This window comes from Bradyrhizobium sp. ISRA436 (assembly GCF_029910015.1).
GTDB lineage: Bacteria > Pseudomonadota > Alphaproteobacteria > Rhizobiales > Xanthobacteraceae > Bradyrhizobium.
Genome location: NZ_CP094519.1, coordinates 5,803,338 through 5,861,008, shown reverse-complemented (window position 1 = coordinate 5,861,008; position 57,671 = coordinate 5,803,338). Strand labels below are relative to the sequence as shown.

The window sequence follows — 57,671 nt, the reverse complement described above, 5'->3', positions numbered from 1 at the left end:
ATCATCGAAATGAACAACTGGAACAACGACTTCATCGATCTTGTCGAAGGGGCGCATCTCACCTTCGAGGGTAAGTCCGACGGGAAATTGCCTTCGGCGCGCGAGACGGTTCGGCCTGCGCAAAGTTCTCATGGGAGGGGCACGACGACAATGATCCCGCCTGCGATCGCGGATGTGCTATGATCGGCACTGTGGGCAGGCTCATCGGCCACTTCCACATCTACAATGGCGACGAGTCGGGAGCTATCGCTGAAAGTTGGTGACGGCGGGAATCGGGAAGGCGACATATTGTGGGGGTGCTTGACGCCTCCACTTCTCCACCCGAAATATGCCGTGTCCAAGGATAACATCATCAAGCTGATTCAGCCAGGAAACGTCGTCATCAACTCAGGGAAATCTTGCGTAATGGGGCGCGTGCTCTGCTGGCGCAGGCGGTCGAGGCCGAGGTCGCCGACTTTCTCGGCAAGCATGCCGATTTGAAGACTGCGGACGGCCACCAGCGCGTCGTCCGCCACGGTCACCTGCCAGGCGCGAGGTGATGACGGCATCGGTCCGGTCGCCGTCCGCCAACCGCGTGTGCGCGATCGCGAGGCGGCCGCCGCCGATCCCGACCGCATCCGGTTCTCTCCGTCGATCCTGCCGGCCTTACATGCGGCGGTCAGAGTCGATCGAGACGCTGCTGCCGATCCTTTTATCTGAAGGGGATATCTACTGGCGACTTCTCCGAGGCGCTAGCGGCGCTGCTCCGCAAGGATGCTGCCGGCTTGTCGGCATCCGCCATCGGCCGGCTGAAGGACGGTTAGCTCGACGAGCACACCGCGTGGCAGAAGCGTATCTGTCGGCGAAGCGCTACGTCTATATCTGGGCCGATGGCATCCATCTCCAGGCGCGCCTCGAAGACGAAAAGCAGTGCATCCTGGTGCTAATCGGCGCGACACCGGAAGGCCGCAAGGAACTGGTCGGCTTCACCGATGGCGCCCGCGAGAGCGCGCAGGACTAGCGCGATCTGCTGCTCGACCTGAAGCGGCGCGGGCTCGAAATGTCGCCGCAGCTCGTCATCGCCGATGGCGCGCTCGGGTTCTGGAAAGTCCCCGGTGAGGTCTGGCCGAAAAAGCGCGAGCAGCGCTGCTGGGTGCACAAGACCGCGAACGTGCTCGCCAAGTTGCCGAAGAGCCAATAGCCGAAAGCCAAACGCGCGTTGCAGGAGATCTGGATGGCCGAAACCAAGCCCGCCGCCGAGCTGGCGTTCGACGCCTTCATCGAGAGCTACGCGCTAAAATATGCGAAGGCGGCCGATTGCTTGAGCCAGGCCGAGACGAGCTGCTCGCTTTCTACGACTTCCCGGCCGAGCACTGGAAACACCTGCGAACGACCAATCGCATCGAAAGCACCTTCGCCATCGTGCGCCATCGCACGATCCGATCGAGGGCTGCCTGTCCAACAGGACCGCGCTCGCGATGGTCTTCAAACTGCTCGAGGGCGCAGAAAAGCTGGCGCCGCCTCGATGGCCACAACCAGTTGCCAAAACTCGTTCTCGGTGTGACATTCAACGACGGGATCGAGGTCATCGCCAAACCGACTGACCGTCAGCCCATAGCCGCCGCCGCCCGACCGGCCAGGCCGTCACGAAAATTTAGCGATAGCTTCGACTCGGCGTTCGTTTGCGAACGCGGCCGACGTCTTCAACAGCCTGCTCTCATGTTTGCAGTCGAGATCGTGGACGAGCATGATTTTCCTGGCTGCGCCAGGCGCCGGATTTCAGCGGCGCCAAAGCGGGAGGTGGGACAGAGACGACGGTTGAGCAAGCTCTCATGAGCGGGTTGGCTACCTCATGACCGTGGCTTCCTCTCGGGGCTGCCTCGGTTTAGAGGAGCCGCTGTGCGAATTTTTGCGCGAGTGAGAGATAAAAAAAGCGCAAACGGAATAGATCCGTGAGCAGAGAATTCTGCATCAATCCTCGCATGGAGCCTCAATGGGAATGGCAAATCCTACCTTGACGCGGTCCATTATAACCATTGTCTTGAAGCCCTTGATATCCGAATTCTCATAGAAGAATCGCCTAGTGAACTGCTCATAATCCTCCATGGTGCGGGCGGTAATGTATAGGACAAAGTCAGCGTCGCCAGTCACGTAAAACCCATTGACGACATCGATCGATGATTTGATGGCCTTCTTGAACCTGTCGATTATGTCTGCACGCTCACGCTCCAGGCTCACAAGCACAAGCATTTGAATAGGTCTTCCTACTGCCTTCGCCGAAACGATTGAGACATCGGCCTCGATGATCCCTTCCGAGCGAAGTCTCTTCAGTCGGCGTTGGCACGCAGTAGCAGAGAGCCCGGCAAGCTCGCCGATCGTCTCAGAAGTCAGCCGGTTGTTCTTTTGCACGATCTCGAGAATGCGGGCGTCTGTTCGGTCGTATTGCATATTAGGCTCCAGGTGAATTCCGCCGCAAAATGGCAGTGCGTCGCAGAAAACCATTTGAGCGATTGTAAAATGTGACGCAAATCTGCTTCCGACGACCAGTATCCTGATTGCTCGTCGAATTTCAACCTATGACCACTTCGGACTTCAATGACACTTGAAAATATTTGCCACGGAAGTTCCCATTCGGCTGGTCTCGCTGCGAGGTACCTACAAAACTTGCGGCGACGCGACTTTCTTGCCGGGGCCGCGCTCATCGACGGTCGCTGGGTTGCGGGTGAACGGCGGGGCGTCGTGGTTGATCCAGCTACTGAAGAAGAGATCGCGGATGTTGCTCGTTGCGGGGCCGTGGATATGAATCTGGCGATTGCAGCGGCAGAACGAGCCTTTTCTGCGTGGCGTGAATTATTGCCAGCTCGGCGGGGGGCAATTCTTAAATCCTGGGCATCGTTGATGCTCGCCCATTCGGACGAGCTTGCTGTCTTGGTGACGAGCGAGCAAGGCAAGCCGCTTGCCGAAGCTCGCCACGAGATTGCGTACGGCGCTGGATTTCTAGATTGGTTTGCTGCGGAGGGCGAACGCGCATACGGAGAGATGATTCCTGGCCACAAGCCTGCAAGTCTACTTCAGGTGCAAATGCATCCAATCGGCGCTGCGGCGGCGATCACTCCGTGGAATTTTCCGATCGCTATGATTACGCGAAAGGCTGGCGCCGCTCTGGCGGCGGGTTGCACGATCATAGTGAAGCCTGCTCTGGAGACGCCGCTCTCTGCTCTTGCTGTGGCCAGGTTGGCTGAAGAAGCTGGGATTCCGCCCGGTGTATTTCAGGTGCTTGTCGGTGATCCGATCGAGCTCTCGACGCCTCTGTTGCGCGATCCAAGAGTAAGGGCTCTTTCGTTCACTGGCTCGACCGAAGTTGGTCGTGTGCTCCTGGAGGGGGCGGCTCAAACTGTAAAGAAGGTATCCCTCGAACTTGGGGGGCATGCTCCGTTCCTCGTCTTTGACGACGTCGATCTCGGTAAGGCTGTAAAAGGGGCTATGGCCGCAAAATTTGCTACATCTGGTCAGGATTGCTTGGCGGCTAATCGCATCTACGTACAAAGGGGCATCTATAGTGCCTTCATCAAGGCGTTTGCTGAGGCGATAGCGCGGCTCAAAGTCGGTCACGGTCTTGATCCGGCAACAGATATCGGGCCGATGACGAAGTTGTCGGTGGCCAACAAGTGCAGGGCGCAAATCGACGATGCGCTGACAAAAGGGGCGCGCTTCATTTCAGCGACACAAAACCAAACCCTAGGCCAGAATTTCGTCCTGCCAACGCTGCTAAGTGACGTCACCGACGACATGCTCATTTCTCACGAGGAGACGTTTGGGCCGATAGCCGCCGTCCTGCCGTTCGACACCGAAGAAGAAGTGATCGTTCGCGCCAATGCAAGCGAGATGGGGCTCGCTGGGTACGTCTACACGGACAGCCTCCGCCGAGCGCTCCGCCTTTCCGAACAAATCGAGTGCGGCATGCTCGGTATCAACACGGCGTCATTCACGGGCCCGCCTATTCCGTTCGGCGGATGGAAGCAATCTGGGCTCGGCCGCGAAGGGTCGCGGTATGGTTTGGCGGAATACATGGAACTGAAATACGTCTGCTTTGGCGATTTGGCGGGTTAGGAGAAAACAGTATGAGTGATATAAAAACAGTCGCTGAACGAGATCGCTCGACCGTCTTGCATCCCTTTACCCAACTCAAGGAGTTTGCCAATGGAAAGCTTGGTGATCCGACGATCATCACTGGAGGAAAGGGTATCCGCATCGAAGACGGGCAGGGGCATAGCTACATCGACGGTTTCGCTGGACTCTACTGTGTTAACATTGGATACGGTCGTACCGAAGTAGCTGAGGCCATCGCGCGGCAGGCGTACAAGCTTGCATACTATCACACATATGCGGCGCACACGACCGAAGAGCTGGCGACTCTGTCGGATCGCCTTGTGCGGATGGCGCCAGGTAAGCCGAGCAAAGTATTCTACGGCTTGTCCGGATCAGACGCCAACGAAACTCAAGCAAAGCTCGTTTGGTATTACAACAACCTCCGAGGTCAGCCCAAGAAGAAGAAGATTATCTCACGCGAGCGCGGCTACCATGGTTGCTCGGTAATTTCCGGTTCGATGACCGGTATGTCGTTCTACCATGATTACATGGACCTTCCCTTCCCGGGCATTTTGCACACGGGGACGCCGCACCATTATTGGGGCGCTGAGCCAGGCGAGACTGAAGAGTCGTTTTCTCGTAGGCGTGCAGCCGAACTAGAAGAGCTCATCGTACGAGAGGGACCGGAAACGATTGGCGCCTTTATTGCTGAACCGGTGCTGGGTACCGGCGGCATCACGCCGCCTCCGACGGGATACTGGCCTGAAGTACAGGCTGTGCTCCGGCGCTACGACGTTCTTCTAATCGCCGATGAGGTCATTTGCGGATTTGGTCGAACCGGCGCCGATTTTGGTAGCACGCTATACGGAATCGAGCCCGACCTCGTAACAGTCGCCAAAGGCCTGACGTCGGGTTACGTGCCGCTGTCGGCAGCGATTGTTGGCGAGAAGGTTTACGCGGTCATGGAGGAGGCGGCCGATCGTGTCGGAGCATTTTCGCACGGATACACCTATTCTGGCCATCCGATTGCGGCCGCTGCCGCTAACGCAGTCCTCGATATTGTCGACAAGGAACGGCTAAGCGACCGCGCGAGAATAGTTGGAGCGCATTTCCTTAAACGACTGAAGGAGCGGTTTGCACAGCTGGAGATCGTAGCTGAAGTTAGAGGCGTGGGTTTACTTGGCGCTGTTGAGTTCGTTGCCGATCGCCAGACGAAACGACGATTTGACTCGCACCTCAAAGTGGGCGCGCGCATCTCGAAAGCTGCTCGTGATCGGGGGCTTATTGCGCGAGCAATGCCGTATGGCGACATTCTTGGTTTTGCACCACCGCTCGTTGTATCCGAAGGTGAAATAGACGAGATTGTTGATCTGGCTTATCGAGCGACCAAGCAAGTCATGGACGAGCTTGCAAAGGATCGGCAATCGCTTGAACGGTAGATTGCTGCAGGCAGGCACTGGCAAGTCGGACGCGATCACGCGAATGCTGCGCAGTGATTCAGGTCGGATCACTGCCAGCCTGATTCATTGCGCAAGAAGGATATGCGGAATGTCAGCGGTTCCGGCGAACCTGATCAAGATCTTCGTATGACAGCCTCAGCTTTTAGCGAGCGCGCTTCATCTGACCCTCGCCAGCCGAGGCGCGACCTCTGGTTCGCAGCTAGCGCTTCCCTATGATCCCCCTTGTCCATTGTAAGGCTCGCGCAAGAGGGATCGAGATGATATTCCAGAATTGTGCTCTGATGCCGCACATGACTATTCAACGACGTGATGTACCCGCTACGGGTGCGGCGCGAATGGGAATGAGATTCTTGTAGGCCCGCTTGCGTCGAAGGCGTGTCCCATCAACTCTGTGTAAAACCCATCCAGCCACTCCGGTTAAGGACTGTACGCCAGCGCTTGCGCACGAGACCGGACGCTTAGTCGGCCGTGAAAAATCTCCCAAGCCTTTGAGTGGGAGTCGAATTTCCGCCAGGCCGGCATTTGAGATCGCCAGCTTTTGGGACTTAAGGGCCCGAAGGCTTGCAACTTGGTTTTTGCGTGTCCCTCGAATCAGAAGTCCCATTCCGTAGTCGCATCGGAGGGACGATGCGATCGAAGGGGCGACGCGCCACCGGCGAGGCCGATCTCTTGCGCTCGCGGCTGGACGCGATCATCGGCATGGGGCCACCCGCTGGCGAAACTGGCACCGACGATCGACTGGTCGCTCCTCGAGCAGAAGTTCGGCGCGGTATATGAGGACAAGACGGGCCGCCGCCGCTGCCGACACGATTGATGGCGGGATTGGCCATCCTCAAGCACACCCACGACCTCTCCGATGAAGCGTTGTGCGAGCGCTGGGTGCAGAACCCCGATCACCAGTTCTTCCGCGGCGAGGAGTTCCACCGGCACGGTCTGGTGTTCGATCGCTCCTCGCTGACGCGCTGGCCAGCGCATGGGCGAGGAGCGGTTGCAGGCCCTGCTCCAGGAGAGCCTTTCGGTCGCCACCAAGACCGACGCGATCAAACCGTCCGACCTCAAGCGCGTCATCATCGACACCACGGTGCGGGCCAAAAACGTGATGTTCCCGACCGATGCGCGGCTGCTCAATCGCACCCGCGAGATCCTGGTCCGGCTCGCCCAGGGGGGCGGCATCGGGCTGCGGCAATCCTGTGCGCGAGTGGGCAAGTTCGCCCTGATCAAGCATCAGCGCTATACCCACGCCAAGCAGTGAAAGCGCGCCAACAGGGCCTTGAGGAGGCTTCGAACTCATCTCGGGCGCGTGATCCGCGACATCGCCTGGAAGAGCGAAAGCAACGCCGACTTGCTCCCTGAGTTAGCGCTCAGTCGCATGCCGGCACTGGCGCGACGGGTGCTTGACCGTAAGCAGCACCAGCCCGGACCGAAGGTTCTATTCGCTGCATGCGAGGGAGGTGAGCGCATCGGCAAGGACAAGGCCCCACCGGCCTTACGAGTTCGGCGTCAAGCTCTCCGTGGCCACCACGCTGGCGCACGCCAAGGGCAGCCAGTTCGTTACCCATGTGATGTTGATTCTGAGTAATTCTCCCCAGAAGTGCCGTTTGAAAAATCCCTAGTTGATCGTGTCGCCCATCCTCAGGGCGCGCCCTGAGGATGGGCGGCGGATCGATCACCCGATCATGCTCTGCCAGAACGAGGGAGCGGGTTTGGTGATCAAACTTGGGAAGTCATCATGATACTTGATCTTCATCGGCAGGGACTGACGGTCTCGACGATCGCCCGCGAACTCGGGATCGTCTGGAAGACCGTTCGCAAATGCATCGCGCCTGGCCTGGAGCCGCCGGTCTACGGTCCGCGCAAGCCGCGCCGCGGCTCGGCCGTCGACTCCGTCATCGGCCATCTCAAATCCGAACATCGAATGGGCCGCAAGTATCTTTGGCACCGCCAGGGCGACGCCGCGAATGCCGTTCTCGCCGCCGCCGGCTATAACTTTCGCCGACTCATCAAATGGCTGAGCCTTCTGCTGTTCGAAATCCTCGCTGGGCTCAGCCTCGGACCGCAGCTCATCGCGGCCTGAAATCTCAGTTCTTTCACGGTCGACCAGTTAGGCTGGGCTAATGCTGCTCAAAAGGGCGCGACGCGCAGAAATTCCTCAGTATCACGGAAAATCTAGCGAAATGCCGACGCGTATTTCGGATAGTGTCTTGAAATGTTCAGCCAGTCCTCCGGTGACCGCGGCCATGCGCCAGCTCGGCGACGGTCAGTTCGACATGGGTCCGCCGGCCTGTGGCCGAAAAGATGTATTTGGCGAGATCGCGGAAGCTGTCGAAATGTCTAAGCTCAGACTTCGCGAGAAGCCGCAGGCCGAGCTCGACGCAAATGTTGAACAGAATCGTACCGCGACCGAGCGTCGTAAGATCGATATCGGTTGGCTCGCCAACGTATTACAAACTGCCGCCGACAAAATCATCGACACTTGCTCGTTCGCCTCCTCAAAACTTGAAGGCTCCACTCGCAGCCGGAGCGGCTTAGGTTGGTATGTCAACATCAGGGGCTTTCACGGGGAAGACACTAGCCCCAGACCGATGGACGGAAGGCAAAGGCTCGGAGACAATGAACAGGGGGAGACGCGTAGATGCAGACGTAATATCGCCAACTACGTTTGCACCGCTTAAAAATCCGACCTTTCGTTCGATCTGGATTGCTACGCAGGTCTCCAACCTCGGCTCTCACATGCTGACCGTCGCCATCGGCTGGCTGATGGCTACGATCTCGACTTCCGATCTGATGGTGGCACTAGTTCAGGGTGCATCGACGCTCCCCGCATTCATAATATCGGTCTTCGCTGGGGCCATCGCCGATAATTTCAACCGTCGCAGAGTCATGCTGGGCGCTCAGTGCCTGATGACGGCAGCATCTGCGATGCTCACAGCTCTGATAGCGCTGGGTTTTGTCGATCCGTGGATCATCCTCGGCTTCAGCTTTCTGATCGGATGCGGCGCCGCTTTCAATAATCCGGCGTGGCAGGCGTCAGTCGGCGATATTATAAATAGACGTGACCTTCCAGCTGCCGTCGTGCTCCTCTCTGTCGGATTCAACTCTGTCCGAAGCGTAGGTCCGGCGCTGGGCGGCGTCATTGTTGCCTGCTTCGGACCTCTGACGGCTCTCACGCTAAACACTTTCAGCTATTTGACTCCACTGGGGGCTATATGGCGGTGCAGGTGGAAGCTTCGCTCCTCACCTTTCCCGCCCGAGTCAATGATCACGGCGATCTATGACGGGGTGCGCTTCACCGCAATGTCTTCGGAAATTAAGTCAGCGATCGCGCGCGGAACCCTCTTTGGGTTGGCAAGTATCTCAATACTTGCGCTCCTTCCTCTGGTTGTTCGCGATCAGTTAACGCGGGGACCGGTCGCATACGGTATCCTGATGGCTGGTTTCGGGACCGGCGCCTTTATCGCCGGCGTCTCCAATGGCCTCTTTAGGCAAATCCTATCTCAAGAACGGCTGATAACTCTCGCATGTGTCGCCTGCGTGGCATGTTCCATATCCTTGGCTCTGACCTCTGCACTCGCAGTAGCGGCAACCGCACTTGCCCTGGGCGGCGCGGGTTGGGTCGTCGCCTGGTCAGGGCTTGCTGTGAGTGTGCAATTGGCAAGCCCGCGGTGGATCGTCGGTCGCACTTTGTCAATTTATAATGCTTTGACGTACGGCGGCATCGCGGCCGGCAGTTGGGTTTGGGGCGCAGTAGCCCAAAAGTATTCTCTGACTTGGGCATTGGAGGGCTCCGCTGGAGCTCTGCTGCTGGTGGCCGTGACCGGGCTGCTGGTGCCTATCCGCGAGTGTCGAGAATCAGACCTCGATCCGTCGGGGGGATTCGACGCGCCGCCAGTCGCCATCGATCTGAAACCGAGAAGCGGTCCTATCGTGGTCAATATCGAATATTTAATACCGGAGGAAAATGTCGAGCCTTTCCTGGCGCTAATGCGTGAACGACGCCGTCTGCAGAGCCGCGTCGGTGCTCGGCACTGGACCCTCGTGCGTAACCTTCAAGCGCCCTCACAATGGACAGAGACATTCCGCACCCCAACCTGGATGGATTACCTTCGCCTAAACCATCGCCTTACGACGACGGATAAGGAGCTGGACGAACGCGTCTTCGAATTGCACGCTGGAGAGTTCCCTCCTCGGCTCAAACTTTCGATCGAGCGACCGACAGGCCCTGCTCGCAGCCTCGATAAATCGACGCCGTTTGTCTCCCAATCCTTGACCAGTTAAAAAGCCCATCGATTGGCAGGATCGCGGCGTCACAGGCTTTCCGCTAATCGCATTAGCATTGCTATTGATCGGATGAGGCGATCATCTCGGTAATCCAACGACCAACTCCGTGACGCTGACAGCAAATGCGCCGATCATTTCACATATTTGAATGTGCCTGACCTGCTCCCCCTAGATGTCCTCAATTTCGGGTGGAGGCCGTTCTCGAACGAGACGGACATGCGCAAGAGCAGATTCAGCTTAGAAGCACGCTGCCGGGCTGTCGGTCGGTGAGCTGTGCCGCAAGTACGGCATCAGCCCATGCAATGTCCCACAATTAGCGATCTCTCTATTGCGAAATGGGAGCCTCTGACGCCCGCAAGCTGTAGCGCTGGAGGACGAAAACCGTGGGCTGAAGAGGCCTGCGGATTCCGATGATCGCGCGCAGTTATTCCAATCGGATGCCGCGCAGCGTTCCAATCTGATCGCGCGCATGTGAAGCACCCGATCGTTAAAGGCAATTGGCACTATCGTTGGCCCGTGGTCAAGCGGCCGCCGAAGAGATCACGTTGGTGTCGCTCGATGGAGCGAAGCTGACTGGCCGCGCACCCCCAACAGTGCCGTAGCGGCCGGTCAGCTTCGCGGGCCGCAGTCTCGGTCGTCATCGGGCCGACGATGTAGTCAAGGCCGAGGAAGAACCGGCGGGCGACGCATGGAGTCACCGTTCAGTTCGAGCCTGTGAGCGTTGTGAAGCAGGCGATCAAGTATGGCATCAGCGTAAGTTGGGTCGTTTATGAGCTCATGCCATTTGGCAATTGGAAGCTGGCTGGTGACGAGTGTTGATCGACGGCCGTAGCGGTCCTCAAGGATTTCGAGCAGATGATGCCGGGCATTGGCGTCGATGGCCTGGAGGCCCCAATCGTCCAAAATCAGGAGCTCGACCGCGGCGATGCTCTTCATCCGCGAAGTGAGTCGGCCGTCGCCCCGGGCAAGGTCCAGTTCTTCGAACAACCGCGGCAGCCGGGTGTAAAGTACCGAGTGGTTGTCCCGGCAGGCCTTGTGACCAAGCGCACAGCCAAGCCAGCTTTTCCCGACGCCGGTTGGCCCGACAATGGCACAATTCTCGTGGTTCTTGATCCAGTCTCCCTTGAGCAGCATGTCGAACAAGCGGCGGTCGAGCCCACGGGGTGCGCGGTAGTCGATATCCTCGGGCACGGCATGATGACGCAGCTTTGCCTTGCGAAGACGAAGCGCTAGGCGCCGGTTGTTACGCCAGGTCGCCTCATGGTCCAGCAGCAACGCCAACCATTCGGCGTGAGCGAGACCGTGGACCTCCTCGTTGTCGGCGAGGCTCGTAAAGGCCTCGGCCATGCCGGTAAGGCCGAGCCGGGTAAGCAAGTTGAGTGTGGGGTGTGTCAGCATTTTCTTCCCTTTTAGTGGTAATAGTCCGAGCCTCTGATGTTGGTGTGTAGGATCGGCTCGCGCTCGGGGGACGCGGGCGTTGCAACACGATCGAGCCCCTTCTCGAGGATCGATTTGACGCTTGGGTAGTTGCGAGCCTGGATCTCAATCGCACGCAGCGCGGCCGCCTCGAGGCGCTCGGCGCCGAAGCGCTTCTCAAGCCGGATGATCCCCAGGCACGAACGATAGCCCTGTTCGGGATGCGGCCGATCCTCGATGATCCGGTCGATCAGCAGGCGCAGCATCGGGCCGATCCGGCTTGCCTCGCTGCGGATCTTTGCCGGCGTCCACTCGCCATAGCGCCGGTGGCTGGAAGGCATGTGGGCGCTGATCGTCGTGTGCCGCCCGTTGCCACTGCCGCGCATGTGCGCGGCGATACGCTCGCCCCCCAGGAAGATTTCAACCGTTCGCGCACAGATCCGCGCTTCGACCTCGCGACGGGCGAAGCGATAGGGCACCGAGTAGTAGTGTCGTTCGATCTCGACGTGATAGTCGAGCCCGACCCGGCATCGGCGCCATTCGGCATGGACCCACGGCTCGCCGGGGAGCGGTTTAAGATTCGGCGCGTCAATTTCCTCGAACAGCTGGCGCCGCGTGCGGCCATACTGGCGCAGTACCCGTCCGTCATTGAGCTTGGCCAGCCACTCGGCAATCGCACCGTTGAGTTCGGCCAGGCTGTAAAAAGTGCGGTTACGCAGCCGCCCTAGCAGCCAGCGCTCGATGATTCCGACGCAGGCCTCAACCTTCGCTTTGTCTCTCGGGCGACGCGGCCGTGCCGGCAAAATCGCCGTGCCGTAATGCTGCGCCATATCGCTGTAGCTGCGGTTGACCATAGGGTCGTAGAGGCAGGCCTTGATCACCGCGATCTTGGCGTTGTCGGGTACCAGCAGTTGTGTCGCGCCGCCAAAAAAGCTGAAGGCCGCGTTATGTCCCTCGATCCAGTCGCCGAGTTGCTCCGTCCACGTCGCTAGCGCGAACGACAAGCTGGATGCGCCCATGACCGCGACGAAGATGTGCGCGTCACGCACCTCGCCAGTCCTACGGTCAACCACCGGCACCTTGTCGCCGGCATAGTCGACAAACAATTTCTCGCCCCCGCCGTGGTGATGGCGCATCACCAGCGGCAGCCGGCCTTCCCAGTTGCGGAACAAGTCACAGAAACGGCTGTACCGGTACCCGTCCGGATGCTCTGCAATGTACTCGTCCCACAGCACCTGCAAGGTCACATGCTTGCGCTTGAGTTCGCGGGCAATAACGGACCAGTCAGGCTCAGCCACCTTGCGGCGACCCGGCTTCACGCCAGGCATCCCGTACAGCAGTTGCTCCAGCTCGGCGTCGCTTATCGCTTCAGGGACTGGCCATGCCAGATCCGCGCGCGCAAACCGCTTCAGCGTGTCACGTACCGCCGTCGCCCCGATGCCGACGCGCTCGCCAACCACGCGTGTCGAGAGCCCAGCCTCAAGGCTCAACCTCACAATCTCGCGCACCTGGCGCATGATAACCCTCCTCGTCGGCATCCAATCCTCCCAGCTGCTTCCAGCCGAAGAAATGGCCCAACGATCGGGCCTCACACCATCCGAAACTGCGCGCGATCAAATCGGAATGCTGCGCGGACAATGCTCGGAATGCTGCGCGCGATCATCTCGGAACCCTGCGCGCCATCAAGTCGGTACGGTGCGCACCATCATCTCGGAATCCGCAGAGGCCTCTGACGGAGTCGATGCTCGACGTATCAACGCGAAAGGAGATGCTCGGAAAGTACTTCTGACGCCCAGCTTGCGAAGACGTGTCGTGAGGTGGGCGATTAGCTAGAAGCAATACTCGCCGTGGCAAGCTAGTGCGCTCGTCGGTCCGCATCCGAGGATCTATCGCTATGTCTTGACGAGGCCGGATGAGAGTGCCCTGCGGACCAGTCTGAAGGAGCTGGATTCTCAGCGCCGCCGGTTCGGCTATCACCGACTCGGGTTGTTGCTGGCCCGGCCGGGGCATCCACCTCAATCACAAGAAGCTCTACCGCCTCTACAAGGAAGAACGGCTGACGTGCGCAAGCGTGCTCTCGGCACCAGGGCGCCGGTCGCAATTCGCGCAGGATGGACATAAGCGAGGACAACTTGGGGAGCGGCTCATGCCTGCCAGCTACTTCACCCTCGAGGTCTCATTTCGGGCCGCCTAGACGCCACATCTCGGTCGGGAGCACTACGCTCGCATTTCGTTTCTCCACAGGCCGCCCCGGTCTCGCCTTGGACTTCCAGCTCCTTCAGACGCTGGCAGCAATTGCACGACGTGCTCCTCACTTGGCAGTCATTTAGGTGCGAACATGGGAGGCTTACACCTCGGAGGACGGCGCGGGATTGCTGCGGCCGGAATGGCTTTCGTGCGAAAAGCCGGCGAATTCCGGCATTGAATTGCAGAATATTCCTCTGAATAGCCGATAATCTGATTAGAAGGACACTCTCGGAAACCGGGATGCTGGCAAGCCTGTTTCTCGACTGCAGGGCCGGCCTAATCGAATCTATCTCCCATTTATCCTGGCACGCCAGCGATTACGGGTGTGAAGATATTTAGATAAGAGGGATCTGGCGCATCATTATGTTTAAGAAGAAGAAAACTCCCGACCAGTTGCGCAATGCTCGTTGGTTCGCGCCAGATGATCTTCGTTCGTTTGGGCATCGATCTCGTCTGATGCAGATGGGGTACGCACCAGAGGAGTGGAAAGGGCGGCCTGTAATCGCCATCCTCAACACCTGGTCCGATGCCCAGCCTTGTCACATGCACTTCAAGAGCCGTGTCGACGACGTCAAGCGCGGCATCCTTATGGCGGCCGGCTTGCCGATTGAGTTGCCTGCTTTATCGCTGTCGGAGTCGCTTTTGAGGCCGACTCCGATGCTCTACCGCAACATGCTGGCGATGGATGCGGAGGAACTGCTGCGCGGTCACCCGGTCGATGGAGTCGTGCTGATGGGCGGCTGCGACAAGACCACGCCCGCGCTTTTGCTCGGCGCCACCAGCATGGACTTGCCGGCAATCTATCTGCCGGCGGGCCCAATGCTGCGAGGGAATTGGAAGGGCAAGACGTTAGGATCCGGATCGGATGCATGGAAATATTGGGATGAGCGGCGAGCCGGAACGATTTCGGAAGAAGACTGGGTCGACATGCAGGCGGGCATCGCCCGGAGCTACGGTACCTGCATGACGATGGGCACCGCGTCTACCATGACTGCCATGGCAGAGGCCATTGGCATGGCGCTCCCGGGGTCTTCGTCTATCCCGGCGGCCGATGCTAACCACATTCGCATGGCATCGGAATGCGGTCGCCGCATCGTCGAAATGGTCTGGGAAGATCTCAAGCCCAGCGTGATCCAGACCCATAAAGCCTTCCAGAACGCGATCGTCGTAGCGATGGCGATGGGCTGCTCGACCAACGCGATCATCCATCTGATCGCGCAAGCCCGTCGGGCTGGCCACGATATAGGACTCGACGATTTTGAAAGGGCAAGCCGCGAGGTGCCCGTTATCGCCAATGTGCGCCCGAGTGGTAGCACCTATTTGATGGAGGACTTCTTCTATGCCGGCGGCCTTCCTGGCCTCATGAGCCGAATTAAGTCGCATCTGCATCTCGACTGCCTCACGGTGTCTGGCAAAACGCTGGGCGAAAACATCGCGCGGGCCGACGTCTACAACGACGATGTCATTCGCCCCATCGATAGGCCGATTTATCCTGAGGGCGCACTTGCAGTCCTCAGGGGGAATCTGGCGCCGGATGGCTGCGTGATTAAACCTTCCGCCTGCGATCCCCGCTTTCTCAAGCACACGGGTCCGGCGCTGGTGTTCGATGACTATCCTGCGATGAAGGAGGCGACTAACGATCCCAATCTGGATGTGACCGCCGATCACGTCCTAATCTTGCGCAACGCGGGGCCGCAAGGCGGCCCGGGGATGCCGGAATGGGGGATGCTGCCGATCCCGGTAAAGCTTCTCAAGCAGGGCGTTCGCGATATGATGCGGCTTTCGGACGCTCGCATGAGCGGCACTTCTTATGGTGCGTGCATTTTGCATGTGGCGCCAGAAGCGTACATCGGAGGACCGCTCGCACTCGTGCGAAATGGGGATCGTATATCGGTAGATGTAGCCGCGCGGCGTATTACTCTCGATGTGCCTGAAGCCGAGCTTCGCAGGCGCCGTGCCGAATGGAAACAACCGCAGCGTCGTTTCGAACGTGGTTACGGCTGGATGTATTCCCGCCATATCAAGCAGGCGAACGAAGGCTGCGATTTCGATTTCCTGGAAAGCAGTTTCGGTGGCCCTGTGCCCGAGCCCCCGATCTACTAGAAAAGAATTCGGAAAAAGGAACCTCACGCTATGACGCGGCCAGACTCAACTGAACTCGTCCACATAAAGTACTCGCATATGACATGGCTGCGAGCGTTCATTCACAACGGCGGCGAATTCTTCGCCTGTCGGTTGATTACATCAGCCGATGATCCACGAGGGCCGGGTCCAGCGATCAGCAAGACGCTCCAGGCCGGTATTACAATGTATGACGGTTGCTCCATCGAACAACCTCCACCGGTTATGCATGACGAGACATTCGTTGTGCTGGGTGGCATGGTTCGGATCCTTACGGGCGATAACTACTCTCGTTCCATCGAAGCGAGGCCCGGCGACGTGCTTTGGCTACCGAAAGGGGCCTTTTGGAGGTTTGAAGGTGAGAAAGGCAGCATATTTTATGTCGCATACCCGGGTGACCCGCGCATGCGCACTCCAGCGGCACCGACTGATGGACCATCGCCTGAAGTGCTCCATCTAAGGAGCCAGGAGATGGTATTTTCGCAAATTCATCTACGGTCCGGCGGTCTTGCATCTAGCTGCCGCCTGATCACTCCCGAGATCTCCAAGACACTTAGTGTTGATATCCATACCTATGATGATTGCTCCATCGAAACAACCGCGGCATGTGACGAGGCCATCGTAGTGCTTGAGGGAGCTCTGCGGATCCTCACTGGTGACAACTACAGCCGTGTTATTGAGGCGAAGTTTAGTGATGTGATCTTGGTACCTAGAGGCGTCCAGCTGAAATACCAAGGCGATAAAGCAAAAGTATTTCATGTCGCACATCCCCCACTTCGGCACGCGCAGTGAGGATGACGCGCCCTTGGACGGGCTGAAGCAAAGACGAGGTGAGTGGATGAGCGAAGTGCTTCTCATTAAGAGCGAGGAAATGGTTTTCCAGAAGATGGAAACCAATACCGGTTACGCATCCAAGTGCATGTTGGTCACACCGGAGATCAGTAATACCGTCGGCGCCGGAATTCATACCTATGATGGCTGCTCCATGGAATGGAAAACGCATTACGATCAGGCACTTGTTGTGCTTGAAGGAACTTTGCGCATCCTGACAGGCAAGAATTACGGCCGCGAAATTGAAGCGGTATTCGGTGACGTTATGTGGTTCCCGAAGGGCACTCGGCTGAAATACCAGGGCGAGAAGGCGAGGGCCTTCTCCGTGGTCTACCCCGTCGACTGGCGTACGCGGAACGAGGGTGAAATTCCCGACGCGACTGAGGAAGTGATCCATGTCCGCGGCCGGGATATGCTCTTTCAGCAGATGCATATTCACTCTGGCGGTTATGCGTCGACCTGTCCGGTAGTTGGGCCAGCTACCAGCCGTACCCTCGGTTGCGGGATAGCCACCTATGATGGCTGTTCCATCGACTGGAGGTCCCACTACGACGAGGCGCTCGTCGTTCTTGGTGGCAATTTCCGTCTCCTGTATGGCGAAGAATGTGACCGTGCGATCGAAGGGAAGCGCGGCGACGTCTGCTGGATTCCCAAGGGGGCGCGCGCGAAGTACCAGGGCGAGAGGGCGAGCATCTTCTGGGCGACCTTTCCTGTCGATTGGCGCACGCGTCTCGACCCGCATTCTGCCATTTCGAATGCAATGACTTACGCGACAGCAGTCAAACCGAAGTAATAAATGGATTTAGTGGGTGTCATGCAATGAAGAAGGACGAAGCCTTGATCGAGGGCAAGGACGAGCCAATCCTCCTAAAGTGGTCGGAGCGTATTCCCCGTTGGCGCGAGTCGGTGCTGCCGTTGGCGGACAAACCTGGCTGGGCTCGGACTGGGCTCGGCGCGACTCTCGGCGGTGAAGCTATCAGGATCATGGCCGTTCATCTGCCCTACGGGCAAGCCAGCCCTTGGCATTCGGCTAGATGGGAGCAGTATTTTCTCCTCTTGGATGGAGCGCTTGAGGTTGGACTTGGGCCAAGCCCCGATAAAATGAAACATGTGCATATGGAACCGGGGGATCTTCTCTATTTTCCGGTCGGCATAGGGTTTGACTACCGCAATATCGCCAATGACGGTACAACCGTCATTGTGATCGGTGGTAAAGTCAATGGAGCCTGGCCGACCGAAACGACGTACCTATTCCCGGGCGAGGACAAGCCGTTCTCGCGGCCCTGGTAAAAACCGTGAGGGGTCTCTCAAAGCTTGGCCATTAGTGCAAGGTAAGGCTGTGATCGGGAGAGCCCCTTACTCGCCGAAAGGCGACGGTATGCACCGGGGCAGTGAAAACCAGGGGAATGCAAGCATTCTGCGGCCTATTCGGAAGACCCTTCGAGTCGACAGTTGCGTGCCGGAGTGCGTCTTCACAATCGCCATGCCCCTCTGCCTCAGGATTTTCGCCTGATCGCACTGCAAAGGCAGCTTCCCTATGAAGACTGTTAAGTTAATGAAATTATTAAAGCGCAGTTTTAGCATTTTTCCAACGCGCACTGAAATTTCCCAACGCATTAGATCTTTGAATAGCTAATCTGATTTTGATTCGCTCGCCGCGGCCCAGGACCGTCGGACGTCACTCGGTAGTGCGGTGCAGACGTCCGCTATTCGGCGAGAGATAGATCGATGAGCGGAAGCGATGGGATTGTTCATCCCCTCGACAAACGCGAACGCCACGAGTCGCGTGTCGGCCTGCGTCTTAAAGCAACTGCTCGCGGTGGAATGAGTAGAACACTTCTCGCAGACGGCATTTTTGTGGCCGTCGCTGACGGAGCTGACTGACGCGCACAAAACATGCGGTCGCAACAGAGTTTACGCAGATTTTTAAAAGCGGGCAGGCGAGATGAGCAAAAAAAGTCGGCCAAATTTGGCAAAAGTCTTGCCAGATCTTGCGGCCTCCTAGAAAGCGTGAATTGTCTTCGTCATATCGATACGGAACTGCACCGCCTTGTCGAACCGGAAAGCATTCAGTCCGGAGTGTTCAAGGATATCTGTGGGCGGGCTGCTTTCCGTCAATATCATCCCGTGCGACCGCTGTTGCCGCGGTGGCGGTCTGGCGGGTGTGCGCTTGGCTCCGCGTTAACCCGCAACATCGAGGGCGTCACGTACTTGAGGCTCGAAAGCCGCGTCTTGCAAGCGAGATGCGAATCACGGTCCCCGATCTCACCGGCTCCCGGATGGACGACACTGCGATCGCCGAGCTCGGCCATCTTGGGCAACCAAAACCACGTAATCTGTGACCATCAGCAAAAGGACCAAGACAATGACCATCATCAAAGGGCCGCAAGCTTTCCCGAGAAGCGAATATTTGCGCAGGCTCGCGGCGGTAAAGTCGGCAATGGCGCGACTCGAAATCGAGACTCTCTTCGTAGTCTACCCGGCGAATCTCACTTACCTGACGGGCTACATCGGGGGCGGGTGGCCGACTACGGTCCCGCACGGACTTGTTGTTTCAGTTCACAGGGAGGAGCCGATCTTCATCCTACGCAAGATGGATGTGCCCGGAGCCCTTCATCAGGCATTCCTTCAGCACGGCAACGTAATTGGCTATCCGGAAGACTTGGTCGCCAAACCTGGTGCGGATGGCTACGACGCTGTGATCGACTTTGTCAATGAACTCGGCGCTGCAAATCGCGGCTTGGGGCTCGAACAGAATGTTCTTCCGACGCAGACAATAGAAAAGTTTAAGGCGCGCCTGCCGAATGCGAAGGTCATCGACTGCTCTAGTCTAGTGGCCTGGGTTCGGATAATTAAGTCAGAGCTCGAAATTTCTGTCATGCGGGAAGCCGCCGCGATCACCGATGCGGCAATTGCGCGGGCAGCGGAGGTGATCCGCCCGGGTGTGCGAGAAGCTGATGCGGCCGCCGAGATAATTGGAACGTTGATCCGCGGTGTCAACGGCAAGGGGGGGTCGGGCATTCAAAACTTTTTCTTGTGCGCCTCGCCGCGGGCCTCGACTCCGCATTTTGCATGGACCGACGACGTTTTTGGCCCCGGCTCCCAGATCAATCTCGAACTTGGCGGCAAACGTCATGGCTATTGTGCCGCAATCATGCGCACCTTCTCGATCGGCAAGCCATCGGATCGTTTGCGTCGTATACATGAGGCGGAGGTGGCCGGCCTCGAAGCCGCGCTTGGCAAAGTCCGGCCCGGCGCAACCTGCAGCGACGTCGCTAATGCGTTCTATCGCACCATCGAGAAGCAGGGCTTTAGTAAGGAGTCGCGCTGTGGCTATTCCCTCGGTATTAATTGGGTTGAGCAGACCGCGAGTCTCAGAGATGGCGATACGACAGAGCTGAAGCCGAATATGACTTTCCACCTGATGCTGGGCAACTGGGTCGATGAGGATTTCGGCTACGTACTCGGGGAATCATTCCGTGTGACTGAGGGCGGCTTCGAAGTGCTTACAAGTACACCCCGTAAGCTCTTCGAACTCTAGCTGAGCCTTGCCGAGAATGTACGTACGGCAGAAGCCCTCCAGCCGAGCTCGGCGAGTCATCCGTGCACCCGTTTCGAAAGCGCCAAGTTTGGTGTGACAATGGATTCGAGGCGGGTCATGGACACGCGGAGGTTACGCCGTGCGCCTGATCCAGGGAGCGAGGCGTGCCGTATGCGCAGCCTCGCCAGATTGGGCGTACCAGTCGTAAGAGCGGGACTAGGTCAAGAAGTTTGACCGAGGATTCAGGACGCGGCTCCCCTTGCCACGGGTAGATGAAATTGGAAGAGTTGGAGATTGCGCGGCTTAAGCGCTTAGTCATCAAGCTCGAAGCCAGGGGCGACGCCGTGGCACAGAGCCACGGGCTTAGGGCCCTCGCCGACGCCGCGGCTGCCGCCATATGGGTGAGCGGCAAGCCTCCGCCGACGGTCCGAACGTGTGCTCGATCGCACCTTTGCTCGCTCCCGCTCCGAACCTTCGATGGATGAATTAACTTACATCTTAGCAGCTGAGAACTGGCTCTACGTCGCGGCGGTATCGGAACTGTTCTCGCGGCTTTCGACACTGAGCCTCACCAACTCGCTAGATCTAAGTATTGGAAGCGGCAAAGTTGAAGATTCTCTGCGCCTGGATGGCTTTAACTATCCACTGGTGGCCCATTCCGAATCGCTTTGCCTTTTAGTCAGGAAATTAATGACTGATTCGGCCGTTGAACCGGGTGTTGCAGAAAGGCTAATCGATAAGATCGAGCAGTCCGTTGGGAGTATCGAGATCTTTGTCAACAGCGGAGGAAACTAACACGTCTCCTCGACAACGGGTGTTTTTCTTGATCGGTGGAATGCCGTGTTCGCGGTCAATCTCACGGCGACATTTTGACCATTCCGGGGACGTTCCCAGGCGGAATTGGTTCTGACAACATGAAGGAGGCAATGCAAATGAGGAAGATCGAAACAGTAATCGAAGCGAAAGATGAGCCGATACTCATCCCCTGGGCTGAGCGGGATTTAAATTGGCGCGAGTCGTCCATACCTTTTATCGACAAAACCGGTTGGCACGGAGCGCTCATTAGCCCGAGCATCAACGGCACAAATGTTAGATTCTTCCCCTACTACTTGCCGTTCGGGCAGGCGAGACCCTTCCACATAGCAGAAAACCTGGAATTGGTAGTTTTTCTGCTTGAGGGCCAGATAGAATTTGGCGTCGGCCCGAATGCCGATCAGCTTCAGTACTTTCGGCTCGGCAAGTACGACACCCTTTTCGTTCCTAGTGGCAAGGGAGTTGACTACCGTAACATAGGCCAGACCGGTGCTCGGTACGTAATGGCCAATAGCCCAACTCGTGAATGGCCAAAAGAATGCATCTACAATATACCAGGCCAGGAGAAGCCGTTCGCGCGAAAATTTTAGGCTTATTTGCTCGACGTAACGGGTCGACACACCAAGAACATTGCACGAGCTTGGAAGCGGGCCCATTACAGGAACGAACAGCATAATGACTGCAGCAGCCCGTTAGGGCCAGCGAGTGGCCCGCCCAGCTTCAGCGCTGCCTTCAAACTTGCATATCATTTTTCGAGAAGCACCACATCGGACGAGGACCACGAAACTTGCACACGCGCTCCTCGCTCGTACCTCGATTGGGCGCGGCTGGACACCATCTTCACCGTAATGTTTAAGCCGTTTCCGGTGTCGGCAGTCACACGAGTCATGCCACCGATGAATGAGCTGCTTGCAATTTCGCCGCACAGGACATCATTCCCGTCGTCAACGAGCTCTTCTATGCCGCTGATCCGCACTTTCTCAGGGCGAACCATAAGGATCAACTCCGAACCTTCGGTTCGTCTGGCGCCGGGAACGGTAATCAACCGGTTTCCAGCGATCGCTATCCGACCATCATCAGTCACTCGTCCGCTAATGAGGTTCGATTCGCCGATGAACTCTGCCACAAAACGAGTGCTCGGCTGGAAGTACAATTGATCCGGCGTCCCAAGTTGGGCGATTCCGCCCATGTTCATCAAGCAAATCCGATCGGACATGTTGAGCGCCTCTTCCTGATCGTGAGTGACGTAGATAAAGGTTGTACCAATCTCCTTGTGAAGACGCTTGATTTCGCCCTGCATCTGTTCGCGCAAGTTCTTATCCAGCGCACCCAGCGGCTCGTCCATCATAATGATGGCCGGTGAATAAACGATGCAGCGTGCGATGCCGACGCGTTGCTGCTGGCCTCCAGACAATTGGCGCGGCTTTCGATCCTCAAACGCACGAAGGCCGACACGCTCGAGCGCCTCCGTCACCTTGGAGCGGATCGTCTCAGATGGTTGACGGCGCACGCGCAACGGAAAAGCCACGTTTTCAAACACGGTCATATGCGGCATCAGCGCATAATTCTGAAATACCATGCCGATCCCCCTGTCGCGTGGAGGCATTCGGGTTATGTCGCGCCCATCTAGGAGAATGACGCCTGTCGTTGGCCCGATCGCGCCTGCGATTAGGTTGAGCAATGTAGTCTTGCCAGAGCCTGACGGACCTAGCAGAGTCAGGAATTCGCCCTTCTCCACTCTGAGGTCGGTCGGATGCAGCGCGGTCACCGGGCCGAACTTCTTCGATATGCCGTTCAGTGCGATCGCGTGAGCCATGTGATCGCCAGGACCTGCCTGCATCCGGGTCACTCCTTGACCGAAATGGTGCCGGAGAAGCGCAGATATCTGCCGCCCGCGTACACCATCCGGCCGGTTATTTGGCTGGATGTTCTCAATGGATTCCCCTTTCCTTGTCTGAGCCACGCGGAATTGCCTCCTTGCAATCTTCGATCGTACTGTCCAACTAACGGGTCAACCGTCGATCGGCATCGCTTTCTTGAATGCGATCACGACGATACAGACCAGCAGAGAAAGCGCGGTCAGTAAGCTAGATACCGCGGCGATCACTGGCGATACCTCAAATTCGAGAGCAGTGAACATCTTCACCGGCAGGGTGATAGTGTTGCTCCCGGCCAGGAACCACGAAATGATGACCTCATCAAAGGACAGCAGAAAGGCAAAGAACGCAGCGCTCACGAGAGACGGGACGAGTTGCGGTAAAACGACCGTAAGGAACATCCTGATAGGTTTGGCTCCCATCAGTTCGGCGCCGAATTCAAGATTGCGGTCAAGTTTGTGGACGCCTGCCATGATCATGAGTACGACATAGGGCAATGTGACCATGACGTGGCCTAGTACGAGCGATAGCGTCGTAGCTGTTATCTTCAGGTAAGAAAAATAGAGAAAGAGACCGAGCGCTGCGACGACGGCGGGCACAACAAGCGGACTCATTAATATGCTAGTGATGAGCCCTTTGCCCACGAATTCGTGGCGCGCGATCCAGTACCCTGCAGGAACACCAGCAAGCATCGCCAATGCTGTGGATCCCAGCGCGACCTTGAGGCTTTCGAAAAGCGGCCGCAGCCATTCGGGCGAATTGAAGAAGATTCCAAACAGATCGAACGAGTAATACGTTGGCGGAAAGGCTAGCGCATTGGTCGGGCCGAACGCCATTGGCACCGTCACTACGATCGGAGCCCAGAGAAACATATAAACGGTAACGGCCAGCCCGGTACCCAGGATACGGAAGCGGCGCGCGTGCGGGTCATTGATGATGTCTGGCATGAGCAACTTAGACCCTGCGTCGACGCCAAAACGCCAGAGGAGCGGCAAAGCTGAGAGTCATGCCAAGTAGGACGACACTAATGGCTGAGGCGCTAGGCCAGTCCAATACTTGTCGGTTATAGAAATCGATGAGGTTCGACAGCATTTGATCGTGCGTACCCCCGAGCAACGCTGGGATTACGAAGGCCCCTAGAGACATGACGAAGACGCTCAACAGGCCAGCGAATACACCGGGCAGAGTCATTGGAACAGTAACCGTCCAGAAAATGCGGGCGGGCTTGGCTCCCATAATAGAGGCTGCTCGGTAGATCGCATCGTCAATCGCGAGCAGACTCGCTAGAACAGGTAAAACGACAAGTGGTATGAGAAAGTTGGTCAGACCGATGAGGGTTCCTGCCCGATTAAAAACGAGTGGCAGTTGCACCTTTGTTTCAAAGATCCAACTGAGGACAGCGTTGATGATTCCGTCGCGTCCCAAGATAATTGTAAATGCGAAGCATTTAACCAAGATGCTGGTCCAAAATGGAAGTAGGACCAAGATCATCAAAACAGTTCTGCGCCGCGCAGGTTGACGAGCAAGATGCAATGCGACGACAAATCCGAGAACCAGGCTTAATAGAGAGGCTAACCCAGCAACAATAATTGTAGTGCCCAGCGCTTGCCTGAATAAAGTGCTTGTCGCAACCTCTTCGTAAGCAACCAGTGATAGGGCTGGTGCATGAAAGCTCGTATAGAAAACGTAAACAACAGGCGGCAGCACAATCGCGATCGCCACCAATGCGGCCGGCGACATGAATATGGTCAGCGCGCGGAATTGGGTGTTCAGATTCATGAACGTCCTAGACTTTTTTGACCAGAGATCGAGCACGGTTGGCAGGACGGCCTAGTCCCAGCTTCGAAGGGGCTCTCAGCTCAGGGCCCATTTTATGGACGCCGCATTCTATCCTTATTGAGAAGGCGCTCAGATCGGGGATCTCATAATTGTCATCGCGCTTTCCTTCTCGGCTTTTGACCCCGAGATCATCGTTGCGAGCCGGTTCTGTTCAAAGGCAAGGTCTCGGTTCGCCTCCCGATTAGCACGAGCACTACAGTAGGGTAGCGTGCGACAACTACAGGTCAGCATCGCCGCGGCCCCCGCCGATCGACCTCCTATCGACGCAGCCGGCCGCGAGTTTCGGCGCCACCAGCTCCTGTCCGCTCCTATTGTCCTAGCTTCTGCTCTTTGGCTCAGAATAGAGCGCGGGAATGCCGAAAAACTGCTAAATCGGCCGAAAATGAAACGGAAATCTGTAAAATCCGTAGGAATTGCACTGATCGACCGCGAGTTTCGACTATTAACTGACCTTGCGAACTCGCCGTTTCGTGTACGCGCAGCTTGCGCGGTTCAAACAAATGCTCTTTTGAGAGGCCGATCACGGGATCGGTGGCAACGGACTAGAAGTTAATCGAACTGCGTCACCATGGCATCCGCGAACGCGGTCTCTATAGCACGCATCCGCCTTGCCTGTTCAGGGCTTTTCGATCGCCGCTTTGGTCTCCTCATATTCCCCGAGTAGGGGGAGAGGAAAAAAGCTCTCCGGTAGCGATAGGAAACAAAGTCCCTTTCGCTGGGCTGACGGGTAAGCAGCTACGAGAGCGCTGAACCGCTCGGCAAAAGAACCTATATATATGCTCCGCATCGAGCCCGGCGAGATCAGAACGCGCCTTGCTGATATCAAGAAGATCGCGTTTCCACTGCATCGTTTGTTCGCCGGCCTCATGATGGACCAACCGCTGGCCCGGGTGAACACGAACCTTGCGGCATCTGTAGTATGCCCGCGGGAGCGACTCCGTCGCCGCAGCCCAGCACTCAGGCGTCGGGCGCCACTCGGTAGTGCGGTGCAGATATTCGTAATCGATCGGCGAGAGATAGATCTATATCTATGGGCGGCAGCAATGGGATCGTAGACTCCCGACGAACGCGAACGCCGCGTGGCTATGCGCCAGCCTGCTTCTTAAAGCGACAGCTCGCGGTGGGGGGTAGAAGCGTTCTTGCAGACGGCGTTGTCGAATGGCGCGCACAAAACAATGCGCCTCCTGCGGGTTTGCGCAGATTTTAAACACCGGGACCGGAAATAAGCTGAAAAAAGTTCGGCCGGACCTGGAAGTCTTGCCTTCTTGCTAGGTAGGGGGAGCTGACCCGTCATGCGGGTGCCGTGTTCACCCATGGTACCAAGAAGGTCGCATACTCTCCAGATTAAACACGGGGAAACGCTCATGAGTGGAAACCGCTCTACATGCTCACGCCGCTCTTTCCTTACCGCAGCGGCCGCTGTGGTTGCGCCGCCGATGGTGACTAGACCGTCGCGTGCGGCGGTCAAGTCTGGTTCGGTCACGTTCACCGCTTATGGAGGGAGCTACCAACAGCTGTTGGAAAAATATGTGCTAGGCCCATTCACCGAAGAAACCGGAATTAAAGTCAACGTCGTCCCTGGACCAGAACTCGCGAAGGTGAAGGCCCAGCTGCTCACGGGCAACGTCGAATGGGACATCTATACCGGCGCGGGCGCGCGGGCCGCTGTTGGGTCCAAGCAGGGCTTTTGGGAGAAGCTCGATCCCTCATTGTTCGACGTTGACGATCTGATTGTCCCGCCGAAAAGCGACTGGGTCACCGTCGATGTGTATGCTGAGGGCATTGCTTGGGATCCAAAGAAGTACAGACCCGGAAAACATCCAAGCAATTTTCCGGAGTATTTTGATCCCAAGACGTTTCCGGGACGCCGCGCCTTGCGCGATGCTGCTGTATATGCATTAGAGCCGGCGCTGCTGGGGGATGGCGTAGCGCCAAAGGACATGTATCCTCTGGACTTGGATCGGGCGTTCAAGGCGCTCGATCGAATCAAGTCGAATATGGTCAAGGTGGCCACGACCCCTCAAACGATTTCCCTCGTCCAGACAGGCGAGGTCGATTTCAGTTACACCTATGTCAATCGCGTCAGAGCAACGAATGAGCCTGGCAACGCAACTCCACTCGCCTTTTCCTTTGAACAGAACTTGATCTATCGTGACGCCATGGCAGTGCTTAAGAACGCGCCGAACAAAGAAAATGCGATGAAACTTGTCGCGTACTTTCTGCGCCCCAACGTTCAGGCCCGATTCTATGACCACGCAGGTGACGTTCCGGTGTCCAGGCGTGCCAGGCAGATGTTGTCGCCTGAAACACAGAAATGGCAATTCGACCTGAATAACCCCAACAATCTCATCGTCAACGACGACTATTGGGCGGATAACCTCGACGCGGCGGAGCGTCGGTTTAAGGAGTGGATTTCGAGCTGATTGGTTCTTCTTGTGACAAGCCGTTCAGGATGTCCGAGCGCTACAGCATTTGTCTCGAGAGGTCTAGTTGACAAATACAACCGAGAGCTTAGCTCGATGGATTTCGTCGCTTAAATATGAAGCGCTACCTGCGGAAGTGGTCTACAAGGCGAAGTTGTGCTTAGCCGATTCCATCGCCTGCATGGTAGGTGGAGTCGATTTGGCTCCTTCGAAAATTTTGTTGAAAGTCCTCTCCAGCAGCAGTCAAGGTTCGGTCGCCCTTCCAGGAATTTCGACCAGGCTTGGACTGCTCGACGCTGCTTACTACGGAGCCCAGACGGCGAATGCCCTCGATTTTGACGATGATTTAATTGGCCATCCTGGGGCTACGGTTAACCCGATTGCTCTTGCTGTCGGACAGCTTTCCGACGTTGACGGGAGACACCTTCTATCAGCCATAGTAGCTGGCTATGAAGTTTCCGTCCGAATTGCGGAAGCTATCATGCCGACCTATGAGCGCGCTCAAACCGTGTTTGGCTTTTCTACTTGGCAAACGTTTGGTGCACTTGTCTCTGCAGCCAAGCTGCTTTCTCTGTCCGGCGCCGAAATCGAGAATGCAATGGGGTTGGCCGGCGCGCAGGCGCCCGTGCCGAACGTACGGAAATTTATTGACGGAAATCGAGCATCCAGCTGGATAAAGAATGCCTATGGGATAGCCGGAAGGATCGGGGTCTTATCCGCACAGCTGGCGGCTGATGGCTATGTCGGGAATCGGAACATCTTTGATGGTCCCAGCGGCTTTTGGATCATGTCCGGATCTGATCAATTCCGCCGGGAGCTTGCGGTGAATGGTCTCGGGTACATTTGGAAGATCACAGACGTGAACTTCAAAGCGTACGCTTGCTGCTACTGGTTGCAGACGATGCTCGATGCCGCGGAAAGTCTCCGAGGAGTTCTAGAGGTCGCCGCTGTGAAAAGCATTGAAATTCATGCTTTTCGAGAGATCAGCGTCCGTTTCGGTGGAGCCCTTCCGAATTCTATCTTTGAGGCTCAGTTCCACGCCCCTTACCTTGCAGCCCTGCAGTTGTTGGACCGATCTCCAGCCCAGGGACTGCGGGAAGAAGATCTCTTCGATCCAAAAGTGATCGCCCTGGCTCAAAAAGTAACGCTCCTACATGACCCAGAGATGGATTGCGCGTTCCGGCATTGCGATCTTTATCCGGTCCGGATCGTAGCCAGAGATAAGGTCGGGTCATTCAAGGCATTTGTTGAGCGGCCACGTGCCGCCGAAAAGAGCAGCGAGGTCGAGGATCTCGTTAGACGCAAATTCCTCTCAATTCTGTCGGTCAAACTGGGAAAGCAAGCAACTATCGATGCATGGAACATGATCTACGCTATCGAAAACCACAGCGTGAACGACCTGATGAAAATTCTCGGCCGCGAAAGCACTGAGATTTGTTAAACAAGCCCTGAAGGCGAACCGCTGATCGGAGAGTCATGATCGCAACGCTGGAGTAGCCGACGCGGACGCTGACCCCGATATGCTCGTCGCTGACGCCGGCTGCGTAGCCAGCAGCATCTGCGCTCGCTTTGGCTCGGTTTAAGCCGATTACACTTATCCGTACCTCCTCGTGTTAGGCGCACGGATCGCCAGCTGAAACGGATGGCCGGTGTGAAATGCACCCAAGTACGAGGCCGCCACTCTGGCAGCTGAGCGCTTGCAGAAGCTACCGTGCGCATGTCTTTGCCCAGCCGCCCGATGTACAGTTCGGCCCAACAAGGGCGGATATACCTTCGGCATATTGGACACGTGCGGGCTCGTTGCTAGGAAACCGAAAGTCTATCACGCGGGGCGCGAGGTTATCTACGGTCGTGGACTGACCATGCCGGTGTTCGGAGCTCCTTCGGCTTATAGTTGTTGTGGTAATTGATCGATGATGAAGAGGAAATGATGCCCGAGCTAGCCGGTCCCGCTGCTCCCCCAATTCCGACCGTTCCCGTGACACCCCCAATTCTCAAGTCTTTGCTCGCGATCGTGGGCGACAAGGGCCTGATCGTCGACGAGCGAGAGAAGCTGCCTTTCGTGACCGACTGGCGTGGCCACCTGGTCGGGCAGGCCGCTGTGGTCGTGCGTCCCGCCAATAGCGAGGAAGTCTCCAAGGTGGTGAGGCTCTGTTACGACAATGGCGTCGCTATCGTGCCACAGGGCGGCAATACCGGCCTGACGGGCGGCGCCACGCCATGGCCCACGCACAAGGGGATCCTGTTATCGCTCGGCCGTATGAACCATGTGCTGAATATCGACCCCGTCGGCTATTCCATGACGGTGGAAGCGGGCTGCATCCTGCAGGCCCTGCAGGAGACGGCGGTGAAGCATGACCGTCTCTTTCCTCTCAGCCTCGGGGCCCAAGGCTCATGCATGATCGGCGGCAATCTTTCGACCAATGCTGGCGGCGTGCAGGTTTTGCGTTACGGCAATGCGCGCAACCTTGTGCTGGGTCTTGAAGTGGTGCTGCCCAACGGCGAGGTCTGGGACGGCCTGCGCTCGCTGAAGAAGGATAATACCGGCTACGATCTCAAGCATTTGTTCATCGGCGCCGAAGGCACGCTCGGCATCATTACCAAAGCTGTGCTGAAGCTGTGGCCCGCGCCCAAGGACGTGTGCACTGCCTGGCTCGCAATCCGGGATCCGCAGGCGGCGATCGAGATCCTGTCGGAGGCGCACGCCACGTCAGAGGACAATGTTGGCTCCTGCGAACTGATGAGCCGCGCGGCGATCGACATGGTGCTACAGCACATCCCTGGCGTGCAAGATCCCCTGAAGGCTGATGCGCCCTGGTTTCTGTTGCTCGAATGGTCGTCGTCACGGCCGCGGGCTGATGGCGCCGAGGGCATGTCGGAAAAAATGGAGCAGTTTCTGGCCGAGCAGATGGAAGCGGGCCGCGTCCTCGATGCCGTAATCGCGCAGACGGAAAAGCAATCCCGGAATATGTGGCGCATCCGCGAGAGCTCGGCTGAAGCCTCCCGCGCCGAAGGAGGGGGGCTGAGCTACGATATCTCCGTGGCGGTCTCCAAGGTCCCCGAATTCATCGACAAGGGTACCAAGGCGGTGGTCGAAATCCTGCCCACGATCCGTCCCTATCCGTTGGGCCATATCGGTGACGGCAACGTGCACTTTTCTTTTCTCGGTCCGAAGGGCATGGATCGCCAGAGGCTGAATCAGTATTCCTCAGCCATTACGCGGGTCGTGAACGATCTCATCACCTCTATGGGTGGCTCGATCTCGGCCGAGCACGGCATCGGCATCGAGAAACTCGACGAACTCGCGCGCTACAGGTCCAAGATCGAGCTCGACACGATGCGCACCATCAAGCGCGCGCTCGATCCCAAGAACATCATGAATCCAGGCAAGGTCCTGCGCGTCTAGTGATACTTACTTCGGAGTTGCAGCGCTGAATTCCGACCACGCCCTGACAGCCGACACAAGGCTATGCAATAGGCTGAACATGAAATCCCTCCAGGCGACGCTTCCATTCCGAATTCATACGCCTCGACCTGACGGCCGAGCAACCCAGTTCTTGATGGGATGGCTGCACGGGCGGACGTTTTCCTTCAAAGTCTTAGCTTGGTAAGCATGAGAAAGCTTGGCTTCGGCTCTGCTCTTCGCAAGCGTTTTCCGCCTGATCACTTGTGATATCTCCGACTTCGGTGATGGCGGTTCACTATCGCATTTGAAGCGTATGATCTGATCGGGCGGCCGAGACCGGACTTTGCACCATCACGGTGATACTTCCGCCGGAATGACTGCTCTCAATCCCATCTTTCAGGCGCGATTGCAGCGTGAACGCACCGGGGAAGGAACGAGTACTCACTATCGGTTTCTGTTGCAGTAGCCGGCTGGATGAATAGTCCGGTGCAATGGCCACCTTCGCTGCTACGAAGCATCGGTTCGGCAAGCACGCCGCGTCACGTCCTATGCATGCTCGAACGCTGGCCGGAAGCTTCACATATCGCGATTAGGCGCCGAGATCCGACCGCATAAGGCGCTACATTGATGAAATTCCGCGTTATGGAGCGGTAATAGACCATAGAACAGAATGAAAGTTTCCGGTCGATGAAGTGGCGGAATGGGAGGAGATAATGAGCCGTTTACTTAGCCGCAGACGCTTCATGATGACAGGGGCGTCCGCTGTTGCGGCCAGCGCGCTGCCGGCCGTAGCGGGCCGGGCTTCGGCGAACTCATCGGGCGAATTGAGGGTGAACGTGTCCGGCGGCGATTTTGGTAAGGCCGCAATTGATGCCTATGTGAAGCCCTTCGAGGCCGAGAGCGGGATTAAGGTCACACCAATTGCCCAAGTGGTCCACTCGGCTCAGATCGCGATGATGGTAAAGGCGAAAGCGGTTACGGTCGACGTGGTTCCATTTAGCCCGGTCCCGCATGCCAATTTGGTGAAAGACCATCTTTTTGAGGAAATCGACTACTCAATTTATAACAAGGAGGAGTTAGACGCGATCCCGGATTACTGCAAGCAACCGTACGGCATTGCCAGCGACGTGTATTCCTACAATATGGTCTATAACGTGAAAAAGTTCCCGGCCGGCAAGCCGCGGCCGACCAGCTGGGCCGAATTCTGGGACGCGCAGAGGTTTCCTGGGACTCGCTCGCTCCAGAATGGCCAATACGGAACTGTAGGCCCTTGGGAGGAAGCTCTGCTGGCGGACGGTGTGCCTGTTGACAAGCTTTACCCAATGGACATCGACCGCATTTTCAGGAGCTTGGATAAGATCAAGCCGCATATCGTCAAATGGTGGACGAGCGGTTCCGAGATTCAGCAAATTATGCGCGATGACGTGGCAGATATCGTACAATCCTATGACGAACGGGCGCTTCTTTTAATCGAGAATGGCGAGCCAATCGAGATCAATCGAAATCAAGCTAAGCTGGTTTGGCAGTATTGGTCCATCCCAAAGGGTAGCCCAAATGCGCAGAACGCGCAGAAGTTTATCGAATTCGTGACCCGCGCCGAGCCCCAGGCGGCGCTTGCGAGGCTATTCCCCCAGGCTCCGACCAACCGCAACGCCCTCAAGCTGTTACCGGAGAAGCTGAGCCGCAATTTTTCTACCCATCCCGACTACATGGCGACTAGCTATCCTATCAATCCGAAGTGGTACATCGAGACCGGGGCGGACGGCCTAACGAATGTGCAACGGCTCGTCCAGCACTGGAACCAATGGATTCTTCACTAGATCTTCAGATCATTGGCGGAACGCGGCATGAAGGCCGACACCGGCATGCCGAGCCGCTTCTTGCGGCGCGAGGCGATCACGCGAAAAAAAAAGACGCTGGCGCCGCGCGAGCAGGATCGTCCGAACTTAAGCCGCCATGGCGCCCAATGGCGCCACTATCAAGATCGGATCGATCCCGCCCGGCTCGTCTTCATCGATGAGAGTGTGCTGCAGACCAGCGAAAGCAGTTCAACATGACTCAAGCCGATAAGGCTGCAGGGCTGGTCCCCGAGATCGGCTTCAGGAACGGGTCTCAAATCGGTCCGAGCCGCTGCCGCAAAGAGCCGTGGTAGTGAGCGTCGGATCGGACGATGGTGGTCAAACAGATGATTAAGCCGGAACCGGTATCCATCTTCCTGCCGGTGTCTTACGGTTACAGGCGGAAAAATCGGCCGGTCCGGAGACACGTGCAATGCAAATGGGCGCTGCTCTACATCGAAGGTGGGTGACGGCGCCAATGTATAGCGCGACAAACGTGTGGGAAGAGTTTTGTTGCCGCTGATTGTCGCGGAGTGTCAATCAGCGAGTGTTTTTGGTGTCGCGTGCGAGGGCGGTCGTCCTGGACCACGTTTTCGCTTCGAGCGCGGTGCGCCTGCGATAGCTCTCGACGTTCATTTGGATGATAGTGGCGTGGTGAACGACGCGATCGATGGCCGCGAGCGTCCTGGCGGTGGTATGACGGAGGTCTACCAGAAGCGGCTGCGCGTCCCGATCGTGAAGCTCTTTCCAAAGTTCCGTCTAACGGTGTCGCCGTTGGCATACGGATGCTCGAGCGCGGCGGGCTGACGCGACTCGCATGCTCTAAGCTGGCGAGGAGATATGATATCCGTTGAGAGCGCGGTTCAATGCGCGGATTTTCGGCGCGGGCCGTGGGCTAATTGCGCAAATCCATATTTAAGTGACCGTTACAGTCATCGACACTGGATCAGTGTGGAGCACACAAGATTCCGGCCGAGCCAGGTTTTGACCGTCAGGAGGACATTCGTGACAATTGCGGGTAGTCCGGAAGAGCGAATGGATTCGAGTGCCCAGTCCATGCCGGCACGGAACACGGTGCAATTCGAGGGCACACCGTACCTCGACGGCCGAGCTAGCGACCCACGCACGCTCGGATGGATGCAGGGTGCGCCGCCGCCTGCGGATAAACAGATCACCTTCGAGAGCGAACGCTCCATGAAATTCCCCGAAATTCGCTGGAGCCTTTCGCACATGCGGGAGCTCGTGCCGACGGTCAGTGTGCGCCGCGGGGATGGGGCCAGAGTTTCCTTCGGCGTACCATCCGCCGCTGACGCCACGGCAGTTGAATCCCTGATGTTCACGGACATGGAGGGGCGCGTCCGTCGCTTCGGTGAAGCGCTGATCAATACATACGTCGACGGGATAGTGGTGTTGCACCGCGGGCGCGTGGTATTCGAGCGCTATTTCGGCGCGCTTGAGCCACATCTGCCGCATGCCTGCTTTTCGGTCACGAAGTCGTATGCGGGTACGCTCGCAGCGTGGTTGGTGCACGAAGGCGCGCTCGACGACAAGAAGCTAATTCCGCACTACTTGCCCGAGCTGCGCGGGACTGCGTGGGCGGATGCCACGCTTCGCCAAGTAATGGACATGCAGATCGGTATGACGTACTCGGAGAACGAGGCAGATGATCGGTCAAGCTCCTCGGTCTACATGTGCGCTTGCCGAACCAAGCCGCGGCCGGTTGGGTACGACGGCCCCCCGACTTCGTGCGACTACCTGCGCACCGTGCTCAAAGAAGGTTCGCATGGTGAAGCCTTCGCCTATAAGAGTGTGAACACCCAGGTGATGGCTTGGGTCATGGCCCGCGCGACCGGCCGCTCGTTCGCGCAGCTGTTGCATGAACGTCTGTGGGCGCCTCTCGGCTGCGAGGAAGAAGGGTATCTGGTGGTCGATCCCGCGGGCATGCCCTCGGCCAGCGGGGGGTTCTGCGCGAGCCTGCGCGACCTCGCGCGTTTCGGCGAACTCATTCGGCGCGAAGGTGAATGGGATGGCAAGCAGGTCATTGCAGCGGCTGTCGTGGACGACATTCGGCACGGTGGCGATCCATCGAAGTTGGCTAATGGCGGATACAAGAATTTGCCGGGTTACGCATACCGCAACCACTGGTGGGTGACGCACAACGAGTTGGGTGCCGTCGAAGCCCGGGGTATTCACGGTCAGCGTCTTTACATCGCTTCCGAGGCCGAAATGGTGATTGCGCGCTTCTCGTCGCATCCGGTCGCGTCGAATGCTGCGATCAATCCGATTGTCGCGCCGCAGATGCTCGCGCTTGGACGCATGCTGCGCGGTTCATAACTAGTGCCTGAAAGCTGATGAAGGAGCAAACCAAGCGTGGATTACAAGCAATTCATTAAAGACATGACCAGTCGGCCCGTTACAAAGGAACTGGCCTTCGCCGAGTCGGAATATCGCGCTCGGATCGAAAGGGTCAGGAAGATCATGGACCAGAAGGGTCTGGACGTTCTTCTTCTGACGTTCGCGCCCAGCATAAGCTATTTGAGCGGTTACCAGAGTTTCGGCGCTGGCCACCAGTCATGCATGGTGCTGCCTCGTGAAGGCGAGCCGATACTTCATATGCATGGGTTGGAGTTCGGGCCTGCGATGCTCACGAGCTGGGTCAAGGACATCCGCGCCACAAGATGGGGCTTTCCCGGTGAGGCGGCCGGCGAGCTCATGGGCATCCTGAAGGAGCGTGGGCTAGAGAAGAAACGAGTTGGCGTCGAGACGAAGAGGCCGGGGCTCACTATCGAGCTCTACGAGGGGTTGAAAAGCGCGCTGATCGACGGCACCATCATCGAGGCCTCGGATGTTGTCGCGCAGCCCCGGATGATCAAGTCGCCAGCCGAGATCGAGCACATGCGAAAGTCGGCTGCGATCACGTTGAAGGCTCTTGCGGCAGTGTTGCCGGTGATCAAGCCGGGTGTCCCTGATAACCAGGTCGCAGCAGTGATTTACCAGACGCTGATTCATGAGGGAAGCGAGTATTTCAGCACCCAACCGCTCGTGTCGGCAGGCCAGAAAAGCGGCATCTCCCACACCACTTTCCGGCGCACACCTATTCAAAGGGGTGAGACGGTAATTTTGGAGTTCGGCGCTGCGTACCACCGGTATACCAGCGCAATATGTCACACCGTCGCCGTCGGCAAGCCCTCGCCGGAAGTCGAGAACATCGCCACTGTCGCCAACGACAGCCTTGAGCTGTTGTTTCAGGCGGTCAAGCCGGGGCGCACCGCGGACGACGTCGCGCGCGAAGTCGGCGCAAAAGCGAAACAGGTTGTTGGCGGCCGGCCAAGCTCTTCCCGGGTTTATGGTTACTCGATCGGGCTCGGCTTACCGCCCACCTGGGGCGAGGACCTCTACTTCATCCGCGAGGGTCTCGCTCTCGAGCTCAAACCAGGCATGACTTTCCATTCGATTTCTGGACACCGGGTCCCTGGCAAGCTGGGCGCGCTTTTCAGCGAGACATGGGTAGTCACGGAGACAGGGATCGAAATTCTTACTGAGCACGACCGAAAGTTGACCGTGGTCGAGGACTGACCGCAAGGGTCGTTCAAGTCGGAGCGCCGGCTCATCTCGGGCAATGAGCGCTCGCTAGCTGGAGCTTAGGAATGGCATTTTCCAAAGTCCCGTACAACGGGGCACCCCTCGGCATCCTGATGCTCGAACGCGGTGGCAGGTTGGACCGCCCCTTCATTCCGGGGGACACCGGCAACGCCAGCACATGGAGCGTGCCCGTGCGCTATAAGCCGGTGCCGGGCCTGACCGCCAAGCGCATCCTCGGGCGTGATCCCGGCGCTCCGGACATGACGCCTGCTGTGGTTCAAGCGGCGGTCGAACTCGTGCAGGAGGGCGCGGAACTCATCACGTGCGGCTGCGGATATTCGATCCGCTACCAGGAAGCGGTTCGGGCCGCAGTGGACGTGCCCGTGTTCCTGTCGAGCCTGCTGCTGGCGCCTTTTCTCGAAAAAATGCTTCCTCCCCACAAAGCGCTGGGCATCATCGTCGCCAGCAAGCTCTCTTTGCCGGCTGACTTTCTGGAAACAGCCGGGTTCAGAAGCGACATCGGGCGCAGGGTAGTTGTCGTCGGGCTCGAGGACGCTCCTGTGTTCACCAAAACTTTCATCATGGGTGGCGCCGCCCGCGTCGACGCCGCGGGCATCGAAGCCGACCTGGTCAACGCCGCGCTTGCATTGCAAAGAGATAGGCCGGATGTCGGGGCGTTACTCCTCGAATGCGGCGACCTGCCGCCTTATGCCGCCGCGATCCAGCGGGCCACCGGCATTCCGGTCTTCGACTACACGTCGTTGATTGAGTTCTTCATCCGTGGCTTGGTCCGCAAACCTTTCGTGGGAATCATGTGAAAGCCACCTGCTCGAAATCGCGAACCGCGGTTGAGAGCGCCACGGTCTACGCGACAACGTGACGAGTAGGCACCGACACCGACGCCCAAACGGCGCCATGCCGGACTCAGGTCCGAAGCAGATCACGCCCCACGAACAAGGCGTAAGTGCCTTAAAGACCCGCGTCTCGAGCGCACTCCGGGGGACTCGGTGAACTTGCCTGGTGCCTCGCATTGGGCGAGGTTCGGCGGTGGGGGTGCCAATCCAGTCCGCCATCCTCGTCCGCGAGCGCGGCGACCTGGATGCGTGAACACGCAGGCAAGTTTCGTGGCGATCCGAAGAAAGGTGAAGTCGAAGGCTGAAATTGAGATGCTTCGCAAGTGCGCCGCGATCAGTATGCGATGACACCGCGTGAGAAGGACTATTTTCTCTTCCGGAGAAGGTTGAATGCCAAGTCAACGCCGGTTGGGGTTACTTGGGTCTTCTACATATCCATGTGGCTACTTTGGGCAGGCTACGGCACCCACTTAGGCGATCGTTCCATCTCCGACGCGAGGCGAAGAGCCGTCCGGGTTCATGGCGTTCCTCGAATCGGACTGCACAGCGCTATCTCGCAATCGTAATGTCGCATAGGGTCATGTTAACGACGCATACTGTCAAGGGATCTTGGTGTCCCTCTATTAATTTCGATGCGGCCTCAACCAGCTCCCAGATAGGTTTTGGAATTGCTAGACAATCTCTGGAAAAACTTCGTGAGCGATCGCGCATCGCCGAACCCGGGCTAGGGACCGAACTTCATGGCTCGGCCAAGCGAGCTTCTTCTTTGAGCGATCTAAACGGCGGTGCACTTGTTGGGACCGCGAGATCACGCGCCGCGCAACTCTCGCTCGCAGGCTTTTGAAATCGAGAGCCAAAGCCGCCCCTGACGAAGGTTTTCAGGAATTACTCATGAATGCTATCCTGCTTGATGGAAAAGCCATCGCCGAGGTCCTTAGGACTCGCGTTAGGAGCGATGTATCGTTCCTGCGAACCAATTGTAATGTGATCCCTGGTCTCGCTGTTGTGCTAGTCGGCGAAGATCCGAGCAGTTCCATTTACGTGAAGACGAAGGCACGACAGGCGCAGGCTGCGGGATTCAATTCTCGGCAGTTTCTGCTGCCCAGCAATGCCGGCGAACCCGAGTTGCTGGCGCTGATCGAGGAGCTTAACATTGACGATTCCATAGATGGGATCCTCGTTCAGCTTCCGCTGCCTGCGCATATCGACCGTTGGCACGTGCTGGAGGCTATCCATCCAGCGAAGGATGTGGACGGCTTTCATCCCTACAACGTTGGAAGATTGGCGGCGGGTCGGCCAGCTCTCGCCCCTTGTACTCCGCTCGGGGTTGTCCATCTCATCAAGACCGTGGTGAGCGACCTAAATGGGCTCGATGTTGTGGTCATTGGCCGCTCGAATATCGTTGGAAAGCCTTTGGCACTTCTGCTCGGCGACGCCGGTTGTACTGTAACGGGTGCGCAGCTCCAGACGCGCAACCTGCCGGACCTCTGCCGAAGGGCCGACATTGTCGTCGCTGCCGCTGGCTCTGCGGGGTTGGTCCGTGGCGATTGGCTTAAGCGGGGCGCGATTGTCATTGATGTCGGTATTAACCGGGTGGTCGATTCGACCGGCGCTGCCAAGATTGTCGGAGACGTCATGTTCGCTGAAGCAAGTAAACGGGCGAGCCATATAACACCCGTACCGGGTGGTGTTGGCCCCATGACCGTCGCCTACTTACTTGCGAACACCGTTGATGCGACAACTTCGCGGCGAGGGCTGTCGTCGGTGGCGAGTCTGAACGTCGGCCAGAGTGGACCATCGTCCAAATCTGCTTCCAATAGCATACTCATGCAGCTTGACCTGGCGCGAGCAACTTAGAAGGATTGGTGCTCACCGCCGTTTCGCGGGCGCTTCGCGTAATCTCTCAATGCGTGGCGCTTGACCGAAGCGAGCGCGGTACGTGCGAGAAAAATGACTCGCACTTGTGAAACCGCAGGCTAGTGCGATCTCAAGCACCGAAAGGCTGCTTTGCCGAACGAGCTTGCGTGCGCGGTCGAGCCGTAGCGCGAGGTAATGTTCGCCGAGCGAACAACCGAGATGTTGCCGGAAAAGCCGTTCAAGATGTCGTAGCGAGACGTCGGCAAGACGTGCCAGCTCTTCCCGCGGCACCGGATTTTCCAAGGTTTGCTCCATGCGACTGATTGCCCGGAGCAGCGGGGTATGGGTAATGCCGAGACGTTCCCGCAAGGTCATTCGCTGGGGACCTGCCCCTTCGCGAACATGGGTTTGCAGGAGCCAATCGCTAACCGACATCGCCAAGGCGCTGCCGTGTTCTCGAGCAATAAAAGCATGCATCATGTCGAGCGGTGCCGCGCCGCCGCTCGACGTCAGCCGATCACGATCGATTTCATAGAGAGAGCGCCGCAGATCGAGCTCGGGATACTCCTCGACGAGGGCCGGCGCATGCTCCCAGTGAATAGTAAAGCGGTAACCGGTCAGCAAATTAGCCCGCGCAAGAACGTAGGGGCCGCCCGATACGCCACCTATTTTGACGCCCCGACGAGCGACTTGCCTCAACCAACTGAAGGTCGGAGGGTCTTTGAACAGCGCCGGATTGCCTCCAGCGCAGACGAAGACATAGTCGAAATGCGCGTCCGTCCCGACACGAAATTCCGTTTGAATTCGCACCCCGTTGGAGGCTGCAGCCGGTTCTTCGCCGACAGAGATATGGCTCCAACGGTACAACGCACGCCCCGATAGACGATTTGCGGCGCGCAGTGGTTCTATCACGGACGCATAGGGCAGCAATGCGAAGTCAGGAATGAGCAGGAAGCCGACATGAGCGGTTGCGCTGGCAGAGTTGTCGTTTTCAGACAATCGGATGTCGCTAGCGATCATGCCGGCGAACCTACGCTGTTCAATGTGGGCCACACAAGCTGGATTCTCAACCCGCTACCTACGTTCGGCCCCAATGCGCTATTCCATCGTCTCTCTGATCGCCCAAGCCCTGAAGGGTCATACTGGCTGGCAACCGGCTTGGCGCGATGCTGCCCCCAAACCCGCATACGATGTCCTGATCGTCGGCGGAGGTGGCCATGGTCTTGCTACGGCTTACTACCTAGCCAGCCAGTACGGCGTCAGCAATATTGCCGTGATCGAGAAAGGCTATATCGGCTCCGGCAATGTCGGCCGTAACACCACAATCATCCGCTCGAATTATCTCCTGCCCGGGAATGTTCCCTTCTACGAATTTTCGCTAAAGCTCTGGGAGGGGCTGGAGCAGGACTTGAACTACAACGCAATGGTTAGCCAGCGTGGGATGCTCAACCTGTATCATTCCGACGCGCAGCGCGACGCTTTCGCCCGCCGCGGCAACGCGATGCGGCTTGCCGGTGTCGACGCTGAGCTCCTCGAGCTCGAACAGGTGCGGGCCATGCTGCCGTTCTTTGATTACGAGGCGGGTCGCTTCCCCATCAAGGGGGCGCTGTTGCAGAAGCGCGGCGGCACGGTGCGCCACGACGCGGTTGCCTGGGGCTATGCGCGGGCCGCCGACAGCCGCGGCGTCGATATCGTGCAGAACTGCGAAGTGACCGGAATCACGATCGCAGATGGCTGCATCACCGGGGTCGAGACGACGCGTGGCCCAATCAAAGCGAGAAAGGTTGCAGTTGCGGTCGCGGGTAACTCCTCGCGTCTGGCTGCAATGGCGGGGATGCGGCTACCTATCGAGAGTCATGTGCTGCAGGCGTTCGTCTCGGAAGGGCTCAAGCCTCTTATCGACTGCGTGGTGACTTTCGGCGCGGGGCATTTGTACATCAGCCAGTCCGACAAGGGGGGAGTCGTCTTCGGCGGCGACATCGACGGCTACAATTCCTACGCCCAGCGCGGGAACCTCCCGGTGATCGAGGGTGTGATGGAAGCGGCAATGGGCTTGTGGCCCGGCTTGGGCCGTGTGCGGCTGCTGCGTCACTGGGGCGGCGTCATGGATATGTCGATGGACGGTTCGCCGATCATCGATCGCACGCCGGTTCAAGGGCTCTATCTTAATGCCGGCTGGTGCTACGGGGGCTTCAAAGCGACGCCGGCCTCCGGCTTCTGTTACGCCCATCTGATCGCCAAGGACGAGCCGCATCCTGTCGCGGCTGCTTACAGACTCGACCGCTTCGCTACCGGTCGCCTCATCGACGAAAAGGGCGCGGGCGCCCAGCCCAACCTGCACTGAGGGATCGTTCAAATGCGCATTCCATGTCCCCATTGCGGCGCGCGTGACGTCCAGGAATTTACCTACCTGGGTGACGCGGGCCTGCGGCGTCCCGATGGCCTTGCTGCCACGGAAGCGGCGATGTTCGACTACGTTTACCTGCGCGACAATCCGCGTGGTCCGCATGAGGAGTTCTGGTATCACGCCGCCGGCTGCCACGCCTGGCTCGTCGTGCGCCGTCATACATTGACCCATGCGATCGAGTCGGCAGTGCCGGCAAAGAGCCGCAAGGCGGGAGCCGCAGCATGAGCACGCAGCCGTTCCGTCTCGGCAGTGGCGGCCTGATCGACCGCGCGAAGACGCTCTCGTTCCGCTTCGACGGCAAAAGTCATGCGGGGTACGCCGGCGACACGCTTGCCTCGGCGCTTCTCGCCAGCGGCGTGCGGCTCGTCGGTCGGTCGTTCAAATATCATCGACCCCGCGGTGTTCTCTCTGCCGGCTCCGAGGAACCGAACGCGTTGGTCGAGCTGAGGACAGGTGCGCGCCGCGAGCCCAATACGCGAGCGACCACCGTCGAGCTGTTCGATGGTCTTGAAGCAACCAGCCAGAACCGCTGGCCGTCGCTCGCCTTTGATTTGCTGTCGGTGAACGGTCTCGTTTCCCCGGCTCTCGTTGCCGGCTTCTACTACAAGACGTTCATGTGGCCGGCCGCGTTCTGGGAGAAACTCTACGAACCCTTGATCCGCCGCGCCGCGGGATTGGGACGTGCTGCCCAGGGCGAGGACCCCGACCATTACGAGAAGGCCTTCGCCTTCTGCGATGTTCTGGTGATCGGTGGCGGGCCGGCGGGCGTGTCGGCCGCCCTCGCGGCCGGTCGCAGCGGCGCGCGCGTCATCCTCTGTGATGAAGATTTTCGGCTCGGCGGCAGCTTGCTCGGCGAAAAGCGCGAGATCGATGGGCGGCCCGCTGCCGAATGGCTCGCTGCCACGCTGGCCGAGCTTGCGAGCCTGTCTGAAGTGCGGATCATGCCGCGCACCAGCGTGTTCGGGCTTTACGACCACGGCGTCTACGGCGCGGTCGAGCGCGCCAACGACCACGTCGCCGTGCCGCCGGCGCATCAGCCGCGGCAGCGCGGTTGGCGAATCTATGCGAAGCGCGCGATCCTCGCCTCCGGCGCCCTCGAACGACCGATCGTCTTCCCGGGTAACGACCGGCCTGGCGTCATGCTCGCCGCCGCGGTGCGCACCTACGTCAACCGCTTCGGTGTTCTGCCCGGCCGCGAGGCAGTCGTCTTCACCGCCGGCGATGATGGCTGGGCGACGGCGCGCGATCTCGCAGCGGCCGGTGCTCGCGTGGCGGCGATCGTCGATTCTCGCAGCGAGATCGATCCAGCGCTCAAAGCGCTCGCCCAACGTGTCGGCGCGCCGCTGTTTGCGGGCGGCGTCATCGAGGCGACGCAGGGCGGCCGTGAGCTGCAGGGCGTCACCATCCGCGATGCCGCCGGCAAACGGACGACGTTATCCTGTGACCTGCTTGCGGTCTCCAACGGTTGGAACCCGACGGTTCACCTCACGTCGCACCAGAATGGCAAGCCAGTTTGGGACGACGCGGTCCAGGCATTCGTGCCTGGGGCGCTGCCGCCGGGCCTCGCTGTCGTCGGCAGCGCCGCCGGTCGCTTCACGCTCGCTGAAGCGCTTAAGGACGGAGCGCGGCTTGGCCGGGAGGCGGTAGCAGAGGTTGGCCTCACGCCGGGGGCGGCCGAGGCGGCTCCCGCAACCGACACTGAGCTGAACGGGCTGAAGCCCGTCTGGCGCGTGAGCGGCGGCAAGGGCAAGGCCTTCGTCGATTTCCAGAACGACGTCACCGACAAGGATGTCGAGATCGCAGCGCGCGAAGGCTTCCGTTCGGTCGAACATCTCAAGCGCTACACCACGCTCGGCATGGCGACCGACCAGGGCAAGACCTCGAATTTCGCCGGTCTCGCCATCATGGCGGAGCAGACGGGCAGGGCTATCCGCGACACCGGCACGACGACTTTCCGCCCACCCTATACCCCGGTGGCCATCGGCGCACTGGCCGGCCACCACCGCGGCAAGGAATTCCGGCCGACTCGGCTGGCGCCGACCCATGAATGGTCACGCGAGCAGGGCGCCGTCTTCGTCGAGACCGGGCAATGGCTGCGCGCGCAATACTATCCGAAGCCCGGCGAGAAGCATTGGCTGACGACGGTCAACCGCGAAGTGCTCGCCGTGCGCCGCGGCGTTGGAATCTGCGACGTCTCGACTCTCGGCAAGATCGACATTCAGGGCGCCGACGCCGCCGAATTCCTCGAGCGGGTCTACATCAACACATGGAAAGCGCTGGCCGTCGGCAAGGCGCGTTACGGGCTCATGCTGCGCGAAGACGGCTTCGTCATGGACGACGGCACCACCTCGCGCCTTGGGCAGGATCACTTCCTGATGACCACCACGACGGCCAATGCCGGCAAGGTGATGCAGCATCTCGAATTCTGCCAGCAGGTGCTCTGGCCGGAGCTCGACGTGCGGATGGTCTCCGTCTCGGAGCAATGGGCGCAGGCGGCGATCGCTGGTCCGAAATCGCGCGAGGTTCTGCGCGGTGTGGTCGATGCGCGGCACGACATCTCGAACGAAGCCTTCCCTTATCTCGCCGCCGGTGCGGTGACGGTTGGCGGTGGTATTCCGGCGCGGCTGTTTCGGATTTCATTCTCCGGCGAGCTGGCCTATGAGCTCGCGGTTCCCGCGGACTATGGCGAGGCCATGATGCGCGCGCTGATGGCAGCGGGCGAGCCGCATGGCGTAACGCCGTACGGGGTCGAGGCGCTTGGCGTCATGCGCATTGAGAAGGGACACGTCGCCGGCAACGAGCTGAACGGTCAAACGACGACACGTGATCTTGGCCTCGGCAGGATGATGTCGTCCAAAAAGGACTGCATCGGGCGCCTCATGGCCAAGCGGGAGGCGCTGGTGGAGGCCGGCCGCCCGAGCCTGGTGGGCTTCCGACCGGTCAATCCGCGCGAGCGCCTGCGGGCCGGGGCGCATTTCATCGGCATAGGCCGTGCGGCGAAGATGGAGAATGACGAGGGCTACATGACCTCCGTCGCCTATTCGCCGAACCTTGAGCATTGGATCGGCCTTGGCTCCCTCAAGAACGGACCTGCCCGCATCGGCGAGCGCATCCGCGCCGTCGATCCCGTCCGTAACGGCGATGTCGAGGTCGAGATTTGCTCGCCCGTCTTTCTCGATCCCGAAGGAACTCGTCTCCATGCCTGAGCAAGCGACTTCCATTTGGCGTACCCGTGACGCCTGGGCCGGTATTGCCGAGGCGGGGCAGATCGGAACGGCCGGCAAGTCAGGCGTCACCGCTTCGACCCTGGGCAACCTGGGCCTTGCAACGTTGATCGCGGCAGGAGACTCGGCCGACCTCGATCGCGCCACCAAGCGGCTCATCGGTCTCGACCTGCCGCGAGGTCCCTCCGCAGCGCTGTCGAGCACTCATGGTTTGGTCTGGTCAGGGCCGGATCAGTGGCTGCTCGTTGCAGGGCAGAGAGCGGGCTTTCCTGATCTCCTCGCTTCGCTTTCGGATCATGCCGCGGTCAGCGACCAGAGCCACGCCCGCGCGGTCCTGCGCGTGTCGGGAGCGCGCGTGCGAGAGATTCTCGCGAAGGGCTCGATGGTCGATCTTCACTCCTCAGCGTTCCCGGTCGGCGCGACCGCGTTGACGAGCTTCGCACATGTCGGCTTGCAGTTGTGGCGAACCGAGGACGGACCGGATGGCGCCGTATTCGAGATCCTCGTGCCGCGCAGCATGGCCCGGAGCTTCTGGTCCTGGTTCGCCGCTTCGGCAGCGGAGTTTGGTTGCCGCGTCGCGATCGGTGGAGGTTAATCCAGTCCGTCCAAAGCTTCGACTGCGATTTTTTTCAGCATTGTTGATGAGAGGGCCGCTCCCGGTGGTAACCGCTATGTCCGATCGCTCGATGATCCTCGCTTTGTCCTGCCCCGACCGTCCAGGCATCGTCTCAGCAGTCTCCAGTCTTCTGTTCGATGCGGGGTGCAATATCCTTGACGCCCAGCAGTTCGACGATACCGAGACCGGCCGCTTTTTCATGCGAGTGGTCTTCGACCGCCTCGATCAGGCGAAGTCGAAGGCCGAGATCGCCGCCTCGCTCGAGACTCTCGTCACGCGCTTTTCCATGACGTTCAGCTTGCGCGAGCGTTCTACCAAGAAGCGGGTGATGTTGCTGGTCTCCAAATTCGATCATTGCCTGGCCGATCTGCTCTATCGCTGGCGCATCGGCGAACTGCCGATGGATGTGACTGCGATCGTCTCCAATCACAGCCGCGAACATCTGGCCTCGACCGATCTCGGCGAATTGCCGTTCCACCATCTACCCGTCACGAAGCAGACCAAGATGGAGCAGGAGGCCCGGATCTGGGAGCTCGTGCAGGAAACCAACACCGATCTCGTCGTCCTCGCGCGTTACATGCAGATCCTGTCTGACGGGCTTTCGGCCAAGCTGACAGGGCGCTGCATCAACATTCATCACTCCTTCCTGCCGGGGTTCAAGGGCGCCAAGCCTTACCACCAAGCGCATGAGCGAGGGGTCAAGCTGATCGGCGCGACCGCGCATTACGTAACCCCTGATCTCGACGAGGGGCCGATCATCGAGCAGGATGTCGAACGAATCTCGCATCGCGACGCGCCTGATGATCTCGTCCGCAAGGGGCGCGACATCGAACGGCGCGTGCTGGCCCGCGCCGTGCGGCATCACCTCGAGGGTCGCGTGATGCTCAACGGCAAGAAAGCCGTCGTCTTCACCGGCTGATCGACAACGGACTGTCGGATAGCGAGAAGATGCGTGGACTGGATGTCCTTCAACGGACATGTGTTAGGCACTCACTATGACACTCCAGGTGTGCAAGAGTCAGGCCGCACGTCAACCGCATAAGAGCTTCTCTTGCATCGCTCTACCAGCTGGACCCCGCGCTGTGTGGCCTAGCTTCAATTCGGAAGGCGCAGCTTCTTATGTTTTGCGCGAGCTGCAGTCCTAATTAGGTGCAGAAATTGTGGTCACCCGCAGATCAACACGTGAGTCTTCAAGCCGCCACAAAGAAAAACTGCATCTCAATGCGCCTACGGATCGAATTTCTTCGGCAATTTCTCCATTAGTGTGACGATCTGCGTCTTGCCTGTGTCATCATAAAAAAGCGCAGCCGTGCGGCAAAAGACGTCTCGCCCTCGGTCGGAGCGAAGCCCGCTCTGTAGAATTGAGCCCCAGACGGCAACGCATGACTCGCCTAATTATTGCTTCATCTTGGTCTTCAGCAGTCGTTCGCGTTCATAAGAGTGTACGAAATGGCACGTCGATGCGATGCAGCGGTTCAGACTTACGCTCCTCATTATCTCAATGTGGCGGGACACACATATCTTCCCGACCTTCATCTCCCCTTCCGGGTTTTGGACGCCGATTGCCCGACAGATCACTTATTACGCCCTTGCTAGCGATAAGCTGCTGACACCAAACATCGGCGCGGTGACGGACCGATGCTTAATCTTGGTCGAGGAAATAGTTGTGCCATGCTACGAGCCGGTCCGAGCAATTCAGCGGGGTCTTGCGGTGTTGCGGGCTATCAGCGAGCACGGGCCCATCACAATTGCAGAGCTTGTTTCAAAGTGCAGCTTCCCACAGCCGACAGTTGTGCGCGTGCTCGAGACTTTGGTCGCGGAGGGCTACGTCTATCGCCAAGCCGGGAAATCGACCTACCTGGTGACAGGTCGAACTCTGACGCTCAGCCGGGGCTTCGATACCAAATCGCGTCTGATTGAGATTGCGTCTCCCATTGTCGACCAGATGCACATTGAGATTGGTTGGCCATCGAATCTCGCGGTATTCGATCGCGATGCAATGGTCATAGTGTATAGCAATCGCGCTTCGCTCGGGTTGTCCTTGCCCGGTCGAAGAGGCGCAAGAATCCCCTTACTGGCCACCGGTGTAGGACTGGTCACGGTGGCGTTCATGTCCGAAGAAGAGCGCGAGGCAGCGCTTTCCCGTGCACGAGAAACGGGAGGACGTTGGGACACGGACCCTCGTATCGCGTCGAGGCTCGACGCGAGACTTGCGCAAATCCGTCGAGATGGGCACGCGCTCGCAGACGAAGAGTACCTGGAAGCGGTCTATCAATCTCGGATTTGGGCGGTCGCCGTTCCCATTCTGACAAAGGACGGAAAGGTTCTGGTCGCTATAAGTAGTTTGGTACTGACGGTCGCGGGTGAGAGGGGCCGGTTGCTACAAACGATTCTTCCAAGTCTCAGGAAGGCTGCGGTTAGCATCCGCGATCGGTTGGTTGCTGATGGACAGTGACGTGTTCGCCTCTGCACCACCTTCAGTGCATCCAACGAGATGCCGACCAACGCGATAGCGGTAAGTTTCCATCCGCACTTGCTCTCACGCGTGCTTGAGCGAGGCCGCCGCGCGAGCGAAGCTGCCGTCGGTCTTCAAGCGCTCTGCAAAATCCGCGTCGCGACGATCCAGTTCCTCAGCCGCGGTCAGTACTGCCAAAATCTTGTCCTGGGGCACCACCACAATTCCTGTGTCGTCCATGACGACCAAATCATCTGGGCGGACGCAAACCCCACCACAGGTAATGGCCTCGCCTCGTGAAACAATCCGCAGCCGACCCTTGCCAGTGCGGGGCGTAACCGTTCGACTCGCAACAGTCAGCCGGAGGCGTGCGATTTCCTCAACATCCCTGCATCCACCGTCCACTATAGCACCGGCCGCCTTGTGCAAGGTGAGCGTGAGCGCGGCAAGTCCGCCAAAAGTTGAAACGTCAGCCGAGCCCATATCAACAACAAGCACACTGTTGAGGGAGGTCGCATCGAAGGCCGATCCGACAGCAAAGTCCTCAAACGAAAAACTGCCAAGAGGTGCAGCTTGCTGGAGCATCGTCTGGGCAAACCCAGCGACTCTTCCACTTCCGGTTCTCCGGGTGATTCCCGACATGACGCCAGGAATGTCAAACGCGTCCAATGCATCTCCCAAGGTCGCCGTAGCGAGGCGGCGCGCGCGTTCGAGAATAGAATCACGCTGCTTCATTTCTTCCATTGCACACTCCGCTTTCCAAGGTTCGATTTAAGGTGTGGCTTATTGCATCCTAGCGAGCCCGTCGTATGGCAGCTGCAACGATTTCGGCTTGCTCTCGTTCATGTCGATCGATCGACCCGCCCGCGGCCGGAGCAATCGGAGGCCGCCCGACATAGCCCAGAGGCCGGCGCACATTTTCTCTGAACATTCTGTCCATGTAGTAGAAGGCGCCCTGATTCTCCGGTTCCTCTTGGCACCAAACTAATTCGGCTTTTGGATACTTGGCGAGCGCCTCAGTGATGTCTTTGCTCGGAAACGGGTAAAGCTGCTCGATGCGCACCAAGGCGACGTCCGACACGCCTTCGCGCAAACGCATTTCATTGAGGAGATAGAAGATCTTCCCTGTGCAAAAAACGATCCGGTTACAGTGTCCCGAAGCCTCGGTAGTGATGACTGCGCGGAACCTTGTCCCGGACGCCAATTCCGATAGCGCCGATCGACATGCCTTTTCGCGCAAGAGAGATTTCGGCGCCATAAGAAAAAGGGGAATCCGTTGCGCGCTCCGCTGTTGTCGGCGCAGCAGGTGAAACAGGTTCGCGGGCGTGGACGGGAGCGCAACCCTGATGTTCTCGTGGGCGCAGCTTTGAAGAATTCTTTCGATGCGAGCCGACGAATGGTCAGGGCCCTGGCCCTCCAACCCATGCGGCAGCGCGATAACCAGTGACGATCGCATCTTCCACTTCGATTCGGAGCTTACGATGTATTGATCTACCGCGACTTGCGCGCCGTTCAGGAAATCGCCGAATTGGGCCTCCCAAACAAAGAGCCGGTTTGGATCCGCAAGGCTCATTCCATATTCGAAAGCGAGCACGCCGTACTCTGTCAGCGGCGAATTGACGGCGTCAAAACGGATCCCGTCGCGGGCAAGCGTGCTCAACGGTACAAATATCCGGCCATCCCGCACGTCGTGGATTGCCAAATGACGCTGCGTGAACGTACCACGGATGCAGTCCTGTCCACTCAGACGAACCGAAGTGCCTTCGTGAAGCAGGCTCGCAAAAGCGAGTGCTTCTGCCGTAGCCATATTAATATCCGAGCCCTTCTGAATGGTGTTCCATCGATACGACAAGAAGGTGCGAACTTTCACATCCGGCACCAAATCGTCTGGTATGTTAGTAATAGCCCTGCCCAAATTGAGAAGCGTCTCGGAATCGATGCCCGTCTGAGGATCAGTTTCCGAGCCACACCCGGTCTCCGTCTCTGGGAAGACGGTCGTTTCGGCCAGAACGTCGTTCAGTCGCAGCTTCTCGTGGCTCTCGTAGGCCTCAGTGAGTCGTCGCGCGAACTCTGCTCGCCCAGCATCCGCGGTTTCGAAAGCGTCGCGCGAGCGAGTTTGGACGTGCTCGGAAAAAAGCGCTCTCAAGCTGGGATGTTTTTCGATCGCGGCGGAGGCTACGGGCTGCGTAAAGCGTGGCTCGTCAAGCTCGTTATGCCCGTTTCGGCGATAGCACACGAGATCAATGATCACATCTCGCCCAGTGCGATGTCGCCATGCGTAGGCAACGCGTGCCGCAGCTGCAGCAGCGATCGGATCATCTCCATTCACATGGAGAATCGGAATGTCATACGCCTTTCCGAGATCAGTTGGGTGGCGCGTTGAGCGACCTTCTCCGGGCAATGTCGTGAACCCGATCTGATTATTGACGACAAGATGGATTGTCCCGCCGGGCGAGTAGCCGGCCAAGCCATCCATTTGCAGCAGTTCACTGACGAGACCCTGGCCGGCGAAGGCTGCATCCGTGTGCATCAGAAGAGGAAGGACGCTCCCAGGAGCGCCCTCACGCTCCTGCAACTCCTGGCGAGCTCTCGCTGCTCCAGTTGCTACTGGCGCAACTACGATCAGGTGCGACGGATGCGGGAGAACGCGCACTTCCACGGCTCCGCATCCCATGTCCACAGTTCCAGCAAGACCATTGTGATAGGGAACATCGCCAGTAAAGCGCTCGTCTCCCGCCGTGATGTCTCGTCCTTTGATCTCCGAAATCAAGCCGGGCAAGGACTTGCCGAATACTGTTGCAAGCGTTGCCAGCCGACCACGATGCATGCCCCCGACCACAACTTCTGTCTGACCCGCGCTCGCAGCCTCGCGCAGGATTTCCTTCAGAATTACTGCGGAAGATTCGGAGCCTTCAATGCCAAAGCGCTTTTTCGTCGGCCATTTGGTCTTGATGAATTTCTCAAATTCATCTGCCAAAAGTACAGCTTCCAAACCCGAGGTCATGACGCGCTCGTCAGGCTCGGCAAGAACCTCCTTCTCGAAGAGATCGTAAATCCACGCACGATCCTCTGGATCATCGAGATGAGCCGCTTCCAACGCCACATGGCAACAATACACTTGGCGAAGAATCTCCTCCGCTCTCTCTTTCGTCACTTCGATCGAGCTACCTGCCACAGATAGCTTAACCGGCCCGGAGCCTACATGATCCTTTGCCTGAGCAAGTTCGGGGACGTGAATGGTCGGCGCCAACCCGAGTGGATCCAGTTGCGCTTCCTTATGGCCATAAGAACGAAATGCTTCCACGAACGCCGCTGTCGCCGCCTCGTCTTGCCCAATTGCGGGAGCCTGGGCGTCATCGAGCGACTCAAAATGAATTGCCCAGTCGACAGGTACTGATTGGGGATCTTTCAGGTACCGAGCGTACAAGTTCAGGAAAAAGGAGCTGTCACCGGAAAGCGGCAGATTCATTAGTCGATTGCTCATTAGCAAGGCGTCCAGTGCCTCTCATCGCCGACGATCGATATCCGCGCTCCTCGATCAGCGATACGAGTTTTGGATCATATATTCATCTGGTGAATTTTCTCGGCTTGCCCAGTTGCGCGAGGCTCCCGGTCAACGGTTGGATGCAAAGACGCTCGCCGCGGTCGCGGCGGTCTAGAAGGATGAGAGTCGTGTACGGGCTGCTGTCGAGTGTCAGGGTTGTCGAAGGTGCTTCTTTCATTGCGGGGCCATATTGCACGCTAATACTCTCCCAACTTGGAGCGGAGGTCATCCGGTTCGAGGCCATTGGCGGCGGTCCCGACTATCGACGCTGGCCGCTCGGTCCCGGCGGAGACAGCTTCTACTGGGAAGGCCTGAACAAAGGAAAGAAGTCCGTCGCCCTGAATCTGGGAATGCCAGAGGGGCGTGAGTTAGCAATTGCCATCATCACTGCCGAAGGCAAAGACAGCGGAATTTTCGTCACTAACTATCCAGAGGCCGGTTTCCTCTCGCACGAGAGTCTTTGTAGTGTCAGGCCAGACCTCGTGACCGCCCGCATTCTCGGCCATGCCGATGGCACTTCGGCCGTCGACTACACCGTGAACTGTGCGGTTGGTTTTCCCTACATGACTGGACCACAAGGCGGTGATCGAATTCCCATAAACCACGTACTTCCCGCATGGGACCTGCTCGCAGGTTCGACGGCTGCAGTCTCGGTCCTTGCGGCTATACAACATCGGAGGCGGACGGGACTCGGCCAGCATATACGCATACCCCTGAGCGACGTTGCGGCTGCAACGTTAGGCAACCTCGGACAGATCGCCGAGGTCGCGATCTCTGGCGCAGACCGACCCAAATTCGGCAACAGCCTGTTCGGCGGCTTTGGTCGGGATTTTGGCTGCGCCGACGGCAAGCGCGTCATGATCGTCGCGCTGACGGCCAAACAATGGAAGGCGTTGATAACCGCTCTCGATCTGGAAGCGCCAATCCGCGCGCTCGAATCGGAAGTTGGCACTTCACTGGACTCAGACGAAGGGGCCCGCTTCCTGCACCGAGATCGCATTGACGCAATCGTCGAGCAGGCTGTGGCGCAGTACGCTTTGGCGGCTCTCTCTCAGCGGTTTAAATCGTCGGCGGTTTGCTTTGGTGTCTACAGGACCGTGCACGAAGCGCTCACTGAGGATCCGAATTTTGTTGAAGCTAACCCAATCTTCGCAACCGTGAAACATCCAAGCGGGTGCGCGTATCCGACACCCGGTTTTCCGGCTTCATTTTCAGGCGAAGCTCGTTGCGATCCATCGCCAGCCCCCACCTTGGGCGAGGATACTGAAGAAGTGCTGACCACAATCCTTCGCATTCCCGGCGCCGCTCTTGGGAGCCTTCATGACCGTGGCGTGATTCGCTTGGCGAGCCACCCTGTTTCTTCAATCTAAGGAACGGAAAGGATGGAAGCTTTAGAACAGCTCCGTGCCGAGCGCTTGGTGGCGACCGCGATCGGAGCCGCCGCAGCTGCAAAGCAGTTTGTCGGTGCGGCGAAAGCCGCGCTTTCTCAATTCGTCATTAAAGACGGCCGTATTTCCGCGGGCCAGCTCGATCGAAGACAACGAGCCGCTCATGGCTTTGCCTGGATCGCGGCACTCAGCGAATGCCTATCTGCGACTGCAGACTGGAGCAGGCGGCGCGTTTCGTCTGGCGGGCTCGACCGACTGAGCGAATGCGCGGTCATTGTCGCCTTCTCCGAGTACCTTGGGCAACTCATCGGCGGTGTTCCGATGACGCAGAATGAGATTGTCCGACCTTCGGAGCTTGACCTGTCCCAAGCGGCCGCGGATCTGGCAACGAACGATTGTGTTGTCAAATTTGTGCGTGCAGACTGGTCGCGTGTACGCTTGGAATTGACTAAGCTTTTGACCGAAGGTCACCGCCTACACGACGGGCTTGACGATGAGACGCTCGATGCATTTCGAGCCGAAGTCAGACGGTTTGCCGATGAACGGATCCTCCCGAAAGCACACAAGTGGCACCTGGAGGACGCTCTTATCCCCGACGAGATCGTCCAGGAGATTGCCGACCTTGGAATCTTTGGCGTCTGCATCGCCCCTGATTTCGGCGGCTTGGGACTCGGCAAACTCGCGATGTGCGTGGTTACTGAGGAGCTCAGTCGCGCCTGGATCGCCGCGGGGTCGCTTGGGACTCGGTCCGAAATCGCAGCCGAGCTAATAAACCACTCCGGCACCGAGGCCCAAAAGTGCAAGTGGCTTCCGAAAATCGCCTCAGGGGAATTCCTGCCGACAGCCGTGTTCACGGAGCCAGACACGGGATCGGATCTCGGCAGTATTAGGACGCGCGCTATGCGTCAATCCGATGGAAGCTGGCGCATTTTCGGCGCGAAGACCTGGATCACGCATGCTTCCAGAAGCGACTTGATGACAGTGCTCGCCCGTACTCTACCGGAATCTTCCGGATATTCAGGGCTCTCGATGTTCGTCGCCGAGAAGCCGCGTGGTCTTCCCGATAATCCCTTTCCGGTTCGAGGGATGAGCGGAAGCGAAATTAAGGTTCTCGGCTACAGAGGAATGCGGGAATACGACATCGCCTTCGATGGATTCGAAGTTTCCCCGAACGGTCTCCTCGGGAATGCAGAGGGCCACGGCTTTAAACAGCTTATGCGCACGTTTGAAGGGGCGCGTATCCAGACAGCGGCTCGCGCCGTCGGGGTTTCGCGCCGAGCTCTCGAGCTCGGACTTTCCTACGCGATGGAACGGTGGCAGTTCGGCAAGGCCATTGCGGAGTTTCCACGGATATCGGACAAACTCGCGACGATGACGGCGGAGATCCTGTTGGCAAGAGAAGTGATGTATCGCGCCGCGCGAGCCAAAGACGCCGGCCGCAGGTGCGACATCGAAGCCGGAATGGCTAAGTTGATTGCAGCTCGGGTGGCTTGGTCCGCAGCCGACGTTTCGCTACAGATTCACGGCGGCAATGGATACGCCCTTGAATATGAAATCAGCCGTGTTCTTTGCGACGCGCGGATACTCAACATCTTTGAGGGGGCCGCCGAAATTCAGGCGCAAGTCGTTGCACGCGGCCTCCTTAGCAGCGGCACCGCGTGAGGATGGATGGTCGCTCCTCCTAGGAAGATGGAATGCCGGTCTACATCCCTAATGGGTTCAGTGTTGGGGAGCGCCAGACAGTCTGGCCAAGGCCAAGTACACGTTACAGTGTGGTGATTGTCTATGACGCAGATTGACACTGTCATCAACGAAGCAGTTTTCGCCGCGGGATCTTCGCCCACAATTGCATTGATGGATAGGGCGCGAATACTTAAACAAAGCGGACGAGACATCGTCAGCCTAGCGGGCGGGGAGCCGGACATGTCGCCCTCGCAGCCTGGACTGCAGGCAGCCATTGATCGACTTGCTTCTGGACAGGTGTCCTACGGTCCGGTGGCCGGTCTGCCCGAGCTCCGGCAAGCAGTCGCTCGTGGCATCAAGCGTCGGCACGGACTTAATTATCTGGTCCAGAATATTCTCATCGGCGTAGGGGCAAAGCAGGTGCTCGCCGAGGCCTTAATGGTCGCCACTCAGCCCCGCGACGAAATTATCATTCCGGCGCCTTACTGGGTGTCCTATCCCGCAATGGCCCGATTAGCCGGGGGCTCGCCAGTAATCGTGCAAACGTCAGCCAAGAACTATTTCAAGATTACACCGGAGGAACTCAGAGCGGTGCTCACCCCCCGTTCGCGCTGGCTTGTCATAAATTCCCCAGCCAATCCAACGGGCACAGTCTACTCCAAACGCGAACTTGCCGAGATAGCGCGCGTTGTTGCCGACCATCCGCGACTTCTAGTTCTGTCGGATGATATCTATGAAGACATCCTGTTCGACGGCCACAAGCACGCAAATATTGTCGGGGCTGAACCAGGGCTGCTGGACCGATCTGTACTTTGCAGCGGATTTTCAAAAGGTCACGCGATGACAGGTTTGCGTGTCGGATATGCAGCCGCTCCCGATTGGCTGATAGGCCCGATGATCAACCTTCAGTCTCACCTCACATCCGGAGGCTGCGTAGTCGGACAGGCTGCGGCGACCATGGCGCTCATGAAGGCGGAGGCTTTTCCTGCGCAGTGTGTGCAGGCCTACGAGCGTCGTCGCCGACTGGGACTCGAAATTTTGCAACGATCGGATCGCATTTCTGTATTCCCGTCTCAGGGGGCCTTCTATTTCTGGATCGACGTATCGGGACTCATTGGCAATAGATCGCCCGGGGGCCACACAATGATGTCCGACATCGAAGTCGCAGAGTCCTTGTTGGAATCGGGCCTAGCGGTGGTTCCTGGCTCAGCATTTGGGCTTTCGCCCTATCTGCGGATGTCCTTCGCTGCTGCAGACGATCTTGTCCGAACAGGATGCGAGCGCCTCATCACCTTTTGTCACGATTGCATTGCCGGGTGATCCACCTGCCCCTCACTTCGCGCAGCACGTGGCCTGATCTGATAGGGGGGTGCCCTGAACAACCTGGTCGCGGGAGGATCTTTTCTCTCTTTGAGGCGTCGGATGATTTGGTGGTGACGCCGAGTTCGTCGGCTGTCAATCGGCCCCTTAATTGCGGTTTATTGGCAAGCTCTCCCTTTTGAACTCCACCGGCACGACGGTAGCGATCGTCCCATCGGAGCTGGTCAGAGTTGCGGAGACGGCGCGCGGCTGAGGTGGCGATGCGCGTATCGGACGGGCGAGCGCCGGATGGTTGTCGGGATTGGATGATCTTTAGTTGATGGTTTCGCTGGAGTCATGGTCCTTTCTTCGGTCGCGCTGCGCCTTATGATGATAGCCGGTCGGGCGCCTCAATCTGTCCAGCGGAGCGCGGACGAGGCGCCATCGGTTGATTGAGCGAGGTCGCCACAACACAGTCTGAACGGGACATCGCCGGTCCCTCGAGAATCGGGCCAGAAACTCGCAAGATATGATCAGGTCGTCTTTGCCTGTCCCCAATAGAACGATGTTCCGTCGAGGCAGACCCAGTGGAGGATTACGGCGATCTTCCGGGCGATGGCGACCTTTCACCTTATTCATGCCCATCCGCTTGGCAAGCTATTCCTCAGGCCTTCAGGGTGGACCATTTCTTCGTCCGATAAAGCAGAACGGTGGCGGCCTCGAACAGATAAGTTCCGGGAGGTCCTTTCTGCAGCTTCGCCATATCCTCCGCCGCGGTCACGGGCGACAATTGCGAGGACGAAAGCAGTCCATGGCCAAGCACCACACGTACCGGGTCGAGTTCAAGCACTGGGTGTGCTCAGGAGTATCGGAGTATCTCCCCGGCGAGGCGCTCCATGGCCTGCCGAAACGCCACGCCTAGCGCGAAATCCCGATCAGCCGGCCTGGGGCCGACAAATGACGGACGTACTCTTACCCAAGCCAGGATTCTCGTTATACGGTGCACCCGCGAGCATCTTGATGCTTAAGAGCGCCCGCAATCTGCCTTCATACCCGGGACACCCGGTAATGCCAGCACGTGGCGTCTCCTGTGCGCTACAAGACGGTGCCTGGCTTGAATGCCAGGACCGACGCTGGGGAATTGACATCGGCTATGGTTTAGGCAGCGATCGACTCGTACTCGCAACTGATGACCTGCAGCTGCGGGTACCCGATCCGGTGCCAGGACGCGGTCCGCGCAGCAGTAGACGTGCCCGTGCTCCTATCGCGCTTTCTCCTCGCTCCTTTTCTCGAAAACATGCCCCCCAGACAGTAAGCGGCAAAGAGATCCCGTCTGGCGCAGGGAGTGAGCAATCGGCTATCGGCTGCTGAGTTTGTGAGCCGATGTGAGCTTCTATGTCTGAGCCTAGTTCTGGAACTAGAACCTTCCATATGATCGAAGCGGTCGCCGACCGTCTTGAGGGAGCGCCGCAGCAGCTTCGCCGACGCTGGTCGGACGAGTTTAAGGCCCAAGTCGTGACAGAGGCGCTGGAGCCCGGCGCGAGCGTCTCGGCGATTGCCCGGCGGATCGGCGTTCACCCGTCGCAGCTGTTCGCCTGGCGCCGCGATGCTCGGGCCGAGCAGCATTGTCGCTCCCGGCACTCGAGTTGCGGGGGTGTGGTGGCGTCTGTATCAGGCGCGGTGATCGAAATTGCGATTGGCGAGGTGATCGTGCGCGCCGGCGTGGATGTCGACGAGGCGCAATTGCAGCGGGTGATCCGGGCGGTCCGTTCGGCATGATCCCCTCCGGCGTGAAGGTGTTCCTGGCCAGCAATCCAGTCGACTTCCGTAAGGGTATCGATGGGCTTGTTGCGCTGGTGCGCGATGCGGGCTCAGATCCGTTCGACGGCGCGCTTTATGTCTTCAGGGCCAAAAGAGCCGACCGAATAAAGATCGTGTGGTGGGATGGCTCCGGCGTGTGCCTCTATTTAAAGCGGCTCGAGAAGGCGAGGTTCTGCTGGCCGGCCCATGCTGGGTTTGTCTCAAAGCAGAAGGACATTTGAGGCAATCGCCCATTGACGAAACTCTCGACTCGTGAACCACCACGCGCACCAGAAGGAGTTTAGACATAGATGATTCGAAAACCAACGACGTCCTGTCTCTGTGATTACTTCCAGCCGCGCGCCGCCATTAGGCGCCGAGATCCGACCGCATAAGGCGCTACATTGATGCGATTCCGCGTTATGGGAGTGGTAAGAGACCAAAGAACAGAATGAAAGTTTCCGGGCCAGTGGCGGAATGGGAGGGGATAATGAGCCGTGTACTTAGCCGCAGGCGATTCATAATGACAGGGTCGTCCGCTGTTGCGGCTAGCGCGATGTCGGCCGTAGCGGGCCGGGTTTCGGCGAAATCATCGGGCGAACTGAGGGTGAACGTGTCCGGCGGCGATTTTGGTAAGGCCGCAATTGATGCCTATGTGAAGCCCTTCGAGGTCGAGACTGGGATTAAGGTCGCGCCAATTGCCCAAGAGGTCCACTCGGCTCAGATCGCGATGATGGTAAAGGCGAAAGCGGTTACGGTCGACGTGGTTCCATTTAGCCCAGTCCCGCACGCCAGTTTGGTGAA

General features: G+C 58.4%; 43 protein-coding genes and 4 pseudogenes (2 of these 47 cut by a window edge). 37 read left to right on the top strand and 10 right to left on the bottom strand.

Annotated features, from left to right (window positions below):
• Together MTX23_RS27320 and MTX23_RS27315 are read left to right on the top strand one after the other, a co-directional pair.
• Positions 1 to 263, top strand: a pseudogene (locus tag MTX23_RS27320) (hypothetical protein) (it extends 36 nt beyond the left edge of the window).
• A 70-nt stretch (positions 264 to 333) separates the two neighbouring features.
• Positions 334 to 1,608: pseudogene (locus tag MTX23_RS27315) on the top strand (IS256 family transposase); the annotation flags it as partial.
• 342 nt (positions 1,609 to 1,950) lie between these two features.
• Here the strand turns inward: MTX23_RS27315 and MTX23_RS27310 are convergent.
• Entirely contained in the window at positions 1,951 to 2,427 is a 477-nt protein-coding gene (locus MTX23_RS27310; RefSeq protein ID WP_280973268.1) for an Lrp/AsnC family transcriptional regulator, read from the bottom strand.
• A 147-nt stretch (positions 2,428 to 2,574) separates the two neighbouring features.
• On the opposite strand from MTX23_RS27310, the gene MTX23_RS27305 reads away from it, so the two are divergent.
• From MTX23_RS27305 to MTX23_RS27280, 6 genes and pseudogenes are all read left to right on the top strand, one after another.
• A complete protein-coding gene (locus tag MTX23_RS27305; protein ID WP_280973267.1) occupies positions 2,575 to 4,089 on the top strand; it encodes an NAD-dependent succinate-semialdehyde dehydrogenase in 1,515 nt (504 codons plus the stop codon).
• Between the two features lie 11 nt (positions 4,090 to 4,100).
• A complete protein-coding gene (locus tag MTX23_RS27300; RefSeq protein WP_280973265.1) occupies positions 4,101 to 5,507 on the top strand; it encodes an aminotransferase in 1,407 nt (468 codons plus the stop codon).
• Positions 5,508 to 6,155: 648 nt separating this feature from the next.
• A pseudogene (locus MTX23_RS27295) lies at positions 6,156 to 7,078 on the top strand (IS5 family transposase); the annotation flags it as partial.
• Between the two features lie 302 nt (positions 7,079 to 7,380).
• Positions 7,381 to 7,602 (top strand): annotated as a pseudogene (locus MTX23_RS27290) (IS5/IS1182 family transposase); the annotation flags it as partial.
• Positions 7,603 to 7,642: 40 nt separating this feature from the next.
• Positions 7,643 to 8,200 carry a hypothetical protein gene (locus tag MTX23_RS27285; protein WP_280973264.1) on the top strand — a complete coding sequence of 186 codons (558 nt, stop codon included), beginning with the start codon at positions 7,643 to 7,645 and terminating at the stop codon, positions 8,198 to 8,200.
• Complete coding sequence (locus MTX23_RS27280) at positions 8,139 to 9,803, top strand: MFS transporter (protein ID WP_280973263.1); 1,665 nt, start codon at positions 8,139 to 8,141, stop codon at positions 9,801 to 9,803. The genes MTX23_RS27285 and MTX23_RS27280 overlap by 62 nt, the downstream gene beginning before the upstream one ends.
• A 660-nt stretch (positions 9,804 to 10,463) precedes the next feature.
• On the opposite strand, the gene istB is transcribed toward MTX23_RS27280, so the two are convergent.
• Both istB and istA read right to left on the bottom strand, forming a co-directional pair.
• Complete coding sequence (gene istB, locus MTX23_RS27275) at positions 10,464 to 11,204, bottom strand: IS21-like element helper ATPase IstB (RefSeq protein WP_280973262.1); 741 nt, start codon at positions 11,202 to 11,204, stop codon at positions 10,464 to 10,466.
• Between the two features lie 11 nt (positions 11,205 to 11,215).
• A complete protein-coding gene (gene istA / locus MTX23_RS27270) occupies positions 11,216 to 12,739 on the bottom strand; it encodes an IS21 family transposase (RefSeq protein ID WP_280973261.1) in 1,524 nt (507 codons plus the stop codon).
• Between the two features lie 1,093 nt (positions 12,740 to 13,832).
• Here istA and araD point away from each other — a divergent pair.
• From araD to MTX23_RS27235, 7 genes are all read left to right on the top strand, one after another.
• A complete protein-coding gene (araD, locus tag MTX23_RS27265; RefSeq protein ID WP_280973260.1) occupies positions 13,833 to 15,572 on the top strand; it encodes an L-arabinonate dehydratase in 1,740 nt (579 codons plus the stop codon).
• Positions 15,573 to 15,602: 30 nt separating this feature from the next.
• Positions 15,603 to 16,382 carry a hypothetical protein gene (locus MTX23_RS27260; RefSeq protein ID WP_280973259.1) on the top strand — a complete coding sequence of 260 codons (780 nt, stop codon included), beginning with the start codon at positions 15,603 to 15,605 and terminating at the stop codon, positions 16,380 to 16,382.
• Positions 16,383 to 16,428: 46 nt separating this feature from the next.
• Positions 16,429 to 17,214 carry a hypothetical protein gene (locus tag MTX23_RS27255; protein WP_280973258.1) on the top strand — a complete coding sequence of 262 codons (786 nt, stop codon included), beginning with the start codon at positions 16,429 to 16,431 and terminating at the stop codon, positions 17,212 to 17,214.
• 26 nt (positions 17,215 to 17,240) lie between these two features.
• Complete coding sequence (locus MTX23_RS27250) at positions 17,241 to 17,711, top strand: cupin domain-containing protein (protein WP_280973257.1); 471 nt, start codon at positions 17,241 to 17,243, stop codon at positions 17,709 to 17,711.
• A 1,075-nt stretch (positions 17,712 to 18,786) separates the two neighbouring features.
• Complete coding sequence (locus MTX23_RS27245; RefSeq protein WP_280973256.1) at positions 18,787 to 19,962, top strand: Xaa-Pro peptidase family protein; 1,176 nt, start codon at positions 18,787 to 18,789, stop codon at positions 19,960 to 19,962.
• Between the two features lie 477 nt (positions 19,963 to 20,439).
• Complete coding sequence (locus tag MTX23_RS27240) at positions 20,440 to 20,757, top strand: hypothetical protein (RefSeq protein ID WP_280973255.1); 318 nt, start codon at positions 20,440 to 20,442, stop codon at positions 20,755 to 20,757.
• 137 nt (positions 20,758 to 20,894) lie between these two features.
• Positions 20,895 to 21,365 (top strand): hypothetical protein, encoded by a 471-nt coding sequence (locus MTX23_RS27235; RefSeq protein ID WP_280973254.1) that lies wholly within the window; start codon positions 20,895 to 20,897, stop codon positions 21,363 to 21,365.
• A gap of 155 nt (positions 21,366 to 21,520) precedes the next feature.
• Here MTX23_RS27235 and MTX23_RS27230 read toward each other — a convergent pair whose 3' ends face one another.
• The 3 genes from MTX23_RS27230 to MTX23_RS27220 form a co-directional block, all read right to left on the bottom strand.
• Positions 21,521 to 22,615 (bottom strand): ABC transporter ATP-binding protein, encoded by a 1,095-nt coding sequence (locus MTX23_RS27230; RefSeq protein ID WP_280973253.1) that lies wholly within the window; start codon positions 22,613 to 22,615, stop codon positions 21,521 to 21,523.
• A 171-nt stretch (positions 22,616 to 22,786) separates the two neighbouring features.
• Positions 22,787 to 23,599, bottom strand: coding sequence for an ABC transporter permease (locus tag MTX23_RS27225; RefSeq protein ID WP_280973252.1), 813 nt, complete (start codon positions 23,597 to 23,599; stop codon positions 22,787 to 22,789).
• Between the two features lie 7 nt (positions 23,600 to 23,606).
• Positions 23,607 to 24,431, bottom strand: a complete 825-nt coding sequence (locus tag MTX23_RS27220) for an ABC transporter permease (protein ID WP_280973251.1) — start codon at positions 24,429 to 24,431, stop codon at positions 23,607 to 23,609.
• A 1,424-nt stretch (positions 24,432 to 25,855) separates the two neighbouring features.
• On the opposite strand from MTX23_RS27220, the gene MTX23_RS27215 reads away from it, so the two are divergent.
• From MTX23_RS27215 to folD, 10 genes are all read left to right on the top strand, one after another.
• Complete coding sequence (locus tag MTX23_RS27215; protein ID WP_280973250.1) at positions 25,856 to 26,914, top strand: ABC transporter substrate-binding protein; 1,059 nt, start codon at positions 25,856 to 25,858, stop codon at positions 26,912 to 26,914.
• A gap of 67 nt (positions 26,915 to 26,981) precedes the next feature.
• Positions 26,982 to 28,355, top strand: coding sequence for an MmgE/PrpD family protein (locus tag MTX23_RS27210; protein ID WP_280973249.1), 1,374 nt, complete (start codon positions 26,982 to 26,984; stop codon positions 28,353 to 28,355).
• Between the two features lie 489 nt (positions 28,356 to 28,844).
• On the top strand, positions 28,845 to 30,320 hold the full coding sequence (locus MTX23_RS27205; protein ID WP_280973248.1) for an FAD-binding oxidoreductase: 1,476 nt from the start codon (positions 28,845 to 28,847) through the stop codon (positions 30,318 to 30,320).
• 713 nt (positions 30,321 to 31,033) lie between these two features.
• Positions 31,034 to 32,140, top strand: a complete 1,107-nt coding sequence (locus tag MTX23_RS27200; protein WP_280973247.1) for an ABC transporter substrate-binding protein — start codon at positions 31,034 to 31,036, stop codon at positions 32,138 to 32,140.
• A gap of 27 nt (positions 32,141 to 32,167) precedes the next feature.
• Complete coding sequence (locus MTX23_RS27195; protein ID WP_280973246.1) at positions 32,168 to 32,377, top strand: hypothetical protein; 210 nt, start codon at positions 32,168 to 32,170, stop codon at positions 32,375 to 32,377.
• A gap of 294 nt (positions 32,378 to 32,671) precedes the next feature.
• A complete protein-coding gene (locus tag MTX23_RS27190) occupies positions 32,672 to 32,965 on the top strand; it encodes a hypothetical protein (protein WP_280978362.1) in 294 nt (97 codons plus the stop codon).
• A 228-nt stretch (positions 32,966 to 33,193) separates the two neighbouring features.
• Entirely contained in the window at positions 33,194 to 34,492 is a 1,299-nt protein-coding gene (locus tag MTX23_RS27185) for a serine hydrolase (RefSeq protein WP_280973245.1), read from the top strand.
• A 36-nt stretch (positions 34,493 to 34,528) separates the two neighbouring features.
• Positions 34,529 to 35,734, top strand: coding sequence for a Xaa-Pro peptidase family protein (locus tag MTX23_RS27180; RefSeq protein ID WP_280973244.1), 1,206 nt, complete (start codon positions 34,529 to 34,531; stop codon positions 35,732 to 35,734).
• 71 nt (positions 35,735 to 35,805) lie between these two features.
• A complete protein-coding gene (locus tag MTX23_RS27175) occupies positions 35,806 to 36,558 on the top strand; it encodes a hypothetical protein (RefSeq protein ID WP_280973243.1) in 753 nt (250 codons plus the stop codon).
• A gap of 927 nt (positions 36,559 to 37,485) precedes the next feature.
• Complete coding sequence (folD, locus tag MTX23_RS27170) at positions 37,486 to 38,451, top strand: bifunctional methylenetetrahydrofolate dehydrogenase/methenyltetrahydrofolate cyclohydrolase FolD (RefSeq protein ID WP_280973242.1); 966 nt, start codon at positions 37,486 to 37,488, stop codon at positions 38,449 to 38,451.
• 12 nt (positions 38,452 to 38,463) lie between these two features.
• Here the strand turns inward: folD and MTX23_RS27165 are convergent, their stop codons facing one another.
• Positions 38,464 to 39,450, bottom strand: coding sequence for a GlxA family transcriptional regulator (locus MTX23_RS27165; protein ID WP_280978214.1), 987 nt, complete (start codon positions 39,448 to 39,450; stop codon positions 38,464 to 38,466).
• 94 nt (positions 39,451 to 39,544) lie between these two features.
• Between MTX23_RS27165 and MTX23_RS27160 the strand changes: the two genes are divergently transcribed.
• From MTX23_RS27160 to MTX23_RS27135, 6 genes are all read left to right on the top strand, one after another.
• Positions 39,545 to 40,795 carry a sarcosine oxidase subunit beta family protein gene (locus MTX23_RS27160; RefSeq protein ID WP_280973241.1) on the top strand — a complete coding sequence of 417 codons (1,251 nt, stop codon included), beginning with the start codon at positions 39,545 to 39,547 and terminating at the stop codon, positions 40,793 to 40,795.
• A gap of 12 nt (positions 40,796 to 40,807) precedes the next feature.
• Positions 40,808 to 41,083 (top strand): sarcosine oxidase subunit delta, encoded by a 276-nt coding sequence (locus MTX23_RS27155; protein WP_280973240.1) that lies wholly within the window; start codon positions 40,808 to 40,810, stop codon positions 41,081 to 41,083.
• On the top strand, positions 41,080 to 44,064 hold the full coding sequence (locus tag MTX23_RS27150; protein WP_280973239.1) for a sarcosine oxidase subunit alpha family protein: 2,985 nt from the start codon (positions 41,080 to 41,082) through the stop codon (positions 44,062 to 44,064). The genes MTX23_RS27155 and MTX23_RS27150 overlap by 4 nt, the downstream gene beginning before the upstream one ends.
• Entirely contained in the window at positions 44,057 to 44,677 is a 621-nt protein-coding gene (locus MTX23_RS27145; RefSeq protein ID WP_280973238.1) for a sarcosine oxidase subunit gamma family protein, read from the top strand. The genes MTX23_RS27150 and MTX23_RS27145 overlap by 8 nt, the downstream gene beginning before the upstream one ends.
• 76 nt (positions 44,678 to 44,753) lie before the next feature.
• Positions 44,754 to 45,617, top strand: coding sequence for a formyltetrahydrofolate deformylase (gene purU, locus MTX23_RS27140; protein ID WP_280973236.1), 864 nt, complete (start codon positions 44,754 to 44,756; stop codon positions 45,615 to 45,617).
• 546 nt (positions 45,618 to 46,163) lie between these two features.
• On the top strand, positions 46,164 to 47,153 hold the full coding sequence (locus MTX23_RS27135) for an IclR family transcriptional regulator C-terminal domain-containing protein (protein ID WP_280973235.1): 990 nt from the start codon (positions 46,164 to 46,166) through the stop codon (positions 47,151 to 47,153).
• Between the two features lie 84 nt (positions 47,154 to 47,237).
• Here MTX23_RS27135 and MTX23_RS27130 read toward each other — a convergent pair whose 3' ends face one another.
• Together MTX23_RS27130 and MTX23_RS27125 are read right to left on the bottom strand one after the other, a co-directional pair.
• Positions 47,238 to 47,897 carry an RraA family protein gene (locus MTX23_RS27130; protein WP_280973234.1) on the bottom strand — a complete coding sequence of 220 codons (660 nt, stop codon included), beginning with the start codon at positions 47,895 to 47,897 and terminating at the stop codon, positions 47,238 to 47,240.
• A gap of 49 nt (positions 47,898 to 47,946) precedes the next feature.
• Entirely contained in the window at positions 47,947 to 50,622 is a 2,676-nt protein-coding gene (locus MTX23_RS27125) for a 2-oxoglutarate dehydrogenase E1 component (RefSeq protein WP_280973233.1), read from the bottom strand.
• A gap of 203 nt (positions 50,623 to 50,825) precedes the next feature.
• On the opposite strand from MTX23_RS27125, the gene MTX23_RS27120 reads away from it, so the two are divergent.
• The 3 genes from MTX23_RS27120 to MTX23_RS27110 all read left to right on the top strand — a co-directional run bounded on the left by MTX23_RS27120 (position 50,826) and on the right by MTX23_RS27110 (position 55,088).
• A complete protein-coding gene (locus MTX23_RS27120) occupies positions 50,826 to 52,067 on the top strand; it encodes a CoA transferase (RefSeq protein ID WP_280973231.1) in 1,242 nt (413 codons plus the stop codon).
• Between the two features lie 12 nt (positions 52,068 to 52,079).
• Complete coding sequence (locus MTX23_RS27115; RefSeq protein ID WP_280973230.1) at positions 52,080 to 53,747, top strand: acyl-CoA dehydrogenase family protein; 1,668 nt, start codon at positions 52,080 to 52,082, stop codon at positions 53,745 to 53,747.
• A 123-nt stretch (positions 53,748 to 53,870) separates the two neighbouring features.
• Positions 53,871 to 55,088 (top strand): pyridoxal phosphate-dependent aminotransferase, encoded by a 1,218-nt coding sequence (locus tag MTX23_RS27110; protein ID WP_280973229.1) that lies wholly within the window; start codon positions 53,871 to 53,873, stop codon positions 55,086 to 55,088.
• A gap of 643 nt (positions 55,089 to 55,731) precedes the next feature.
• Here the strand turns inward: MTX23_RS27110 and MTX23_RS27105 are convergent.
• Positions 55,732 to 55,917, bottom strand: a complete 186-nt coding sequence (locus MTX23_RS27105; RefSeq protein ID WP_280973228.1) for a hypothetical protein — start codon at positions 55,915 to 55,917, stop codon at positions 55,732 to 55,734.
• Positions 55,918 to 56,498: 581 nt separating this feature from the next.
• Here MTX23_RS27105 and MTX23_RS27100 point away from each other — a divergent pair.
• The 3 genes from MTX23_RS27100 to MTX23_RS27090 form a co-directional block, all read left to right on the top strand.
• Positions 56,499 to 56,846 carry a transposase gene (locus MTX23_RS27100; RefSeq protein WP_280973227.1) on the top strand — a complete coding sequence of 116 codons (348 nt, stop codon included), beginning with the start codon at positions 56,499 to 56,501 and terminating at the stop codon, positions 56,844 to 56,846.
• A complete protein-coding gene (tnpB, locus tag MTX23_RS27095; protein WP_280973226.1) occupies positions 56,843 to 57,109 on the top strand; it encodes an IS66 family insertion sequence element accessory protein TnpB in 267 nt (88 codons plus the stop codon). The genes MTX23_RS27100 and tnpB overlap by 4 nt, the downstream gene beginning before the upstream one ends.
• A 314-nt stretch (positions 57,110 to 57,423) precedes the next feature.
• Positions 57,424 to 57,671 carry the 5' portion of an ABC transporter substrate-binding protein gene (locus MTX23_RS27090; RefSeq protein ID WP_348637520.1) on the top strand. Its footprint extends 793 nt past the window's final position, so 248 of the gene's 1,041 nt are visible here — the first part of the coding sequence; the start codon lies at positions 57,424 to 57,426; its stop codon lies beyond the right edge, outside the window.

What these genes read in the sequence shown, in the direction of transcription:
- MTX23_RS27195 (WP_280973246.1), top strand. Translation starts at nt 32,168, where the DNA reads ATGAAGGCCGACACCGGCATGCCGAGCCGCTTCTTGCGGCGCGAGGCG.
- MTX23_RS27115 (WP_280973230.1), top strand. Translation starts at nt 52,080, where the DNA reads ATGGAAGCTTTAGAACAGCTCCGTGCCGAGCGCTTGGTGGCGACCGCG.
- folD (WP_280973242.1), top strand. Translation starts at nt 37,486, where the DNA reads ATGAATGCTATCCTGCTTGATGGAAAAGCCATCGCCGAGGTCCTTAGG.
- MTX23_RS27235 (WP_280973254.1), top strand. Translation starts at nt 20,895, where the DNA reads ATGAGGAAGATCGAAACAGTAATCGAAGCGAAAGATGAGCCGATACTC.
- MTX23_RS27230 (WP_280973253.1), bottom strand. Translation starts at nt 22,615, where the DNA reads ATGCAGGCAGGTCCTGGCGATCACATGGCTCACGCGATCGCACTGAAC.
- MTX23_RS27240 (WP_280973255.1), top strand. Translation starts at nt 20,440, where the DNA reads ATGGATGAATTAACTTACATCTTAGCAGCTGAGAACTGGCTCTACGTC.
- MTX23_RS27285 (WP_280973264.1), top strand. Translation starts at nt 7,643, where the DNA reads ATGCTGCTCAAAAGGGCGCGACGCGCAGAAATTCCTCAGTATCACGGA.
- MTX23_RS27245 (WP_280973256.1), top strand. Translation starts at nt 18,787, where the DNA reads ATGACCATCATCAAAGGGCCGCAAGCTTTCCCGAGAAGCGAATATTTG.
- MTX23_RS27130 (WP_280973234.1), bottom strand. Translation starts at nt 47,897, where the DNA reads ATGGAAGAAATGAAGCAGCGTGATTCTATTCTCGAACGCGCGCGCCGC.
- MTX23_RS27175 (WP_280973243.1), top strand. Translation starts at nt 35,806, where the DNA reads ATGGCATTTTCCAAAGTCCCGTACAACGGGGCACCCCTCGGCATCCTG.
- tnpB (WP_280973226.1), top strand. Translation starts at nt 56,843, where the DNA reads ATGATCCCCTCCGGCGTGAAGGTGTTCCTGGCCAGCAATCCAGTCGAC.
- MTX23_RS27220 (WP_280973251.1), bottom strand. Translation starts at nt 24,431, where the DNA reads ATGAATCTGAACACCCAATTCCGCGCGCTGACCATATTCATGTCGCCG.
- MTX23_RS27250 (WP_280973257.1), top strand. Translation starts at nt 17,241, where the DNA reads ATGAAGAAGGACGAAGCCTTGATCGAGGGCAAGGACGAGCCAATCCTC.
- MTX23_RS27255 (WP_280973258.1), top strand. Translation starts at nt 16,429, where the DNA reads ATGAGCGAAGTGCTTCTCATTAAGAGCGAGGAAATGGTTTTCCAGAAG.
- MTX23_RS27310 (WP_280973268.1), bottom strand. Translation starts at nt 2,427, where the DNA reads ATGCAATACGACCGAACAGACGCCCGCATTCTCGAGATCGTGCAAAAG.
- MTX23_RS27160 (WP_280973241.1), top strand. Translation starts at nt 39,545, where the DNA reads ATGCGCTATTCCATCGTCTCTCTGATCGCCCAAGCCCTGAAGGGTCAT.
- MTX23_RS27150 (WP_280973239.1), top strand. Translation starts at nt 41,080, where the DNA reads ATGAGCACGCAGCCGTTCCGTCTCGGCAGTGGCGGCCTGATCGACCGC.
- MTX23_RS27110 (WP_280973229.1), top strand. Translation starts at nt 53,871, where the DNA reads ATGACGCAGATTGACACTGTCATCAACGAAGCAGTTTTCGCCGCGGGA.
- MTX23_RS27260 (WP_280973259.1), top strand. Translation starts at nt 15,603, where the DNA reads ATGACGCGGCCAGACTCAACTGAACTCGTCCACATAAAGTACTCGCAT.
- MTX23_RS27145 (WP_280973238.1), top strand. Translation starts at nt 44,057, where the DNA reads ATGCCTGAGCAAGCGACTTCCATTTGGCGTACCCGTGACGCCTGGGCC.
- MTX23_RS27300 (WP_280973265.1), top strand. Translation starts at nt 4,101, where the DNA reads ATGAGTGATATAAAAACAGTCGCTGAACGAGATCGCTCGACCGTCTTG.
- MTX23_RS27305 (WP_280973267.1), top strand. Translation starts at nt 2,575, where the DNA reads ATGACACTTGAAAATATTTGCCACGGAAGTTCCCATTCGGCTGGTCTC.
- MTX23_RS27185 (WP_280973245.1), top strand. Translation starts at nt 33,194, where the DNA reads ATGGATTCGAGTGCCCAGTCCATGCCGGCACGGAACACGGTGCAATTC.
- MTX23_RS27280 (WP_280973263.1), top strand. Translation starts at nt 8,139, where the DNA reads ATGAACAGGGGGAGACGCGTAGATGCAGACGTAATATCGCCAACTACG.
- MTX23_RS27205 (WP_280973248.1), top strand. Translation starts at nt 28,845, where the DNA reads ATGCCCGAGCTAGCCGGTCCCGCTGCTCCCCCAATTCCGACCGTTCCC.
- MTX23_RS27125 (WP_280973233.1), bottom strand. Translation starts at nt 50,622, where the DNA reads ATGAATCTGCCGCTTTCCGGTGACAGCTCCTTTTTCCTGAACTTGTAC.
- MTX23_RS27225 (WP_280973252.1), bottom strand. Translation starts at nt 23,599, where the DNA reads ATGCCAGACATCATCAATGACCCGCACGCGCGCCGCTTCCGTATCCTG.
- istA (WP_280973261.1), bottom strand. Translation starts at nt 12,739, where the DNA reads ATGCGCCAGGTGCGCGAGATTGTGAGGTTGAGCCTTGAGGCTGGGCTC.
- MTX23_RS27155 (WP_280973240.1), top strand. Translation starts at nt 40,808, where the DNA reads ATGCGCATTCCATGTCCCCATTGCGGCGCGCGTGACGTCCAGGAATTT.
- istB (WP_280973262.1), bottom strand. Translation starts at nt 11,204, where the DNA reads ATGCTGACACACCCCACACTCAACTTGCTTACCCGGCTCGGCCTTACC.
- araD (WP_280973260.1), top strand. Translation starts at nt 13,833, where the DNA reads ATGTTTAAGAAGAAGAAAACTCCCGACCAGTTGCGCAATGCTCGTTGG.
- MTX23_RS27200 (WP_280973247.1), top strand. Translation starts at nt 31,034, where the DNA reads ATGAGCCGTTTACTTAGCCGCAGACGCTTCATGATGACAGGGGCGTCC.
- MTX23_RS27135 (WP_280973235.1), top strand. Translation starts at nt 46,164, where the DNA reads ATGCAGCGGTTCAGACTTACGCTCCTCATTATCTCAATGTGGCGGGAC.
- MTX23_RS27100 (WP_280973227.1), top strand. Translation starts at nt 56,499, where the DNA reads ATGATCGAAGCGGTCGCCGACCGTCTTGAGGGAGCGCCGCAGCAGCTT.
- purU (WP_280973236.1), top strand. Translation starts at nt 44,754, where the DNA reads ATGTCCGATCGCTCGATGATCCTCGCTTTGTCCTGCCCCGACCGTCCA.
- MTX23_RS27215 (WP_280973250.1), top strand. Translation starts at nt 25,856, where the DNA reads ATGAGTGGAAACCGCTCTACATGCTCACGCCGCTCTTTCCTTACCGCA.